We start from the raw sequence: 57,671 nt of genomic DNA, 5'->3' as shown, positions 1-57,671 counted from the left end.
CCGACGTGCGGTGGGGTGAGGACCATCAGAGCCTCACCCGCGCGAACGGGGAATGGCTTGCCGCGGTGGTGCAACAGCTCGAATCGCACCCGCAGGTTCGGCGGCAGCTTCGGATCGCGGCCAACAACGCTCTTCGGTCCCGCGGGGAGCGGCTGGTCCTGCCCTGGCAGCAGCGCGCGCTCGACGCGAAGGGCACGGCCTTGCACGAAGTGGCCGTCATCCGCACCGCGGCGGTCGAGGCCGCCGTACGGATGACGGCCACTCCCCTTCCGTACCGCGACGTGGCCGGCAAGCTCGCCGCCGCGCACCCCGAACTCGGCGTGCGCGGAGCCGAGGAGCTGCTGGACCTGCTGATTGCCCGGCGAATGCTGCTGACCAGCCTCCAGCCCTCGGGCACCGACATCGACGGGCTCGGCCACGTGGTGCGGGAGCTAGCGCGCGCCGTCGTCGCCCCGTCCGGCCCCGCCGCGGAGCTGGTCTCGGTGCTCCCGCAGATCCACGCGCAGATCCGTGCTCTCAACCAGCGGCCTTCGTCGGCTTCGGCTTCGCAGGAGGCGGACCGCAGCCGGGGCACCGTGACGGGGTGGATGCGCCAGGTGGTCGATCAGCCTTCCCCCCTGGCCGTGGACGTCCGGATGGACGCGGACATGACGCTCCCCCGGACGGTGTCGTGGGAGGCCGAGGCGGCGGCCAGCGTGCTGGCCCGCGTCACGCCGGAACCGCACGGCACCCAGGCGTGGATCCGCTACCGCGACCGCTTCCGCACACGGTACGGCGACGGCACCCTGGTACCGCTGCTGGACCTGCTGGATCCGCACACCGGCCTCGGTCTGCCCGAGGACTACCACGGCACCGTGCGGGCCCCGCAGCCCCATACCGTGCGCCGCGATCAACTGCTGGTGGCCCTCGCCCAGCGCGCCGTCGCCCAGGATGAGGACCTCGTCCTCGACGAGGCCCTCATCAAGCAGCTCGCCGGTGACCGGGAGGCCGCGGCCGAGAATGCACCCGCCCATGTGGAGCTGGCCGGCTCCATCCACGCCCCGAGCGTACGGGCGCTAAACGCCGGCGAGTTCTGCTTCCAGGTGCGCCGGGTCGGCCGCGGCTGGGGGCACTTCAGCGGCGGCCGTCTCGCCGCTGCGCTCGCCGGACAGGACGCGCCCAGCGAACTGCTGGGAATGCTGGCCCGCCGGCCGACCACCGTGCACGGGGCACTGCCCGTGCAGCTGTCGTTCCCCGCGCTGCTGCCGCAGGCGATCCACATCACGCACGCGCCGCGCCTGGTCGCGCCGCTCATCTCCCTGTCGGAGTTCCGCGAGGGGGACCCCGATGTCATCGCGCCCGACGACCTCGCGGTGATCTGCGACCAGGAGCGACTGCACCTGGTCTCCCTGTCGCGCGGCAAAGTCCTCGAAGCCGCGATCCCGCACCCGCTCCAGCTCGAATGCCAGACCCCGGCCGTCGCCCGCTTCCTCGACGAGATGCAGCGCGGCCAGAGCCGTCGGCTCATCGGCAGCATCGGCGACCTGTCCGCCTGGGACTGGGGTGCCGCCCGGCACCTGGCGGTCCGCCCCCGGGTCCGCACCGGACGCACCATCCTCAGCCCGGCCACCTGGCGCCTCGCCCACACCAGCCTGCCCGGACCGGGCGCGCCCGTCGAGGAGTGGGAGAAGTCCTTCGCCGCGCTACGCGCGCAGTGGCGACTCCCCCGCCACGTCTACCTGGAGCACTTCGACACACCGCTGCGCCTGGACCTGGGACACCCCGCCCACCGCATGCTGCTGCGCTCGCACCTGGAGCGGCCCCGTTCCGTGGGACAGCTCACGCTCATCGAGGCCGAGCCGCAGGACGCCTACGACTGGTGCGGCGGCCGGCCCCACGAGATCGTCACCTACCTCTCCTCCACCGCACCGCGCCGTCCCGCACCGGCCGTACGGGAAGCCCCGCTGACCGGACGCGCCCAGGCCCACCTACCCGGCGCCTCGGCGTACCTCTCCGCCCGGCTGTCCTGCCAGCCGCAGGTCCGCCACGCCCTGCTCGTCGACCACCTGCCCCAACTCGTCGCCGAACTCCCCGGCTCGATCTGGTGGATCACCCCCCGCGACGAGGACGAGCACCCCCACACCGAACTGACCATCCGCCTCGGTGACCCCTCGAAGGCGGCCGACGCCATGCGCACGCTCGGGGTATGGGCCAGCCACCTGGTCGACACCGGAGTCATCAGCGACATCGCCCTGGTCCCGTACCGGCCGCACGTCGGCCTGTGGGGCAATCGGCAGACGCGGAGGGCGGCGGAAGTGGTCTGGGCGGCCGACTCCGCCGTCCTCGCCCACCAGCACGCCCACCCGAGCACCTTGGCCCCTCAGCCGGTACTCGCGGCTGCAAACCTCGTGGCCATCGTGGCCGGACTCCACCAGGACGTCACGGACGGCATGCGCTGGCTGGCCGCTCAGCCCAAGCCGCGCTCCGCCGACGGCCTCCCCAGGGCGCTGTCGCAGCAGGCGCGCGAACTCATCTTCCCGGGCGACTGGGCCGGACTGCGCCATGCCCCCGCGGGCCGTGTCCTCCTCCAACAGCCCTGGGCACCACGGCACGCGGCCCTAGACGCGCTGCGCACCGCACTCAAGGGGGCGCCGCACGTCGACATGGACGCCGTCCTGCACGCGCTGTTGGCCACGCACCTCCGCCTCGCCGGCGAAACCCCCGACGGCACCGCCTGGCGCCTGGCCCGATCCGTCGCCCTGGCCCGCACACGGCCACGCCGCCAGACGACCTGACCGACCGCACCCCCGTACACGAGCCGCACCACGCCTAAATCGGATGGATATACCACTTATGTCTCAGCGTATCGAGGACTACGCCCTCATCGGCGACCTCCACACCGCCGTCCTGATCAGTAAGACCGGCTCCCTGGACTGGGGCTGCTTCCCGCGCTTCGACTCCTCCGCCGCGTTCGCCGCGATCCTGGGGAACGAGACGCACGGCTCGTGGCAGCTCGGCCCGCTCGGCGACGGGGGAATGCCCGCTCCGGCGACCCACCGCCGTTACGTCGGCGACACGCTGGTCCTGGAGTCGACCTGGGTCACGACGAACGGCACGCTGCGCATCACGGACTTCATGCCGCCCTCCGAGCACCAGGCCCATACCCCACACGTCGTACGTGTTGTCGATGCCGTCAGCGGAAGGGTGGCCGTCCGCTCCCGCCTGCACCCGCGGTTCGACTACGGCCTCGTTCGCCCCCGGATCGTGCCTGTCGGCAAGCGCCACGTGCTGGTCGCCGGCCCGGACGCCCTGTGGCTCGACACGACGGCGCCCACCGCCGTGGTCGACGGCGTCCTTTGCTCAGACTTCACCGTGTCCGAGGGCGACCGGATCACCTTCACCCTCACCTACCGCGACTCCCACCAGGCGCCCCCCGCCGTCATCTCCCCCGAGACAGCACTGGCCAGGACGCTCGCCTACTGGGAGCAGTGGGCGGCCCAGTGCACCTACCGCGGCACGTACCGCGAGGCGGTGATCCGCTCCCTCATCACCCTCAAGGCCCTGACGTACGCCCCCACCGGGGGGATCGTCGCGGCCCCGACGACGTCCCTGCCCGAGGACATCGGCGGATCCCGGAACTGGGACTACCGCTACTGCTGGCTGAGGGACGCAGCCATCACCCTCTCCTCGCTGCTGCGCACCGGCTACCGGGAGGAGGCCCGCGACTGGGCCGCGTGGCTGCTGCGCGCCGTTGCGGGAGACCCCTCCACGCTGCAGATCATGTATGGGATCACCGGCAAGCGGCGCCTGCCGGAATCCGAACTGGCCCACCTGCCGGGCCACTTGGATTCTCGGCCCGTGCGCATCGGGAACGAGGCCGCACACCAGCTCCAGCTGGACGTGTACGGCGAGGTCACCGAGACGCTCGACCGGGCCCGTCAGGCAGGCCTCGGGGTGGACGAGACGGCCGCCGATCTCCAGATCGCCCTGGTCGGATGGCTGGAGGCGCACTGGCACGAGCCGGACGAGGGGATCTGGGAGGTCCGCGGACCGCGCCGGCATTTCGTGCACTCCAAGGTGATGGCGTGGGTCGCCGTCGACCGCACCGTCAAGCTGATCGAGTCCGGAGCGGCGGACGGCCCGCTGGAGCGGTGGCGCGTACTGCGCGACACCATCCACCAGGACGTCTGCGAGAAGGGCTACGACCCCGAGCGGAACACCTTCACACAGTCGTACGGCTCGAAGGAGCTCGACGCCTCGCTGCTGCTGATCCCGCAGATGGGCTTCCTTTCGCCCAAGGACGAGCGCGTGGTCGGCACGATCGAGGCGATCCAGCGCGAGCTGTCAACGGAGGACGGCTTCATCCTCCGTTACCCCACCGAGGGCGACAAGGCGGGCGTGGACGGCCTGAAGGGCGACGAAGGGGCCTTCCTCGCGTGCTCGTTCTGGCTCGCCGACGACCTGGCCATGATCGGCAAGGTCGACGAGGCCCGCCAGCTCTTCGAGAAGCTGCTCGACCTCCGCAACGACGTCGGGCTCCTCGCCGAGGAGTGGAACTCACACCTCCAGCAGCAGGTCGGCAACTTTCCGCAGGCCTTCAGCCATGTCCCCCTGGTCGACACGGCCATCGGACTGGAGGGTGCCTCGGCCACCGGGCCCTCGCCCCGTCACGGCCGCGCCTGCACCCTGAATCCCGCGGGGAGGGACCTGTGACAACTTCGAGCGATCTCACCCTGCGCATCTCGGTGGCGGTGGCAGACCTCCTCCTCGTTTTGCGTGTTCATCTTCCGGGGTTCGGCGCCACCGGGCCGTTCGCCGCATTCCACGACACCTCCTCGGAACGGGTCCGCCAGGTACCTGGGCGGGGCACCCTGACGGCTGCCGGGGGCGCGGTATGAAGGCCGCGCTGGAACCTTCACGCCCTGACAGCGCCGATCAGCGGCTGGCTGTGCTGCGACGCGCACAGTTGGAGACGGCTCTTCGCGGAATCCAGGGGGAGAAGCGGTTCGGTCTCTACGTCCTCGTCACCCCCCGGCAGGATCCCGCTCCTCGCCTCGCTGCCGCGCAGGCCCTCGCGGCGCGGCAGGGGTGGACCGTCGCGCTCCGCACCTTCGACGTCACGGGGCCGTCCGACCCGGCTACGCGGCCGCAGCTCGCCCGACTGCTCGCCGCAGCCCGGCGCCAGGAGATCCACGGCATCCTCACCGCCTCCCGAGTCGACATCAGCGACGACAACCGGGAGTACGCGGCGATGCTCGACCAGATCCGGGCTCTGGGCGGCGGGCTCGCCCTCGCCCGCGAGGAGACCGTCCTGTGACGCCACCGAGAACGCACGGAGCGCCGATGCCGACGCAGGCCCTGAAGCCGAACCCGCCCTCTAGCCGCCTCGACCTCCCCTTCGTCGAGACGGGGAAGAAGCTCACCGGCACCGCGCGAGCCGACTTCGCGACGAAGGTCGTGGCCGCCTACCGCACCGCAGAGCGCAGGGTCACGATCCGCGAGATCTGCGAGGCCACGAACCGCTCCTACGGCGCTATCCACTCCCTCCTGAGCGAGGCCGGGGCCACCAGGCGCGGGCGCCGCACCGGCGCCGCAGGACAGGTGCAATCGTGAACGACCCCCGCCCGCCTGCACCGGGCTATCCCACTCTCGCCGAGGATCTGCTGGGCCGCCAGCTACGCGGCAGGGACTACTGGCGCACGCCGGGCGCCGAACGTCTCGCCATGACGCCGGACGCGCTCGCGGCCCTCGACCGGACCCAGCACGACAACACCGCCGGGCTGAAGCGGATCGTCGAACGGCTAGGACGGTGGCCGGGCCGTAGCGCCGTGGGCGCGGACGCTTGCCAGGCCGCCGTGGACATCGCGGTGCACAGCGACCATGACTCGGCGTTCCAGTGGACGCTGCTGAGCCTGCTCCAGAAGGCCGTGGACATCGGCGACGCCACCAGCGCCCAGCACGCCCACCTGCACGATCGCTGTCTCGTCAACGCCGGGCAGGTCCAGTTGTACGGCACCCAGCACTCGTACCACCCTGACGGTCTCCTGGAACCGCACCCGATCGCCGACCCCGCGCAGCTCGACACCCGCCGGGCCGGCGTGGGCCTGCCGCCGTTCGCCGAGCAGGCCCGCCGTCTGCGCGAGCGGCACGGGCCGGGCGCCTCCATATCCGCTGCCGCCGAGGACGAATCCGCCCCCGTGGCCGAATGACACGCGGCATGACCGCCACCCTCGTCCACTCCTACCAGTCCTGCGACGCACCGCGCCCAACTCCCACGGTGCGACCACGCAGGCTGCCGCCACATACCGCACCTCGAAGATCGTACGAAGAGGAATCCGTGCCCAGCCCAGTCATCGATCACACCGTCAGCAGCGGGCCACAGCTGTGGCCGCACCAGCAGGAGCTGGTCTCCGCAGCTGCCCGCACACTCGCCACCGAGCCCCGGACCACAGGCGTGATGGCGTGCGGTCTCGGCAAGACGCGAGCCGCCTGCGAAGTCGCGTACCTCGTCGCTGCCGACGACCGAGTGTTGATCGTCGCGCCCACCATCGACCTGGTCGGTCAGATCCTTCGCGACTGGAGGGACTACCGAGGTGCTGCCCATCTTGGCCGCGTCGTCGCCGTGTGCTCCGACGACAGTGTCCTCCTGGACCGCGACGGCCAACCGTTGGTGTCTCAGCCGACGATGGTGACCACCGATCCACAGCAGCTCACAGACTTCACCAAGGGCCCCGGCCGGGTGACCGTGGCCTGCACCTATCAGAGCTTGCCTACACTGGCCGCAGCCCATGCTGACCACGGGCTCCCGCCCTGGCGCATGATGATCATCGACGAAGCACACCGCAGTGCTGGAGCCGTCGGAAAGACCTGGGGCATCGTCCACAACGACGTCGCCCTGCCGGCCGAACGCCGCCTGTATCTGACCGCGACCCCGCTGATCACCGGCGAAACCGCCATCAGTATGGACGACCGGAAGATCTACGGGCCCATCTGCAAGAGCATCCCGTTTTCCCGCGGCATCGAGCTGGGCATGCTCGCCGACTACCGCCTCATCGTCGCCGTGGCCACCAGCCGCGAGGTACGGGCGCTCGCTGAGGAAGAGACCCACTTTCGCGTCGGGCGGTCCGCGGTGTCCGCCGCCATGCTGGCCCGGCAGATCGCGGTCCTGCGCGCGGCGCGTGAACACGACATCAGGAACCTGATCACTTTCCACCACCGTGTCACCGACGCCCGGTGGTTCGCCTCGACGCTCCCGGCCGTCGCAGGCCTCCTCGACCCGGACGAACGCCCTGCCGGACCTCTCTGGGCCGGCCACGTCCACGGCGGCCAGTCGGGCCGTGAACGGCGCGAGGTCCTGGAACGGCTCCGTACCCGCGATAGCGGTCTCACGGTGGTCTCCAACGCGCGGGTCCTTACCGAGGGGGTCGACGCGCCGGACGTCGATGGGGTCGCCTTCCTCGATCCCCGCGAGTCGGTCATCGACATCATCCAGGGTCTCGGACGCGCGATGCGCACCGGAGGCCGCACCGACAAGGTCGCGTCCGTGATCGTCCCGCTTCTCCTCGATGACGGCGACGACCCCGAGGAGGCCCTGCTGGGAACGAAATTCGGGCCGGTCCTGCGGGTCTCGCAGGCTCTCCGGGCCACCGATGACACCCTCGGCAGACGGCTCGACAGCGCGCGCTGGGCCCTGGGCGCCCGTGACAACAGCAGTTTGGACCTCGACAGGCGGGACGACTCCGATCCGCACGGAGTCCTCCCCGACTGGCTGAGTATCAGCGGGATTCCCGTGCCACCGGACTTCGCCCGGGCCATCTCCGTACGGATCGTCCGGTCCGCCAGCAGCGGCTGGGCGGAGGGAACCGCTGCCTGCGCCGCCTACCTCAATGCGCACGGCGACCTGGAGCCTCCCCGCGGCTGGACAACTGCGGAGGGACTTCCTCTCTACAGCTGGCTCGAACACCAGAAGGCCCGCCATCGCGACGGCCGGATGACGCCGCAGGAGACCGCTGAACTCGAACGGCTCGGCATCGTCTGGAACAAGAACGACCGCGTCTGGGGACAATTCCTCGCTGACCTCATCACGTTCCGCGAAGAGCACGGACACCTCGACGTTCCCCAGAAACACGAGACACCGGACGGCCGGCCCCTCGGAGTCCAGGTGACCACCCGGCGAACGAACTGGGAGGAACTGGGCGCCGAGCGTCAAGCCGAGCTCCTCGAACTCGGCTTCATCCGCGACCGGATCGAACACTACTGGGCCCAAGGCTTCACGGCCTGGCTCGAGTTCAAGAAGGAACACGGTCACCCTGTCGTCCCGCGCGCCCACACCACCGCCAGCGGAGTGAATCTCGGCCAATGGCGCATCACGCAGCTCCAGAAACTCAGGGCCGGCGACCTGCCGCCAGAACGCGCCAACCGCATCACGGCAAACCAACTCCACCTCAACGGCCGCGAGTTGCACGAACTGCGGCATATACAGGCACTTAGGGACTATCGCCAAGCACACGGACACACAGAGGTTCCCTACGACCACGTCACAACCGACGGGCTGACGCTCGGGAGCTGGCTGGGCAACCAGAGAAGAAACCTGCGCAACAACACCATCAGCGCAGACCTGGCCCGGGAATTCTCCCAGCTTGGCGTACGAGCCGTAGTCCGCAAACTGCCACGACGCGGCTGATACCGAAAACGACACCCCCGGCCCCGATCGAGCCGCACGACGCAGAGCCGCAACCGAAGCCCAGTAGCCGAGCCGAACGCGTCGCAGCCCGAGGCGACAAGCAGAGCCCCGCCGGCTCCTCCGACCGATCCCACCGCACCGAAAGGGAACCCCTTGAGCAGCACCTTCAACTGGCCGAAGCCCGGCACGCGAACGAGCGGAGAGGCCCGGGCCAGGGGCATCAACGAGTACCGGACGCTGTACAGCGGCCACGTCTCGATCCGGACCCTCGCAAAGATGTCCGGACGCTCGTACGGCTACGTGCACGCGTGCCTGGTCGAGGGCGGCGTGAAGCTCAGCCCTCAGGGCGGCAACCACCGTTCCCCTCTTCGCCAGACCGACCCGGGAACGCCCTAGCACACCCCGGCCAGGCGGCACTGGCGTCATCTCCTCGCGGATGTTGCACGTCGGCTGGAATCCCCTGACCTTCGCGGGGCGCCAGGCAGAGTTGGTGATTCTTACACCGTCTCCCATACCGCCTTCTTTGCTTGGCCGACAAATTCTCCCTCGCATAGATAAACCCTAGTTGCCCATATCTTCAGGAATAGCAGAACGTGAACGTGATGACTGATTCACCCGACAGACCAGCCGCACATAAGTTCGTTTTACGCCCGGGTGCACCCAGCCTTCCCGGCGTGCGGCTGGATGCCCGCTGGCGGGTTCCCGTCTACATGGGTCGGCGCCTCCCCAAGGCCCTGGCTCCCTACGCGGCATCCGTATTCTCGTGGGAGTGGATGATCCAGGACGTCTTGAACGGGCGGATGCCACCTCCTGTGGTTGCGCGGGAGCGTCCGCCCCTTCGGGAGTACCAGCACGAACCGGTGAAGCTGATCCAGAATGCCCACGCGTCCCAGGCGCCGGGTTTCCTTCTTGCGTATCCGACGGGTTCGGGCAAAACCGCAATGTGTATATGCGCCACGCATGACCTGCCCGACGTACGTAGGGTGCTGGTGGTCACCAAACTGGATGTCGTCCCGGCTTGGCGGAGAGCGATCAGTTATTTCGGCAGTGGCGGGAAACGCTGGGTGGTGATCAACCCGGAGCAGCTGTGGAGGCTGTTCTTCCACCCGCTGCGGCCCCTCAATTCGTTGCCGGTGGACAAGGCCGCTGAGTTCGCGGCCCAGGGCGGGATCCTCCATTTCCCGTTCGATGTGGTGATCGTCGATGAGTCGCACATGCTTGCCTCTCCCGCCTCGTTGCGGTCCAGGACCGTTCAGCGGCTGCTCCTGCCTGAGCACGGCACCAACCGCCGGCCATGGTTTCTACGTGCCTCGGCGTCCCCCTTCTCCAACCCAGGAGAAACCGCCTATCTGGACGATTTGCTGGCCCACGCTGCCGGCGTGGATGCGCCGGGCGCGCTGAGCCGGGCCGGCTACCAGGAGTGGCTGAGCAGCCTCGGCTTCACCCTGAACACCGACCACACCCGCCGGTGGTTCCACGACCTGAACGGCGACGACGTGAACAAGCTCAACCATCTGTTGTTCTCCAGAGGGGTCGGAACAACGGCGACTGCCGAGGAACTGGGTCTGCCGTCCATGACACGTGAGCTGCGCCCGGTTGAACTCTCTCCTGATGACCAGGTCCAGTACGAGTCCGCGTGGAGCGAGTTCAGGGCCCAGTACGGCCTCGAGGCCGTCGACGACGTACTCGACAGCACGTCGGAGGCCCTGCGCCGCGTGCAGAAGGCATCGCTGCTCAAAGCCCCGAAGGTGGCACAGATCGTTGCGGGCCTCGTAGAGGAGGGCTATCAGGTTGTGGTTCCCGCCTGGTACCTCGACAGTGTGTCCGCGATCGCGCGCCTGACTGCGGCGGCTTTGAAGGCGAGGGGGCTGCCGGACCGGGTGGTGGAGATCACGGGCGCCGACCGACACCTGCGGGAGCGTAAACGGCAGTTGTTCCAGGCAGGCCATGCCCTGGTCGCGGTCACCAACTCGCTGGAAGGCGTGAACTTCCACGCGGGCGAGCGTGGTGGGGCGGGCAATGGGCGTGACGCCACGCAGAGCCCTCGTGCCTGCGTGATCGCCGACGTTCTGACCGGTGGCCGACGCATCTTGCAAGCCGAGGGGCGCACGCACCGCGACGGGCAGCGGTCTCAGACCGTCTATGTGTTCGCGGAGAACACCCTGGAGGAGGAGTGGCTGGCGCGGGTGCTACGGGCCGCAGCCGGAACGCAGGCTCTGGTCCAGTCGCCTCGGGATGCCCAGGATCTGATGGATCTGGCCGCACAGCTGACCGGCGCCGTTGACGGGAGGCCAGGCCAGTGAAGGGCGTATCTACGGCTGTCCGGCCCTCGGCCAGCTTGGCCGTGTTGCCGTTCATCGACGTGGTGTACCCGTCAGGGCAGCTGGCGTTGCTGTCGCTGGCTGGGGTCCTGGAGGAGGCGGAGCGGGTCCGGCTCGCCACGACCGACCCGCTGCTGTGGGCCGCGACGGCCCGGCTGCTGACTGCGGTCGCGTACACGGCAGGGTGCGGACCTTTGGGGCAGGAGGAGTACGCGCAGCGAATCCGTGACGGCATCGATCTGACCGCAGCCAAGTGCTGGGTCGATGATCACGCGGACGACCTGGACATCTTTCATCCGGTGAAGCCCCTGTTCCAGGACGGATCCCTGCACGCGGCAGCCGCCACTCTGCCCGACGCCGGCATCGAGGTGCTGTATCTGGACTTCACTGCAGCGATCCGCCGTCCGTTGCTGTCCGACCACCGGCACCTTCACACCTCCGTGCCCGTGTCTGCCGCGCACGCCGCCGGGTTGCTGCTGGTCCAGCAGATGTGGTGCCCAGGCGGCCGAATATCCGCACGCGAGGCTGTCTACGGAAAGGGTTGTAATCACGGGCGCCGTTCGTTCGCGTCCGGTGGGCTTGTCATCCAGCCGGACGGAACCGTGGCGCAGATGCTTGCGTGGCGGCTGATGCCGCTGCCCAAGGCCGCGCTGGGCAATGCCCGTTGGACCTATCGTCCCCGCCCCGAGCCTTCGACGGCACGAGACATGGCTGAAGAGATCCCGGACGGGGAGACGGACGCGCTGACCTGGCAGCCCCGGCGGGTTCTGCTGCTGCCACAGGCTGACGGCACGGTGGCCCGTGCGATGTTCGCTCAGGGCTGGACGGGCGGCAGGCAAGTCGACCCGGTGACCGGGAATCCAGGCTGCCGGGACCTCCTGACCACGCCTTCAGGGAGCCGTTTGCCGGCGGACGTGGTGACCAGCGAGGAGGACATCGCTCCCCTCGTACACAGCTGGTGGACCGCTCCCCCTTCCAGTTGGGCCCACACCGCACGCAAGACCGCCGATACTGCTGGATTCGCACCCCCGGATGTCCGTGTCACCGGGGCGACCTCCCATTACAAGAAGATCGACTGCACACGGCACGTCTTCCTGCCCGGCACTCTGCTTGCCAATCCCAGAGGAAAGGACGCGGCGGCCTGCGTCCTCGAAGCCCGCAGCCGAAGCACTACCGCCGCGCCCGGCATCGGCTCCGTCCGTCTCCTGGAAGAAGAATTCATGCGCGCGACCGACGAGGAACGAACCCGCCTGCTCGACCGCACATACGAACCCGTCTGCGGCCCTGATCCCGAACCTGACCTCGACGAGACTCTGTTCACCACGGCCGACACACCGCCCGAGGCCAGGCACGACGAAGCAGATCCCGACCCAGTCGGCATCCTGATTCGGAAGCTGGGCGGCTGGGCACTGAGCCCGCACACCCGTGGCCTCATGACCAACCTGGCCTCCTGGGCTGCCGCTCCCTCGGTGACCAACCCGGCCTGTTCACCGGTCACTCGGCTGCTGCCCGACGACCTGCACCAGCCAGGCATGATGACCGCCGCCCTCTTCGCTGTTCACCGCAAAACATCCCAGGCCGGCAGCAGCCCATACGGGAAGGCCCCGCTGGCGCGGCTGATGCGCGCCTTCGGCACCGGCTACGACCGCGGCCCACTGCATCAGCCGACCCGCGCCGCCATGACGGTGATCCTCCGCGCGCGGCGGACAGAGGACCTCCTGCCCCTTCTCCTGCGCCAGATCCGCTACGCCGCCACCCAGGGGCTGACCCCTAACTGGGGAAGCCTCATGCACGACCTCGCCCACTGGGGCCCCGCCACCCAAGAACGCTGGCAGCAGCAGTTCTACACCCGCACTGCCCTGCCCGCCCACGACCGGCAGACCACCACGACCGTGGAAGGGCAGGACGCCGCGTGACGATCCGGGCCACCGACATCACCCCTCTGCCCATACCGGCCCAGGGAGCACCCACCGACATCACCAGCAGCCCCGGGCCCTTCGTGGTGGTGCACTCACTGACCACCGTGGCCGGCGTGAACCTCAACCGGGACATGAGCGACCTGCCCAAGACCCACTGGTACGGCGGGACCGAGCGGATACGGCTCTCCTCCCAGTCCCTGGTCCGAGCCGCCCGCCAGTACATGCGGACCGACGGCAGCCAGCACACCCCCCACGCGATGTCCACGTGGTCCCTTCCCAGCATGGTGGCCAGGCACCTGGAGACGGATCACGGTGTCGATCCCGCCGACGCGGGCCCCGCCGCAGCTCTCGTCGCTGCCGCAACCGGCCTGATCGTCAGTCCGGCCGCTCCCGGCCGGACCAAGGCCGCGGCCTACGTGCCCGAGGACAGCGCGCAGCGGCTCGGCCGGATTCTGATCTCGCACTGGGACGAACTCTCCGAGGCGCGTGACCTAGTGGAGGAGCAGATCGCCGAGGCGCTTCAACCGGCCGGGCAAGGCGCGGCTGCCCGAAAGACGCCGACGCGTCCCATCTCGGCAGCCGGCCTGCCCAGCGGCATGGTCACAGCTGCCCAGGCCGCGCTGGAGCCCGGCACCGTGGAGGAAATCGCCGTGTTCGGCCGCATGCTCGTCGGCCTCCCTCGAGGCGAGGTCATCTCTGCCGCTCACGTCGCCCACGCCCTGGGCGTCGACCCGCTCCACCTGATCACCGACGACTTCACAGGGGGCGACGACTATCAGGACGGCGGCGTGTTCGCCAACACCGGCATGCTCGGCAGCCAGTACCTGGTATCGGGGACCTTCTACCGGCAGGCAGCGCTGGACCGGCGCCAGCTTCGTCGGACGCTCGCGCGGTCCGGGCAGCCGGAAGATGAAGTGGAAGCTCTTGCCCAGAGCGCCGAACGCCGTTGGACACGAGCGATCGTTCACAGCCTCCCCTCGGCCAAACGCTCCCGGACCGGCTCCCCGCCCCGCCCCACGCTGGCCGTGATCGCCACCACCGACGAAGCGCTGACCGCCGCACCGGCCTTCGAAGACGTCATCCACGAGCAGCCCGCAGGCCCTCACGCTGCGGCCCGCCTGGCCAACCATCTCTTCAGCCTCGGCCTGCGCGGTGGAACAGCCCTGTGGCAGTCACCGGCGGGCGCCGCACCTCCCGACCTCCCAGGCGTCCTGGCCCTGAAGGAGTACTGACATGCCCACCGTGCTGCTCCGCCTCGCCGGCCCGATGCAGTCCTACGGGACCTCCTCCCGCTGGGAAGAACGCGCCACCCGTTCACGCCCTACCAAGAGCGCGGTCATCGGTCTGGTCGCCAACGCGCTCGGGCTCAGCGCCGACACCTCACTGGACACCCTCACCGGCATGACCTTCGCTGTTCGTGGCGACCGTCCCGGCCGGCAGATGCGCGACGAGCAGACCGCCGGCGGCGGTCACTTCCCCCCAGCCGATCCGCACAGTCCGAACCCGGAGCCGGACTACGGCGCCCCACGCAATCCCACCCTGACACCCCAAGGAACGCTCCAGGCGAACCGGTGGAAAGACGGCCGCGACACTGTCCTCCTCACCAAGCACTACCTCGCGGACGCCGCGTTCCTCGCCGGACTCAGCACGCACGACGACCAGCTCGCCCACACCATCGACACAGCCCTGCGCCGTCCGGCCCGCCTGCTCTTCTTGGGACGCCACTGCTGCCCGCCCGCCCGGCCCGTGGCCCACGGCGTGACCCCACACGGACCGGAGCACTGGCCCAGCAAGATCCCACTGCTGCCCGAAGCCACCACTGCCCAGCCCACCGTGTGGACCGAAGTACCTCCCATGACCGGCGCGTTGCCCAGCGCCGAGAACCCCGTCAGCTTCACCGCACGCAGCCACACCACCCTGTTCCTGCATGCCTCGACAGTCACACCTCCCACTCCGGAGCCCTGGACATGAACCCCCTCACAACCACCCGGTTCACCACCGTCCGGTCCGCGCTGACCCTCTCCCCCGCGGAGCAGGCCGCGGGCGACGACATACACCAGCTGCACGCACTGGTCCTTGCCGGATTCAGCGCCCCGAATGAGGCCCTGCCCCGCCCCCGAGGCGTTCTGTTCGCCGCGCACCGCGGGGCACCCCAGCAGGACCGACGCACACGACTCCTTGCCGCACAGCCCGAGCGGATTCTTGTCCAAGCACCGACCGTGCCCCGCTGGGAGCCCCTTCTGGCTTCAGGGCGCCTCATCAAGGCCGAGACCTTTCCGGTTGAACACGCCTTCTCTGCTGGAGACATCATCGATATCCAGGTGACCGCCAGCCCGGTCATGCGCAGCTTTCGCACTCGAAAGCGCGTCAGTCTGACAGCCCCCGACGACGCATCCCGCTGGCTGCAGCGCCAACTGGCCCACGGCGGGCTGGAGACGACACTCGATCACATCCGTCCCGGTCAAGGCATCCACGTCACCGGTACACGCGCCCGGTCAGGTGACCGGATCACAGTGGTCTACCGGAACATGACCGCGCGCTGTCGTGTACTTGCCCCAGGTACCCTCAAACAGACCATGGCCCAAGGCCTGGGACCGGCAAAGGCCTACGGATGTGGCCTCCTCCGCGTCAGGCACGTCCCATAAGCCACAACACCCCTCTCCAGCACCTGTATCATTGAGCCGCGCTGGTCTATCCCTCCTCACGGCAGTGAGGCTGAACCATTTCCCGCGAAGACTTTCGCCGGCTACTACCCATATCCCCACATCGGTGGGGCTGCAGAAGCCAAGCAGGGTATGGTCGGCGGCCTTCGCAACCTGGATTCCGGCGCAACGGGTACTGATGCCGTGAGCGCCGCGCTCGCCAGTCTGCGCCGCCTCAATCTCGTTGATCGCGCCGGCGAAATCCTCGACGCGACCGTGTGACTACCCGCCTCCGGTGACAGGTGCGCCTGCTCGCATCAGATACGTCACTGCGATACGTGCGGCAAGCACTCATCCTCCAGACGGCCTTCCGAGCCTCCAGTCACGAAAGACTTCCTAAACACCGCTCGCAGACGGTTGCGTATGCGATGCGGCAAGGACTCATATGCCCCGGTCGTACCGCCAGCCGCCCCGCGCCAGGCCAGGAAGCCGCGCGCATACCTCCGTCTGCACGGCAGCTCCTCACCACGGTCCGTCTGGTGGCAACGCTGCCGGGAAGCAGGGGCCCGTGTGCACCGTGTTGGGAAGCCTTCAAGCCCTTGCTCGGATCAGGCCGCTATGCGGCTGTTCCGTCTGTCCGGATGGGGGCCGGCAGGGTGCGCAGACGCTCGGTGAGTTCGGGTGCCAGGCTGGTCGAGGTGATGAGCAGGCGTTCGAGGCGTGCGAGGCGGCTTCGGGCGGTGGCCCTAAGCCGCGCGGGAGGGATGAGGTTGAGGATGTCCAGTGCGCGTCCGACTGCCTGCTCGGGTGCGTCGCGGGCTTCGGCGAGGGCGAGTACAAGGGTTGCTGCCACCCATCCTGGGGTGTGTTCGGGGGCTGCCGCGATGGAGGTGCGGGCGACCTCGGCTGCACGGTCGTAGCGTTCCAGGGTCAGGTGGGCCTCGGCGACATGCAGGCGATGCTCGGCGCGGTCGTACCCGAAGCGGCCAGGCAGTTCGACGGCGGTCTGCATGATCTCGTCGCTCTCACTGACGGCGTCGTCTGCCTGGCTGGCATGGCCGAGTGCGGCAAGGGTGGGCAAGAGGGCCCAGCCCAGGAGCTGGGCGCGGCGCAGGCCCGGTGGGGCGTGCTGGAGACCGTGCTCGGCGTGGCCGCGTGCGTGGTCCCAGTCGCAGCGGGCCGTGGCGACCATGGACAGAGCTCCACTGGACCATGCGGTGAGGGTGGCATCGCCAGTGGATTCGCCGAAGGCCCCTGCCAGGGTCAGATGGGCCCGCGCCCCGGCGCGGTCGTCCAGGTGGTAGGCCAGGTTCCCGAGAAGCGCCGAGAGCCAGCCGACCTGCCGGCGAAGGCCGCGGGCGGTCTTCTGGTCGGCGGTGGCCACCACGGCCGACAACAGGCTGCGGGTCGCGCGGACTTCCTCGTGAAGGATCGCCGGCGCGTGCTTGCTGTAGTGGAGCGCGTAGTGCTCCACGGCCGCCTCGGCCACGGCCACGAGGGAGGCGGAGCCCTCGGGCGCGTCCAGGACGCCCCACTGGACGGATTCTCGGATGGCGGGCAGCCCGCTCGCGGTCGTCATGGCTTCCTCTCGGCTGGTGCTCGGTTCCTCGTGCTGCCGCTGACCGTAGTGGAGCGGCAGCGGGGCCGCGCACGTACTGCACCACAGGCCGCGCGTCTCAAGGCCGAGCTGCTCGGGGCGGGCCCCGTAGGCCCTGGAGATCATGATGCGGTACTCGGTGCCGGGCTCTGCCTGCTCGTGCTCGTACCGGCACAGCAGGGCCTGCGTCAGCCCCGGCGGCAGCAGGCCGTCCGCCCGGTAGACGGCGGCGACCTCGCGGACCGCCTGGGGCCGGGACCAGCCGAGGGCCAGGCGCCACGCTTCCAGCGCCGTGAGTTCCGGCAGTGCCGACCGAAGAGTGGTGACGATCCGCTCCTGGGTGTGCCCGTTCCTCTGGCACTGGGCACGGATCCGGGATGCCTCCCGCTGGATCTCCGCACGCCTGCCTCGGGTGACTCCCACCGCTGTCCGCCTTCCCCTGTCTCCGCCCAGTTCTTGGCGCCCTTGGCCCATCCTCGTCGGTGGGGACGCACGACGGACATTGCACAGACCAGTCAATGTTTTCGCAGAAGACCGGCAATGACGTCTGACTGGTTGCGGGTGCATCGTGATACGAGACCTGCACCTCAGGGGTCGCCTCCCGGTTGGTTTCAAGCGCCCTGGATTGACGTGGGGACGTATGGCCTGCCGGGCCCCGTGCCCTGTCACTGGCAAGAGCCGGTTCCGCCTCGCTGGGGCTTCATCCTGTCGCTGTCCCGCCTCTGGCTGACACGACGACCGCCGTGCAGGAGCTGCCCCGCAGTCCCTGCTTCATTCGCCGGAGACGATCATGGCTGATGGCACTGCCTCCGCACCCTCGCGGGTTTCCACCGGCGGGGCGTTGGCGCCCCGCCAGGGCCGGCGGAGGCCTGCGAAGCAGTCGAATCCGCAGCTGCAGCAAGCCGCCGAGCGGTCCGGACTCTCGTACGGACAGATCGCCCGGGACCTGAACGAGCTGGCCAGTCAGCGGGGGCACAACCTCGCCACGGACCGGAGCCGAGTGGCGCACTGGGTGCTGGATGGTGAGCAGCCCAAAGCTCCGGTGCCCAATCTCCTCGCGGAGCTGTTCACTGGGTACTTCGGGCTCGGCCGCCCCCTGACCCCTGAAGAACTGGGCTTCCGTTCGACCCGTTCTGCTTCCGGAAGCGGGATCACTCCTGATGCGGTGCGGTCCTACACCCGGTCCGCACGGGCCAGCGACCTCCAACTGGGGGATGTGGAGGATCTCGAGCTGTATGTGGCCCAGTTGTCGGGGACCTACTCCGCTCACGCCCCGAGAGACTTGTGGGAGCAGGCCACTTCGGTCCGGGCCCGTGCCGCGGCACTCCTGACCCAAAGGCGCCACACCCTGCGCGAAGGCCGGGATCTGTCCCATCACGCCGGGATGCTCTCGGTTGTCCTCGCGTGGATCGCTCACGACCTGGGCGAGGGGGAGTTCGTCGACGCGTATTGCAGCGATGCGTGGGAGCAGGGGCAGCAAGCCGGCGCCCTGGAGATCGGCGCCTGGGCGGAGGACGTCCGCTGCACCGACGCTCTCTACGACGGCCGTGACCTCGACGCGCTGGCCGCAGTGACGCGCGGGCTCGCCGTCGCGCCGCAGGGGAGCAGGGTCGCCCTGCGGCTCAGGACTCAACTCGCCCGCGTGTACGCCAAAATGGGACAAGAAGGGCAGTTTGAGGAGGTCATGCGGCGCGTGCGGCAGGACAGCGAGAGGCTGCCGCTTCACAATGCGGGGCTCTTCAGCCTGGACGCCTCGGTGGTCACGTCCTACGCGGCGTCGTCTCTGGTGTGGCTCGGCCGGCACGAGGCGGCCCGGGACTCGGCCCTCGAAGCGATCGAGCGATACCAGGGGATGCCGCTGAGCTTGGGGGCGCCGACGAGGCTGGCTATCGCCCGGCTCGACCTCGCCCTGGCCTTCACCTCGCTCGGCGACCCCGAGGCCGCCATCAGCATGGCGACGGCCGCACTGGCCGAGGGCCGGATCGTCCAATCAGTACGGAGCCGGGCCCGGCACGTCCACCACCGGCTGTCGCTGAGATATCCGGCCGCTGACGGGCTGCCCGAGTTGCAGAAGGCGCTGGACAACCTGTCGGCGCAATAGCTCGCACGACCATCCCTGCAAAGACGAGAACGAGGCAGGACGAGGGCCGGTGCGGGCGTGGCGGTTCAACCGCAACGCCCGCACCCCTGGTGGCGCAACGGCCCGACCCGTCAGATTCGACGGGCCGACGAGGAACTCCCGGCACTGCCCCGTTGCCTCGCCGGCCCCCCTGGGCAAGCGCCGTACGAAGAGAGGAAGCCCTGATGACGCCACCGATACCACTGTCCGGCGAGGGCGATGTCACCGAGTTAGTGCGCGGCGTCTGGGCATCGGCCCTTGACCGCCCCGTCTCCATGAGCGATGACTTCTTCGAACTCGGCGGCGATTCGCTCACCGCGCTCGCCGTCGCCAGTGCCGTCGCCCGAGTGACCGGCAGGATGGTCCCGGACGGGTGGCTGTACCGCCACCCGCGGCTCGCGGACGCGGCCCGCGCTCTGCTGCGGCCCCAGTTCGCCGCCACCGATGCCCCGGTGGCCCTGGAGCGTCTGGGCCGGCATCCGGTTTCCTCCCAGCAGGAGGGGCTGCTGTCCGTCATCGGGCACATCGGCGGGAGCCACCGGTATCAGGTGGCGTACGCGGCCGCGCTGGGGTCGTCGGTGGACCTGGGGCGTCTGCAAGCCGCGTGGGGCCGGATGCCGCAGAGGCATCCGGCCCTCTCCACCCGGCTTGTCCGCACTGCCGACGGTCCGGCGCAGGATGTCCGCGCGGCTCCGCTGCCCCTGGAACTGGTCGCGCCGAGTGGACAGGTTCCGGTCGGCGAGGCTACGGACCGGTGGGCGTCCGACGCGATCCCGCTCGACGGGCCCCTGGTGCGTGTCGGGCTGGTCCAGACGGCAGGCGAGCAGCAGATCGTGCTCGCGGCCCACCAGTTGGTGATGGACCCCTGGTCCTGGGGGCTGCTGCTCGCCGATCTGACCGCGCTGTACGAGAACCCGGACGCCGGGGGCGGGCCGGAGCTGGCGTACAGCGACTACGCCCGCTGGCAGCGCACCCACCTCACCGGCCAGGTGCTCGACCGGCACCTGGATTTCTGGCGGGACCGGGCGGAGGGATTTCCTGCGGCCGGGCTGCGTCTGCCGGGAGCACCGTGTCCGGCCGGTCCGGCTGGCCCTGCCGCGCGGCTGCCCGTTCAGGTTCCGGGCGGACTGGTCGGCGAGCTTGAGGAGCGGGCCAGAGCGATGGGGGCGTCGCTGTTTGAGGTGCTGCTCGGCGTGTTCCACCTTGCGGTCGGCCAGTGGTCGGGCACGGACGATGTTCTGGTCGCCAGTGCCACGGCGAGCCGCACCGTCCCGGGCGTCGAGGACGTCGTGGGCTTCTTCGTCAACGGCCGGTTCACCCGGGCCTGTGTGGCGGCGGGGACCGTGGCGGATGTGGTCAGCCGGGTCAGGCACTCCTGGCGGGCGGCGGACGATCACCGGGAACTCCACCTGGAGAAGACGCTCTTCGACCTGGGCCGCCCGGACATGGCGAACATCAAGTTCTCTCTGAACACCGTTCCCGGGCTCGCGCGTCTGTCGGCCCTGGGCGGCAGACGGCTGCGTGCCGTGCCGGTGGCCGGGACGGCCAGTGCCCGCCGCCACGTGAGCGTGGGACTGACCCGGACCGCCGGTGCGCTGGCCGGAGCGGTGACCTATCGCACCGATGTGACCGACCGCGCCGCGGTGGCCGCTCTGATCGGCGTGTTCGACCAGACCTTGCGCGCGTTCGCCGCGGATCCCGGTCAGCCCGTGGCCTTGCGTCGCCCGTAGTACCGCCGGTCCGCGAGAAGGCGGACCCCCACCCGCCGCCCGTGCGCGGTCCCAGGAGAAGGACAACCCATTGAAGGCTCTCGTGCTGGCCGGCGGGCAAGGATCCCGTCTGAGGCCGCTGACACCCATGCTGCCCAAACCGCTGGCGCCGGTGGCGAACCGCCCGGTCCTCGCCCATGTCCTGGAGCACCTGGACCGCGCTGGCATCAAGGAGACCGGCGTGATCGTCCCAGTCGCCGACCTGACGCTGTACCAGCGGATCATCGGCTCCGACACACCTGTCGGTGCGCCGGTTCGGTGGCTGCCCGAGGCGGCTGCGGCGGGCACCGGTGGATGCCTGCGCCAGCAGGCCGCGTTCTTCGGTGACGAGCCGGTTCTCGTGGTGCCCGCCGACATCGTCTCCTCGGCCGACCTCGCCCGCCTCATCGGCCATCACCGCTCGGTGGGGGCGGCGGTGACCGTTGCCGCCGTCTCGCGGGACGGGGCCCTGTGGGCCGGTGACGTGCTCGTGCCCGACCGGGCGCGGCCGGGCACGGCTGCCGGGTACCACTTCAAGCCGGCCCCCTCCTCCGGCCGGCTGCTGGGGTCGACCGGAGCGTGGGTGGTCGAGCCGGACGTGCTCGACCGGATACCCGCGCACGGCTTCACGGATTTCTCCAGCCACATCCTGCCCGGCCTGCCGGCGCCCGGGATGCCCCTGGGTCTGTTCGACGCGGGCGAGATCTATCTCCGGGACATCGGCACGCCGGCCAAGCTCCTGACCGGCAACCTGGAGGCTGCCGCCGGGAGGACGCCGGCGGCCGTGCCGACGGCGCCCGGCGCCGGAGCCGAGATCGACCCGAGCGCCCACGTCGGCGAGCAGGTCCTGATCGGCGAAGAGGCCCATATCGCCGCGGACGTGCGCCTGAGGGGCCCGGCCGTGATCGGCCCGCACGCCGTGGTCGGCGCCGGGGCCCATGTGGAGAGCGCTCTGGTACTGCCGGGTGCCCACGTCGCCGCTAGGACCCGGGTCGTCGGCGAGGTCGTCGGCGACCCGGGCCGGACACGCGAGGTGCTGCTGCGGCTGGCGGCGCAGCGGTGACCGGCCGGGAGCCGTCCGTCGCCGCGCAGGTCCTGGACTGGTGCGCCCGGACGCCGGACGCCATCGCTGTCTCCCAGGGGGAGCGCCGGTGGACGTACCGGGAGCTGGGGCAGGCTGTGGGCGGCGTCGCCGCCGAGCTTCAGGCGGCCGGTGTGCGCCCGGGGCAGGTCGTCGCGGTCACCGCGCACCGGGGCGTGGCCCAGGCCGCCGCGTGGGTGGCGGTGCTGCTGCACCGAGGTGTCCTGCTCCCCCTCGATCCCGCGCTCCCCCCGGCCGCCCGCACCGGCATGCTCACCCGGGCCGGGGCCCGTGTGGACCTGCTCGCCGGGAACGTCGACGCCCCCGCACACCCCGATGTTCCGGTGCTGCGGGTCTGTGGGCAGCCGCGTGTGTCCCGTCGCAGGGTCGGCCCGGCAGCAGACCCGGGGCCCGTGGAGGCAGGGTATGTGTTCTTCACCTCGGGCAGCACCGGTGTACCGAAAGCGATCCTGGGCCGGCACCGGAGCCTCGCCGCATTCCTGACGTGGCTCCGCTCCGCCCTGGGTGTCACACCGGCCGACCGGATCGCGCACCTGTCCGGGCCCGGTTTCGACGTGTCCCTGCGGGAGGTGTTCCTCCCGCTCACGTCCGGGGCCCGGCTGTGCCTGCCGCTGCCGGGGCCCGTGCCCCCGGGCGCCGTCCTGCCGTGGCTCGCCGAATCCGGCGTCACCCTGGTGCACACGATCCCGACCGTCGCCCGCGCCTGGCTGCGCTTCGCCCCCACCGGGGTGCATCTGCCGCGGCTGAGGACGGTGCTGTTCAGCGGCGAGCCGCTCACCGACACGCTCATCACCCGGTGGCGGACCCAACTCGGCTACCAGGGCGTCATCGTCACTCAGTACGGGCCGACCGAGACCACCCTCATCCGCTGCTGGCACCCGGTCGATCGCCCGGTGCCCGGCATCCAGCCGCTGGGCCGCCCGATCCCCGGCAGCGAGGCGTGGATCGAGGACCCGCCCGGCGTCCCCGCCCCCGCGGGCGCGGTCGGCGAGATCGTCATCCGCACCGCCTACGGCACCAGCGGCTACCTCGGCGAGGAAGCCCTCACGGCTGGCCGGTTCACCTTCGGCCCCGACGGCGAGGTCACCTACCGCACCGGCGATCTCGGCAGCGTCGACGAGCACGGCCTGCTCCACTTCCACGGCCGCACCGACGACCAGATCAAGATCCACGGAGTGCGGTTCCACCTCCACGGCGTGGAAGCGGCCCTCGAAGCCCAGCCCGGCATCGACCAGGCCGCCGTCACGGCCGAACCCGGCGTCGACGGCTCGCCGCCGCGCCTGACCGCGCACCTGCTGCTCTCCGTCGGCCATGACCGGATTCCGGTCGGCCTGCGCGCGGCCCTTCTCGACCACCTTCCGGCGGCGGCCGTTCCCTCCCGGCTGCTGGTCGTGGACGCGCTGCCGCGCACCTTGGCCAGCGGCAAGCTCGACCGCCCCCGCCTCACCACTCCCACACCCTCCGAGCCGCACGGCATCCGGCCCGCGGCCTCCCACCCCAAGGACACCCTCTGATGCGTATCCGTTTCCGGCCCCAGCCGGCCCCGAAGGACCTGACGACCGTCGCGCAGGGCCTGCGCGCCTTCGTCTTCGCCGCCAACAAGCACCCGGGCGGGGCGTCCTCCGCGGTGGAGGCGATCACCGCCCTGTACTTCTCCGGCGCCACCACCCTCGCAGAGCCGGGCCCGGTCCGCGACCGGCTCATCTACTCCAAGGGCCACGCCGCCGCCCCCTGGTACGCCGCGCTGTGGACGCTCGGCGCAATGCCTCAGATGACGTGGCAGGACGCGGCCGGCTTCGGGCAGGTCGGCCACCCGGTGCCCCGGATGCCCGTTCGCGGGAGCGTGCCGGGCGTGGAGATGAGCACCGGCGCGCTCGGCGAGGGCTTGTCCTTCGGGGTCGGTACCGCGCTCGCCGACCGGCGCGACGGCCTCAGTACCCGGACCTTCGTCGTGCTCGGCGACGGCGAGTGCACCGAGGGCCAGGTGTGGGAGGCGGCGATGACCGCGTCCCGCCTCGGCCTGCAGAACCTGGTGGCGCTCGTCGACGCGAACGGCTCCGGCAGCGTGATCAAGCTCGACCGCACGCAGTGGGCGCAGAAGTTCGCCGCGTTCGGCTGGCGCGCGGTGAGCCTGGACGGACACGACATCGACGCCATCACCCAGGAGTTGCTCGCCGAGACGGACCGGCCGACCGCGATCATCCTCAACACCGTCAAGGGCCGGGGCCTGGCCGCCGAGGTCGAGGGCTCCAACACCCTGTCCGCAGAGGTCGAGGAGCAGCACCTGCCCGACTGGGACACCGGCGCGCTGATCGAGGCGGCCCTGGCCGTCATCGACCACCACCACCCCCACGCGGCCCAGGCCCGCGCCTCGTCCGGCACCCTGCTGGCCGCCGCCGCGCCGGTCCGGCCCTCCCGCGCCGAGCTTCTCGGCCTGGTCACCGGGCACCCCGAGGGCGCCGAGGTCGTGGCGAAGAAGGCTCTCGGCGGGGACCTCGCCCAGGAACTCGCCGGGCTGCCCCTGCTGTGGATGGCCCCCGACGCCATCCGCAACTCCGGCCTCCTCGCCCGGATGGAACAGGTCGGGTCCTGGCAGTGGGGTACCCCCGGCGCGGACGTGCTGCAGTGCGCCATCGCCGAGCAGGACGCGGCCTCCCTGGCCGCCGGCGCGACGAGCGCCGGACTGTGGCCGGTGCTGTTCTCCATGGAGGGCTTCTACTGGCGGATGCTCGACCAGATCCGCGAGTCGATCGCCTTCCCCCAGCTGCCCGTTCTGCTGGTGGGCACCTCCGGAGGCCTCGGCGACCCGCTCGGCCCCATGGTGCAGTCCGACGGCTGCCTGGCCGCGCTCGCCGCCATCCCCGGACTGGAACTGCTCGAGGCCGCCGACATCAACACGGCCAAGCTCCTGGCGGCCGAGGCCCTCGCCTCCGGGCGCCCCGCCTACCTGCGCCTGCCGCACGAAGCCGTGCCCGTCCGCCACAGCCTCACCGAACTCGCCACCCGCCCCACCGGCACCGGCGCCTGGACGCTCGCCGACACCGACGCCCCCGACCTCGTCCTGGTGACGGCCGGGGCGCTGCGCGAACGTGCCCTGGAGAGCGCCGAGCAGCTGCACGCCCGCGGCCACACGGTCCGGGTCGTCGAGGTCTTCAGCCCCAGCCGCTTCTCCCGCCTCAACGCGGACCAGCGCGCCCGGTTCCTGCCGCCCGGGGTGCGGGCCGTCAGCATCCACAACGCGCCCAGCAGCGTCCTCGGCTCCCTGCTGGGCGACGGCGGGCTGGCCATCGGCGTCGACACGTACGGCATCGCCGGCTGGCCGCAGACCGCCCTGTACGAGGCGGCCGGCCTGACCACGGACGCGCTCACCGACCGCATCCTCAAGGAGCTGGCGTGACCTCCTCGCACCTCGGTGTGTCCTTCGTCGACCAGGGCCCGATCCTGGTCAGGGCGCACCGGATCGACAACTACGCCGTCCACGTCGACGATGGTCTGCTCACCCGCCCGAGCAGCCTGCTCACCGACGTCCTGGACCGGCTCGACAGCCCCGACGTGGTGATCGCCGTCGACACCGGCGCCGCCGAGCACCACCTCGGCGCCGTCACCGCCGCCGTCCTGTCGACCGGCCGGCCCTTCCAGGTGGTGCCGGTCCCGGCCGGCGAGGCGAGCAAGTCCCCGCGCGGGCTGCGCGACCTGATCGGCGCCCTGCACCGCCACCGTGCCTCCCGCCGCACCCTGCTGCTGGCGGTGGGCGGCGGCATGGTGTGCGACCTGGCCACGACCACGGCCGCCGGGTACATGCGCGGCATCCCCTACGCGCTGCTGCCCACCACGGTCCTCGCCCAGGTCGACGCGGCGATCGGCGGCAAGGGCGGACTCGACGACAACGGCGCGAAGAACCTCCTCGGAGCCTTCCACCACCCCGCGGCCGTCTTCGTCGACCCGTTGCTGACCGGCACGCTGCCCGAGCGGCACGTCCGCAACGGCCTGGCCGAGGTCATCAAGGTGGCGCTCATCGACGACGCGGACCTGGTCAACGTCCTGGAGCAGCACCCCGATCAGCTGCCGACGGGTCAGGCGCTGACCGGGATCGTCCGCGCCGCCATCGCCGCCAAGCTCCGCCTCCTGGCCACCGACCCGTTCGAGCAGGGCGACCTACGGCGGCTGTTGAATTTCGGCCACTGCGTCGGGCACCCCTACGAGGCCGCCACCGGCTACCAGGTCCTGCACGGCGAAGCCGTAGCCGTCGGCATGGCGGTCGCGGCAGCGCACGCCCACCTGACCGGCGTCGCCACCCTGGCCGAACGGGACCGGATCCTCGGCCTCCTGGACGCCTACCGGCTTCCCGCCGCCCTGCCCGAGGCAATGCGGGAACTCACCTGGGAGGGGATGGACACCGTCCGCCGCGTCCGCGGCGGACCGCTCCACCTCGTCCTGCCCCGTACCCCCGGCAACTGCACCGTGACCGACGACATCGACCGCACCTCCTACGACAAGGCCATATCCGAACTGGCGGCCCGCCCATGACCGATCGGTACTGGCTGCTGATCGAGGGCGGCGGGAGCCGCACCTGGGCCGCCCTGGCCACCCGCGACTCCGTCCTCGCCGAGCGGGAGGGGCCCTCGACCAACCCCCGCTCGGTGGGCCACGACCAGGCACACGACACCCTGGCCGAACTGGTCCGCGCACTCCCCCACGGCAAACCGCTGCGGGGAGTCGTCGCCGCCCACGGCGCCGCTTCCACCCGCGCCTGCGCCGACGAGTTCGCCGCCCTCACCCGGCGGGCGCTGGCCACCGCCGGCCACCCGCCCGTCCCGGTGCTGGTCACCAACGACATCGTGCCGCTGCTCCTCGACGGCGACGGCCCGGTGTGCGTGGTGAACTGCGGCACAGGCACCGGGTTCGCCGCCCGCAACGGCGACCGCTGGGCGCGAGCCTCCGGGCTGGAGTGGCTGCTCTCCGACGAAGGCGGCGGTCACGACCTGGCGGCCCGCGCGCTGCGGGCCGTCGTCCGGGCTCTGGACGGCCGCGGCCCCGCCACCGCGCTCATCGACGCCGCCCGCCGGTGGTGCCCGCCGAACCCCGGCGCGGGCGCCTCCCTCGGCGAGACCCTCTTCCACGCCGTACACGGCGATCCCGCCCGCAAGCCGTACGTCGCCTCGTTCGCGCCGTTCGTGCTCGACGCGGCCCGCTCCGGCGATCCGGTGGCGGCCGGGCTCCTCGACGACGCCGCCCGGGAGCTGGCCGAAGGGGCCGAGGCGGTCTGCCGAGCCGTAGGGATAGCCGGCGCGGCCCCGCCCGTCCTCGTCCTGTCCGGTTCCCTTCTCCACTCCGACGCCCTGCGCGAGCGGTTCCTCAGCCGAGCCCGAGCCCAGTTCGGGGACGGTGTCGTTCCCCGGGTGGCCGCAGGCCCGGGGCCCGGCCTGCTGCACCTGCTCGACCTGTGGCGGGACCCGGCGGCGATCGCCGCCCTGGGCCGGGCCATGCCGGTACACGCCGACCCCATCCCGGGGAGCCGGTCATGAGCGCGCAGCGCGCGAACCGCGCCGAGCCGGGGGCCGGCGCGGACCTGTATCTGGAGCGCGTGCTACGCCCGGCCCTCGACACCTGCCGCCAGGACATCGCCCGCTTCCGCGCGGCCCCGGCCCCCGCACGGGACAAGGCCAGCGTCCACGGCGGCCACGAACCCGTTACCGATCTCGACCTCACCCTGCAAGACCGCCTCACCACCGAGCTCGGCCGCGCGTTCCCCGGACTCCCGGTGATCGCCGAGGAGGGCCTAACCGAGATCCCCGAACTACCCGACGACTGCCTGCTCGTGGACCCGCTGGACGGCACCGCACCGTTCCTCGCCGGCAGCAGCGACTACGCGATCGCCATCTGCCTGGTCCGCGACGGCATCCCGGCCCAAGGCGTCATCGACCTGCCCGCCCACGACATCCGGGTCAGCGCGGCACCCGGCCTCCTCCACGTCACCGGCGACGTGACCCGGCTGCCCCACCACGGCCCCCGCACCGTCCTGACCAGCCCCGGCCACGCGGACGCCGTCCAAGCCCGCATGGCCGGCACCGGCTGGTCCATGCATCCGGTCGCCACCGCCAGCGTGAAGATCACCCACGTCGCCCTCGGCCGAGCACCGGCCGCCGTCTACCTGCCCCGGCCCGGCGGCGGCGCCGCGCCGTGGGACTACCCGGCCGCCGCCCTCGCCGTCGCCGCCGCCGGCGGAACCGTTCACGACACCACCGGGAGCGACCTGGCCCGCGCGCGGCCCGCCCGGCTCGACGGCTGGCTCGCCTCACTCCACCCACCCGACGCGGACCTGTCGGCGCTGCTGCGCCCACCGGCCGCTCCCCACCTGTAGAAGGACTCCCTCGATGCGTTCCCTCGCCACCACCACCGACGGCTGGCGCGGCCGTCCCGGCTCCGACTGGGCCGAACCGCAGCTCCTCGCCGCCCTCGACCACTGCGCCGCCCAGGGCGTCCTGGGCGAGCACGTCCTGGTCGGACACGACGCCCGGGCCGGCGCCCGCGAAGTCGCGCACCTCGCCGCCGACCTGCTCGCCCACCACGGGCTGACGACCCACCTCGCTTCGACACCTGGGCCCACGCCCGCGTTCGGAAGCCTCGTGCACCACCGGCCCGACCTGTCCGCAGCCGTCGTCGTCACCGCCAGCCACAACCCGCCCGGATACATCGGCATCAAGGTCCGCGACCGCTCCGGGCACGGCATCGCCTGGCCCCAACCGCCGGTGGACGCCGCCTTCGACCCATGCCTGCTGGAGGTGCGCCACCACCAGCGAACCGACGTCCTCAGCCCCTACGTCGGTGCCGTCGGCGACCCGCTCAGCACAGCCGCCGGAGCCTTCGACGGCGACGTCCTCCTCGACGCCGCCCACGGCGCGGTCGGCGTCCTGACCGAGCTTCTGCCCGGCATCCGGATCCTGCGCGGGCGCCCGCTGCCGTTCTTCGCCGGCCAGAGCCCCGACCCCGTCCCCCGCGTCCACGCCGAACACACCGGCCACGCCCTCCTGGACCAACTCGCCCACCCCGAGCGGGCCCTTCTGGCGATGACCGACGGCGACGGCGACCGGCTCGTGCTGTTCACCCACCGCTCCGGCTACATCCCCAGCGCCGAACAGGCCGCCGCGCTGCTGTACGCGGGACTGCCGGTGCAACGGCTGATCACCACCCACGTCGCCCCCCGCATGGCCCTGCGCGCCGCGAAGCGGGCACAGCGCGGCCTCAAGGTCACCGAGACCAGCGTCGGGTTCAAGCACCTCGTGGCGGCATGGCGCGACCAGCCCATCTCGGCACTGGGACTGGAACCCAACGGCGCCCTCGTCCACGTCACCGGCCCGGACGGCTACTTCGAACGGGACGCCCTCACCGCCCTGACCACCCTCCTGCGCACCTTCACGTCCCTGGAGAACCTGGACGACGCGATCCAGGACGTCCGCCAGGCCCACCCGCACACCCAGCTCGTCCACACCACGCCCGCCCCGCTCACCGACGTGCTGCGCGCTCTTCCCGGCCTGCTGCCCACCTGGCGCGCCGACGTCGCCGGTGAGGTCGCTCACTATGACGACGGCGCGCACGGCCACATCGCCGTGCGCGCCTCCGGCACCGAACCGGGTACCCGTCTCTACATCGAGGCCCCGGCCGGGATAGCCGAGCTGCTCACCCAGAAGCTCGGCGGGCCGACGTTCAGATTGTCTGCTTGAGCAAGCCGGCGGCCACCAGGCCGGCCAGGCCCATGTCCGCGTCGGTCAGCTGACCGCCCAAGACATGGGCCACGTATTCGTCCAGGGGCAGGGTGATCGGCTCCACGAACTCGTCGCCGTCGGGACGGGGCTCGGCGACCTTGCGGCAGCCCTGCGCGAGGACCGCGTAGCGGACGTGGGTGGCGTACGAGGCCAGATAGGTCTGCATGACGACGGTGAGCGACCGGGCCTCGAAGCCGGTCTCCTCCAGCAGTTCCCGGGCCGCGCCGACCTCGACGGGCTCGTCCGGCCCGACCAGACCGCCCGGCAACTCTTTCAGGACCTTCCCCGGGCCGGGGCGGAACTGGGACACGAGCACTCCGTGGCCGTCGTCCGTCAGCGCCACCAGCGCCACGGTCCGCGGGCCCTTGAGGATGTCCCAATCGCCCTCGCGGCCGTCGGGGTAGCGGTAGGTGCGGCATCCGACCTTCAGGAAGCCGGCCGGCTCCGGCCGCTCGCCGACCAGGGCCCATTCCAATGCATCTCGATCAGTCACGATACGCATCCTATTCATCTCGGAGAGTGGCATTACTCGGAAGTGGCGCAGGGCGGGGTGTTGCGGAGTTCGCGCAACGCCCCGCCCTGACCCGGTTCTTGGTTCAGGTCGCGGCGATGACGCCTTGGTCGGCGAGCTGCTGCCGCATGGCGCGGTACTCGTCCATGGTGACCCCCGGCGCGATGTCGGCGCGGTGAGCTCAGCTTCGCCGGGGCCGGTGCGACGCCGCCACGCGTGACGTATGCGCCTTCATCCGCACCTCCGGTGAGCAGCGGCAGTCCGCCTACGCCGAGGTTCTGTGGTCGGCGTTCCGGCAGATCGACCCGCTGCGTGCTTTGCGGTCGTATGCGGCCCGCGAGCGCCGATACGGTTGGTGACATCAGGCCAGATGCGCGGTGCGCGGGTCGGCGAGGATCGTCTCGACCGCTCGCTTCACTGAGCGGTCCTGGTCCTCGTCGTCGCTGTCGACCACGACGCACCGCCAGCTTTGGGCCACGTCCTCGAAGGCTTCCTGGACCCGGACCATCAGGTCCAGGTACGCCTCCCTGCCAGTGCCACGGCCAGCCAGCCCATGGTGCTCCAGCGCCCCCAGGCCGCCGCGCGCGGCAATGAGCCGGTCGTACGCTCGCTGCCGGTCGCACCGCACGAGGACCGGCACGTCCCGGAAGGGGTCGGGGGCGAGGACCATGGTGGCCGACCGGAACGCGGTGACGGCTGCGCGCCCGTGGCGTTCGTTGGGCGCGATCTGGGAGGCGAGCAGGCACAGCTTGGTGACCATCTTCAGCGGGTGGGCCACCTCGATCACCACGGTGCCCCGGTCCAGCTCGGGCCGGACAACGCTGGTGTAGTAGATGAGGCTGCCGGCGATCTCGCTCAAGGCGGCGGCGGTGATGGCCTGCGGGTCGTTGGCACAGATGCGGGCCGCGTTCAGCTTCTGCTCCAAGGCGCTGTCACGGAGGTCTCCCGACGGGCCGGGGAGCAGTTCCCCGAGCGCGTGTCCCTCGTCGGTGTAGGCGAAGGAGTACAGCGCGCGCAACCCCGCGTCGTAGAGCGCCCGGTTGACGTCGGCGACGTGCCCTTGGGTCTGTTCACGCAGATAGTCGCGCCGCGACAGGACGCGCACCTTCCTGTCGGCCGCTGCCAGTTCCTCGCGCAGGGCACGCGCGATGGTGGACTTGCCCGAGCCGTCCACGCCCAGGAACGAGATGGAGGATCCAGGGGTCATCGATATGCCTTCCGGTGTTCGACCAGGGCCCGGACCAGGTCGTCCCGGCTGAAGTCCGGCCAGTGGGTGCGGGTGAACCGCAGCCGCGCGTCGGTGGCGATCCAGCGCAGAATCCGCTGCCGCGCTGCTCACCGGAGGTCCGGATGAGTAGCTCGGGGTCCGGCTAGCCGCAGCTGATGAGCCGGTGGAGGTCTTCTGGCGTGATCCGTTTGGCAGCCTCTCCCGGCGAAATTCCCTCGTCGGCCCAGTCCGCGAGCAGTGATGCGGCGCCCCATCTCGTGGGCGACCACAGTGGCGTTCATGCGCCAGAGCCCTTCTGTGTACACCAGCTGGCGATTCCGTACTCGGTGGATCCGCTGATCCGGACGGACGTGGCCGTGCAGGCATATGCGTCCCGCGGCCACGGCCAGTGCATCCCGGTCAGGTGTTGCGCCGGTAGGGGTGGCGGCGTTGCGGCTGTTGCGCAACAGCCGGAGGCGCAGACCCGGAAGACTCAGGGACACGTTCCCATCGGCCGAAGGACTGCCTGCGTGACGGCGAGATGCGAGGGCCGGGTGACCATGTAGGCGATGGCGTCGGCGATGTCCTCCGCAGTGAGCGCCGCCCGGTCACCGCGCAGCAGGCCGGCGGTCAGCACGGTGTCGACGAGGCCAGGCTCGATGATCGACACCCTCACCGGCCCCTGCCCACGGCGGTGAGGTCGGCGAGCCGCTCGGATCGGTCGGGCCGGGTGGGCAGCCCGCTCACGGTCAGGACGCGTCCGTTCCAGCCGAGGAGGTCGAGCAGGACGCGGGTAGAGGTCTCGGCAACGGCAGCGGTGGCCCGTGTCGAACGCGGCCCAGACCGGCTCCAGAGCCGTCTGGAGGACGGGCCAGTGCGGGTGTTGCGCGGGCATCGCAACACATGAGGATCTAGCGGCGCAACGGCCGCCTCGGGTCGACTGTCCCGCACCCCCGGTTCACGCCACGCTCTCGATGCGTTGGCGGTTGAGGGCCTCTTTCGCCCCTGCGGTACACACGTCGGTGCCGCCTGGAGCATCCTGAAGGGACTCCGCAGATGCAGCAGACATCAATCCTTCCGGTCGTGGCGGCCGACGAGACCGCCGCGCGTGGCGGCCGGACCCGTACGGAACTGGGTCAGCACTTCCTCCGGTCGTCGGAATCCGCCCGCCGCCTCCTGGACCACGTGGACATACCCGCCGACGCCCAGGTGATCGAGGCGGGCGCGGGGCTGGGCACGCTGTCCAACGAGAAGGTCCTGCCGTGCAGGAGCTGATCGCCACCGCCTGCTTCCACTCGGGCCTGTCCGACCACCACACGGTTGTGGTGAGCCTGGACCGCGACACCCTCACCGACACCCCCGTTCACCCGGGCGGCGTGAGGGATGTCCAGGACGCAAGGCCCGCACTTCGCATGCCCCGTTTCCCGCTGGCGCGAATCGCCGCTCCACTCTGCCGCCCCTCGCCACAAGAATGCGCCGAGGAATACGCCTGGTTCCGGGAACGCCTCGCCGAACCGGGCCTCCTCGACTGCGCGGCCGACGCCGTACGGATCTGGGCGGCCCTACGGAACCAGCCCGGATTCCCGCGCCTCCGGCTCGGCCTGTCGGTCCACCGCGACACCTGCCACACAGTCGACTGGGGTCCCCGGCAGCCCTGCGACGACGCGGAGCGCGGCAGATACTTCGGGTACGCGCCGTCCGCCATCGACTCCTTCCTCCGCCGCGGTTGGGCGCCTGACCCGCCGCCGCAGGAGGCGACAACGGTGCTCGCCTCCTCGCGGGGCGAGGAGACCCTCAAGGAGGCGGAGGGGATGCCGCAGTCCCGCGCGCGGGACCAGGTGGAGCTCCTGATCACCGCTGCCGAACTGGCGCGCCGACGGGGAGATTCCGCAGAGCAGGCCCGCCGCCTGCGTGAGCGGCACAGGCCCATCAAGCCCACCGCGCCACGCTGTTGCTCAGCCGTACGTCCAGCGCTGGCCGGTCCCGCGGTACTCCTCTACAGGGATCGCTTGCACACCCGGCCGCATGCGCTCGCGATACAGCACGCCGCCCAGGTGGTCGACCTCGTGGTGGACGAGCCGGGACAGGCCGTGGGTGAACCGCGACAGGTGGGTGGAACCGTCGAGGCTGCTGTGAGCGACGACAATGCTCAGCGGGCGAGGCACGCGTCCTCGGACGTCGAAGAAGCTGAGGCAACCCTCGTACTGCTCGTCCTCGTCCTCGGAGGCCTCGGCGACGAGGGCGTTCAACAGCACGATGGGCTCTGTACCGGCATCGGGTGGGAAGACGACGGCGGCGGCGCGGTCGATCCCGATCTGGGGAGCGGCGATGCCCATGCCCTTACCGAACGTGTGAAGTTGACGGACGCGGCCGACTGCGTCCATCAGCGCGGCGATGACCTCCTGGGCCTCTTCAGCCTCGGTGGGCAGATCGAAGGGACGGGCGGCGCGGGTGAGGACGGGGTCGCCGTCCTGGACGATGCCGGCGTTGGCCATGGCCTGGCTCGCGGACAGGGTGCTCACGGGGTTGTTCTCTTTCTCGTCGGCTGCGTTCTTCAGACGCCATTCGAGGCGGAAGCGGGCGTGCAGGGGCGGGTCGAGGGTGGCCCAGGAGAAGACGCTGTGCTCGCCTCGTTCCGCGCGCCGTGGGGGTGTGCGCAATGGGGCGAAGTCGGCGCTCATGGAAGTCTCGGTTCCCCAGACAGACGGTTCACTGTCTCGGGGGAAAGACAGTTCCACAGCCAGACGCCGGGTAGGCAGTCGCACCGCGCGCTGGAACCAGGGACCCCACTTCTCGGCGCCGACACAGTACGAGTAGGAGATCTCGGCTTCCTGGCCGGGGTAGAGAGGGAAACGGCTCGTTGGGTTCTGGAACTGGAGCCACACCTCCTTGAACGCGTCCCGGTCATGTTTGACGGTCCAGCCCATCGGCTCGTCCGCGCATTGCGCCGTGAGCTGGAGTTCTTCCCAGGTCAGAGGGTTGCGGCGGTAGAGGGCGTTGGACCGTTCCGGTTCGGATGGGTATCGGTCGACGGCAATTCGTACGAGGTAGCGGGTGACGGGCTCGGTGCCGTTGTTGTGCAGGAGCCTGCGCATGCTGAGGTGGAAACGTCCGTCGTCGTAGCGGAGCGCCGCCTCGTCCTCCAGGACCAGCAGGCCGGTACCGGACGGCGGGTCGTTCTGCTCGGCCGCCTGCGGGGAGGCGTCGGTGCGCTGCCATGCCCGCCACAGTGCTCCGCCGGCGTCGAGTTCGGTGTCCGCCCGGCGGGCGAGCTGGGAGCTGCCGTGTTCCCGGCCGGCCTCGAGGTGGCTCACGTACGAGGGGTCGATGTTCAGGCGCTGGGCGAGAGCTGCCTTCGACAGGCCCCGCACGCTGCGCCAGTGCGTGAGTTCCGCAGCGAACGTAGCCCGCTCCTCCCTCTCCAAGGTGGCTTTCCTCTCCGGGAGTTGCTGACGATCGTGAGTGAGCGCTCCTCATGGTCGCCTCATCCTGCCCGGTTGAAGCCCAATGGTGCTAGGCAGCGGCCCCAGCGAACCTCCGTGGTCGTCGGCCTCCAACCGTTGCCACGGCGACCTCATCCGAAGCGCACGTTCCGTGTCACCACGAAGGATGCCCCGTGAAGGTGATCACCCGCTTGGTTCTGCAGACCAGCTGGAGGAGCAGCACGGCCGAGGGACAGAGGCCCACATGAGCCCGAACGGCACCTACTGGATGAACTACGCCATCAGCGTCGCACAAAGGGCGCCCTACCCAGGTCGGCGAGTCGGCGTTGCGCTCGTCTCCGAACACGGCCAGTTGATCTGCTCCACCTTCGAGGGCGAAGTGCACGGCGCGTCCTGGTCCCGCGTTCTGCGGCGCAGGGTCCACGAAATCGGAGTATCCAGCGCGCACAGCGCCTATCTGACGATCAACACCCTGTCGGAGGCCGGATCCTTCGAACTGGCCGAGGTCCTGAACGACATGCGGATCGACAGGGTGTACATCGGTCTGCCGGACCCCGCGCTGACGAGCTACCTCAGCGGCGATCCCGTCACCGAGCAAGGCCACGTACTGCGCTTCCCCGACGAACTCCAGCGCCAGATCCTGGACCAGAACCGAGCCCTCTACACGGCGAGCGGGCAGAGCATCGAGTGCAACCCCCACTACTCCACCCACCGCATCAGTGAAGCCGTCACCGCCAAGCTGTTGTCCATGGGGTTCGCGCTGACCAAGGACGACGTCAACGCGCACCGGGGGAGGACGGCGCTTGCCTCTCTCATCTCCCAAAGGTACGGAACGGAGTTCAAGGAGGCGGATGGCGCCGTGGGCGATGCACTGGCCGCCGCGTTCGACACGAAGTACGGCACCTACGACTACACGTTCGACGCTCGCACCGCCAACGCGGGGTGGGCCGACGACTTCATGTCGATGTACAGCAGGACGTCCACAAGGCCCCTGTCCGCCGTCAACGTCCTCAACGTCGGCGTCGGCGCCGGCCACGAGGCCACGGCCCTGTTCTCCGGCTGCCCTCGAATCACCTTCGCCGATATCGCGGAAAGTGGCCTCGCAAACATACGCGGACGCATTCCCTGCTCGAGAACCGTCGTCTCCAGCGCCGAGGATCTTTCTGCCCTGCCGGACGGCAGTTTCGATCTGTATGTCTCCTTGAGGACATACAACTCGTCATTCTTCGACACGTCCGCAGCGGCCCGAGAAGCGCACAGAGTACTGAAGCCCGGCTCGGTGATTATCGTCTCCGTGGCCAACGGATTTCTGTATACTCAGCGAGGCTGCGTCGTGCCGGGACTGATCCTCCCCGGAACTGAATTCGTCGACCTCTACCGTGGAATGGAAACGGCTAACCTTATTGGCGCGGAGCTCGAATGCGCTGGATTCAAAGATGTTCGAACGCTCCCAACAAGTACCGAGATCTACCTGTCGGCGGTCACCGTCTAACCCTCCACTGCCCGGCCCGTCGCCGACGTCACGTCGGTTCCGCGGGAAGGACGACGGACGGCGTGGGCGGCCGGACGGACTGGAGGACAGCGTGAAGGAAGGGCTTCTGCAAATGAACGGGCGAACAACGGTTGCCGATCGCATCCTGCAGTTCAATGAGGGACTCGCGGGCACGACGCTCGAACTTCCCCCCGGGTTCAGGGTCGTCAACCCTTTCAGCGGCCCGCAGAAGGAGCGCGTCCGCGAGGTGACGACCGCGTTCTACCGCAGGTACTACGCCGACGACAGGCCCCGCCGGCTGGTCCTGGGCAGCTCGCCCGCCCGGCGGGGCACGGCCGTGACCGGGGTCCCGTTCGAAGACGCGAAGCTCCTGGAAAGCGACACGGGAGTCGACATCGCCGACGGCTATGCGGTGAGTCGGCCCTCCGCCGGGTTCCTGCACGACGTCATCGCGCGCTATGGGGGCCGCGAAAAATTCTACGCCGACTTCGTCATGAGCTTCGTGTGCCCGCTCGGCCTGGTGAGAACGAATCCCAAGGGACGGGAGGCCAACTGCAATTACTACGAGAGCAAGAAGCTGATTGAGCCTTTGCGATCCTTCCTCGTGGACTCCCTGGAGCGCCAGCTGGAATTCGGAACCGACACCTCGGTGTGCTACTGCATCGGTAGCGGCGAGAACTTCAAATTCCTCTCGGCGCTAAACGACAGTCAGGGCTACTTCAAGAAGATCGTGCCCTTGGAGCACCCGCGCTTCATCACGCAATACAACGGCGGAAGAAAAGAAGAATTCACCGAGAAGTACCTCAGTGCTCTGCGCGGCGTAGGCGATTAGCGGCGGTGCTCTCCGCAGCGCTTTCCCCGGCCAGCTCCCCGGCTGAGGGCTCCCAACGCGACGGATCGAGAAGAAGGAGAACAGCACAATGGCGTCAGAAGGCAAAATCCTGGTCCACTTCGGCCCGGAACACGCCAGCGTCCACCGCTCCCGGGGCAGCGGACTGCAGCTGCTCACGAGGGAACGGCTTCCGTTCGGAGCCGGCCTCGACGGCGAGGCGTTAGCGGAGCGCGTCGGCGAGTTCTGCGCCGGGCTCAAGGAGTACGCCGAGGCCGTCGACAACAAGAGCACGCGGGTGCACGCCACCGGGGTCTTCCAGCAGCTCCCGCAGCCGGAAGCGGCCGCGCTGGTCAACAGCGTCTACGTCGACACAGGCCTGTACTTCAACATCGTGGGTCCCGAGCTGGAGCGGTTCTACCTGGACACGGCCCTGTCCGCCTGCGGTTCGGACGACATGTTGGAAGGCCTGACCCGGCGGGAGTTCCGGACTGCCGTCGTCTGCGGCAGCTTCCAGCAGTGGCTGGAGCCCATCGAGGGCACCATCGCCCGGCTTCGCGAGACCGGCACCGAGGTGCTCAGCCCCCGCAGCACCAGGATCAAGCCGGAGACCGAGGGCACCAACTTCATCCTCTTCGAGTACCAGGACCAGCTGAAGAACGAACGCGACACGTGGCGGCACAAGTACGTGCACATGGACGCGTTCCGGCAGGCCGACGCTGTCGTCGTGTGCAACCCGGGCGGTCGCATCGGAAGCGGCACCATCTTCGAGCTCGGCTTCATGTCCGCACTCGGCAAGAGGGTCATCTTCACCGAGGAACCCCAGGGCGTGTCCGTCTCCTTCCCCTGCGAGGTGGGCCTGGGCGCCTGAGCCCAACCCGCTGAGGACTGCCGCACCCGACCCGTTCCCGCATCTTTGCCCGGATCAGGTCTCGGTGAACGGTGCAGTCCCCGGAAACAGGTCGCCTGCTCGTCCTCTCTGTCCAACCCGACCCCGCTTCTCGGCTACGAAGATACGGAAAGGACTCCCGCCGGTGGAACCCACAGACATAGCGCGCGACAGGCTGCGAGAGATCGTGGCGTCTGTCCTTGAGGTGGACAAGGAAGCCATCGAGCCTGGTGCCCAGTTCTACGAGGAACTCGGCATGAGCTCCTTGGAAAAGACCGAGGTCGTGGTCGCGGTCGAGCGCGAGTTCGGAGCCCTGTCCGCGCAGGAAGCGGCAGCCTTCACCAGCCTCGACGCCGCGGTGGCCGTGCTCGGCGAGCGGGCGGGGAGCCACCAGGGTGTCGACGTCGATTTGATCGACCGCCTGTTGGCGCGCCATGTCGACGCCGGCCGAGGTGACCGGATCAGCTACCTCGACCCCCAGGCCGGGGCGATCACCTACGCGGGCCTCCTGGAGGCAGCCCGTGGGTACGCAGGCGCCCTAAGCGCCGCCGGAGTACCCGAAGGCGCCCGCGGCCTCCTAGTCGCCGACGACTCCGTGGCGACCGTGGCCGCCGTCCTCGGCCTGTGGTGGCACGGCTGCATCCCCGTGGTGATCAGCCCGGTGCTCACGGACGGCGAAGTCCGCTACATCGCCGCCGACTGTGCCGCCGCGATGGTGCATTTGGACGCAGCTCCCGCGCGCCAGCGCGCCCTGGAGGAGCTGTTCACCACGACCACCCGCTTCGCCGGCGCCGACGTCCGCGCCGGCCTGGCGACGGCCTCGGCCGGCCCCGCACACCGCCCGCAGGAGGCCGGGCTCCCCGCCGCGTGGAGTGCGGGGAGCGAGGCGCTCGTGCAGTACACCTCCGGCAGCACCGGCATGCCCAAGGGGGTGAGGCACTCGGCCGGCGCGATCGCGGCCATGGCCGACGGCGTCGGCACGGTCCTGGCGCTGACGCCCGATGACACCGTGCTGTCCAGCGCCCGCATGTCCTTCGGCTACGGCTTCGGCAGCTCCGTCCTGTGCCCCTTGACGGCCGGCGCCCGCGTCGCGCTCATCAGCGGCACCGTCGACGTCCACTCCCTCACCGCCGCGCTGCAGCACCACCGGCCCACCGTGCTGTTCTCCGTCCCGCGGCTGTACGCGGCGCTGCTGAACGCCTCCGCAACGGAGTTCGCCCCTGGCGGCGTCGAGTCCGTGCGGCTGTGCGTGGCGGCGGGCGAGAACCTGCCCGGTCCGCTCAGCGAGCGGATCCGCGCCGGATTCCAGGCCGAGCTGCTCAACGGCCTCGGCGCGACCGAGGTCCTCTACATCGTCGTCGGCACCCCGCCGAAGGAGGGCCGGTCGGGGACCTTCGGAGTCCCGGTGCCCGGGATCACCGCGACTGTCCGCGCGGCGGACGGCACGCCCGTCGCCGACGGAGAGCAGGGCCGGCTGCACATCGCCGGTCCGACCGTCGCCCTGGGCTACATCGGCCGGCCGGAGGCCGCGGCGGTCACCTTCGCCGACGGCGGCGCCTACACCGGCGACGTGGTACGCCGTGCGCCGGAGGGCACGTTCACTCATCTGTGCCGCGCCGATGACGTGCTCAACCTGGGCGGCTACAAGGTCGTGCCGAGTGAGATCGAGAGCGTCGTCCGCGGTGTCGACGGAGTCCAGGACTGCGTGGTGGTCGGTGGCCGCGACGCCGACGGCCTGGAGCAGGCCGTGGCGTACCTGGTGGCCCGGCCGGGATCCGACGAGGCCGTGGTGCGGCGCGCGGTGAGCGCCGCGATCCGTGGCGGGCTCGCCGCCTTCAAGCGCCCCGCCTGTCTGGAGTTCCTCGACGAGCTCCCGACCACGTCGACCGGCAAGGTGGCCGCCTTCGAGCTGAGGAAGGCGGCAGCCCGATCGTGACCTGGGACATCACGGGCATGGCGGCCGTCGCCAACGTCGGCGCCACCCCCGGGGAGATCTTCGCCGCGCTGTGCGCGGGTCGGGAGAGCCGCCGGCCCTTGATGGCGTTCGACCCGGACAAGTACCGGGCGGCGTACGCCTACGAGATTGACGACCGGCCCGAGGGCGGCGGCGACCTGCCGCGGCGTGCCACCCGCTGGCTGACCACCGTCGTGCGCCAAGCGGCCGACGACGCGGGCCTGGGCGAGGACCTGGCCCAGGTGCCCGTGCTGGTCGGGACGACCATGCGCGAGCAACGCAGCCTCGAACTGTGGTGGCGCGACGGCGCGGACGTCGCTCTTGCGGAGCTGCACTTCGGCACCGCGCTGAAGGCGGCCTTCGGGGCGTCCACCACGTACACCTTCGCCAACGCCTGCTCCGCCTCGCTGTACGCGCTCGGCATGGCCACCGACATGATCGACCTCGGCCTGGCCGACACGGTCGTCGTCGCGGGCACCGACGCTGCCACCGAGGGCGGCTTCGGCACGCTGGACCGGGTGCAGAACGATCTCCCCGACGCGCTGCGCCCCTTCGACGTCACGCACAAGGGCATGCTGATGGGGGAGGGCGCGGCGGCCGTCGTCGTCCAGCGCGCTGGCACCGGAACCGGGCCCGTGCACGCCCGGGTGCGTGGTGTGTCCATGGGCTGCGACGCCCACCACGCCACCGCGCCCGACCCCGGCGGCATCACCCGCGCGGTGCTCGACGCCCACAGACGAGCAGGGGTGCGGGCGAGCGACATCGACCTGGTAATGCTGCACGGCAGCGGCACCCCCCTCAACGACACGACGGAGTCGAGCGTCCTTCGCCAGATCTTCCAGGGCGCGGGTGCGGGTCCGCGGATGACCGCCATCAAGGCGATGACCGGCCACACCCTGGGCGGCTCGGGACTGCTCAGCCTCGTCATGGCGGTGCTCGCCATGAAGGAAGGGACGGTACCCCCGGTCCTGGGGCTGACCGATCCGATCCCGGAGGCCGCGGGGCTGGGCCTGGTGCAGGGCAGCCCCGTCTCCGGTGACCTGGCCATCGCTCAGGTCGACGCGTTCGGCTTCGGAGGGATCAACGCCGTCGCGATCGTGGAGGCGGCTCGATGAACGCGACGAGCACCGCGCGCAGCGGGAGGGGTCCGAACGGTAGGGAGGTCGTCGTCACGGGCATCGGCCTGGCGCTGCCCGGAGTCGGGACGTACGGAGACCTTCTCGGACCGCTGCCGGGGGAAGGCGGCTTCGACCCGGCCACCGGACTGGTCGGACGCGAGCTGCGCCATAAGGACCGCGCGTCCCGGCTCGCCCTGCGCGCGGCCGAGTTCGCTCTCCACGACGCCGGTCTGACCGACGCCGACGCCATGTTCACGGGCGCGGCCGACTCGACCGCCGTTGTGGTCAGCGCCAACTGGGGCAATGCGGACAGCGTTTGTGAAGCCGTCGACACCATCGCCACCGCGGGCGTCACGGGCCTCAGCCCCCTGGGGTTGCCGCAGACGTCCAGCAACGTCATCGCCGGTTGGGTGGCCATCCGCTACCGGCTGCGCGGCCCCAACCTGACCGTCAGCAACGGCGTCACGAGCGGTCTGGACGCCGTGGCCTGGGCCCGGAACCTCATCACGGCCGGCCGCGCCGAGGCCGCCGTCGTCGTCGGCGTCGAGCCAGGCAATCACGTGGTGACGAAGATCCTCGGCGAGCATTCCACCGACGCGGCGGTCGCGGTCGTCCTGGAGCCCGCGGACGCCGCCGCTTCCCGGGGCGCACGGCCCAGCGCCACCATCGCCGGCTACGCACGGAGCCGGAACCTCGCCGAGGCACTGGCCTCCACCGGGGCGACCGAGGGAGGCCCCGTCGGACTGTGGCTCACGGACGGGACGGAATCCGCCGGCGCCGGGGCGGGCCGTCTGCTCGCTGCCACGCGCCGGATCGACCTGGAATCCCAGCTGGGCCCGCTGTCCGGGGCGCTCGGCGTCCTACAGTGCGCCACCGCGGCCGCCCACCTGGCCAGCGGTGCCGCCGGCAACGTCCTGGCCACCGTCGGAGGCCCCCGCCACGACGCGACGGCCGCCCTGCTGCTGACTCCGCCACCGCCAGCCCTTCGCCCGTCCATGCAGGAACGAGGACAACACCCATGACCACGACGAGCGTGACCATCGAAGAGCTCCGCGTCCTGATAGCCGGGACCCTGGAGATCAACCCCGAAGAGGTCACCGACGATGCGCACTTCGCCCACGAGCTCGACATCGACTCGCTGTTGATGCTGGAGATCTCCACCCGCGTGAGTGCGTACGGCGTCCCGGACAACGCGGTGGCCGCCAGCGGCGTCACCACCCTCGCCGAGCTGCACGCGTTCCTCACCTCGAAGCTCACCGGCGAGACCCCGCCCTCTCCGCTCATCCGACCCAGGCCCGTAAGCGACCCAGCGGCACGTCTGTTCCTGCTCCACCACGCCGGCGGCTCGCACCTGCTCTACCGGGGCTGGGCGGAGCACGTCCCCGAGAACTGGGAACTGTGTCTCCTGGAGGCGCCCGGCCGCGGCAGCCTCCAGGCCCTGCCGCTGATCGACGACTGCGAGCAGCTGGTCGACTACTTCCACGCCGCCGTCGCACCCCTGCTCGATCGGCCCTTCGGGTTCTTCGGCCACAGCATGGGCGCCCTGCTCGCCTACCAGCTCACCCAGCGACTCCTCCGCGAGCGGGAACCGCTCCCCGCCTGGCTCGGGGTCTCCGCCTATGGTGCCCCGGGAGGCGACGCAGGCGGCAGCAGCCCTCACCTGATGGCCGACGACGAACTGCGCGCCTGGCTGCGCAGCGGCGGCGGCAGCCCACCGGAGCTCCTCGACAACGACGACGTCTGGAAGAAGTTCGCCCCGGTGTTCCGCAGCGACTTCAAACTCGTGGACACCTGGGCTGCGCCCCGCAGCCCCCAGCCGCTGCCCGTCCCGCTCACGGCGTTCGCGGGCCGCGGCGACACGCTGATCGGCGAGGACCGACTCCTCGCCTGGCAGGCGCTCACGACCGACTTCCGCGGACTCAAGAGGTACGACGGCGGCCACTTCTACCTGCTGGACCATGCGCAGCAGCTCACCGCCGCCATCACGGACGCGATGCGCCCCGCAGCCCCGTGAGCCCGCTCTCACCACCGCGCCGCACGCCAGACGATCTACCCCGACGGGGTGCCGCCTGCGCAGGGCGCGGGGACGGGCGCTCAGGCGGCGGGGTCGACTTCGGGGTGCGTGAACCGCACGGGCCGGCCCAGCGACCGGGCGTAGGCGATCTCGGACCTGGTGCTGTCTCCGATGTAATCACCGACCACGAGCACCTCGTCAGCGAGAAGGATCTTCGACCGGTGCAGCTCGTCGAGCCGAATCTTCAGCGCCTCAGCCTCGACAGGATCGGACCAGAACTCATGCGGCGACTTCAGGTCGCAGCCCGGCTTGACGACGATCCTCCCGGCCTTGGTCTCCCGCACATCGGCCTCGGCCATCTCGGCCATAAAACGGGTGGAGCCGCAGATCGCGACGATACGCGGAAAGTTCAGCCGCTTCTTCGCCTCGGCGAGCTGCTCCGCGGGGGTGATCACTTGCGGGGACGACACTGTTCCTCCTGGTGGTGCTGCCCAAGGGATGCCTGCGGAGACGAGAACGAAGGCGTCCAAGATCGCCTCACGGCGAACCCCGTGCACGCCTGCGCGCCCGCACTCTATGCGACGAGCACCCCCACCCGGTGCCGCGGCGCCCGCCGACCGGCCCTACGCCCCGCCCGTGCGACGCCGAATCGGTCGCCATCGCCGCAAAGAGCCCACTTCGCTTACCGCGACCACCGCCCCGACCAGGCGATTCACCCGGCATCCCGCCGCGGTGCCGACCTGCTCGGCCGATCCCCTGCCAACAGCTGTGCGCGGCGCCGGAGCAGGCTCGGATACCGACCCCACCCGAACGAGGGAAATGCAGATCAGATGACCGCATTGACGCAGGGGCTTCCGCCGACGATCACCTCTGCGGCATACCTGCAGCTGCCGGCCGAGCGCGGCCAGTTCCCCCGGCCCGACCGGCCGCCACATCGAGGTCGCGGCTCAACTCGAGGTGGATGCGGGCAGCAGTCGAGGGCGCGGCCCGGGAGCAGTCCTCCAGAAGCCCAACGTCGCAGCCGAACGGGAGCTCACCCCGGTTCTCCCCACGCTCACCGCGCAGATCGCTCGCCAGGGCGAACGCCTCACTGGCACCCCGCGCCTGCGCCCAGGTCGACCTGACCACCTGCCACCCGCTCACTGACCACGATCGCTGTGCGCTTCGACGAGGAGACCATGTCCACCGCATCTCACCAGCCCTGCCTCGGCAGCCCCACCGAGACGGTCGCTGCGCCTTCCGCACCCGGCGAGCGAGAGCAGATCACGGCGCTCGCCGACACGCTGGTGCTCGAGTACGGACTGCACCCGGCAGAAATCACGCGGATCCCGGAGGGCACCGCGACGGACAACTTCTCCATCGTCGACCAGACGGGCCGACGGCACTTCGGCAAGGTCTATCGCACCCGAAAGAGCTTGGATCGGGACCTGGCGTCGGTCGAACTGTCCGAGTACGCCGCCGACGGGGGCGTCGCCACCGCGCGGGCCGCCCGCACGCGCGAGCACGAACTCATCGCGACCCGCGGCCCCCTGCCGATGTCCCTGTGGTCGTACGTGCCGCACACCGAGACTGCCGAGGGCACCCTGAGGGGTGCACGGTGGGCAGCGGTCGGCGCCGCGATGGGCCGTCTCCACAGCCGACTCGCCACGCACACCGCCGCCGCACCCACCCTGAAACCTGGTGCCGCGGTCTGCGACGTGGCCACCGCCCGCAGCCGCTTCGACAAGCTGATTCTCGCGTACCAGCACAAGCCCACGCTGAGCGAGTTCGAGACGTGGGCACTGCGGGCGGTGCGTGAGCGACACGCCGTCCTGGGGGACGTCGAGCGCTTCCTCTATTCACTTCCACCGCTGACGGTCCAGGTCATGCACGGCGACCTGGCCGGCCCCAACGTCCTGTTAGCAAACGACGTGGTCGCCGCGCTCGTGGACTTCGGACCACCCACACCCGATTACCTCGCCTGGGAGCTCATGCGCCTTGGCTGTGACCCCGCGAGCTTCCAGTCCAACGGCGTCGAGAGGTGGATCATGGGATACACCGACCTCGCCCTCGCCTATCGAGACGCCAACCCGACGGCGCCCGCGGACGACATCCTGTCCTCGCTTCGCGTCGGCTGTGCAGCCATGCTCTGCTCGGCCTTTCCGCTGTCGGCACCCGTGGAACGACCCCACCTCGTCGATGCCGCGCTCGAGTCCTACGCGCGGGCACGGCACGAGGCCGCGCTGACGCTGCTGGAGCAGTTGCCTGTCCTGGAGGCGGCCCTGCGCGATGCTCTTCGCTGAGTCCATGCCCCTCATGGCCGGCGTACTCACGCAACCCGCAGGCCCGGACACCGAACTCCACTGCCGGGGTGTGCTGTAGCAGCAGGGCGCTCCGGGCCGGCCGAGGGCGCGGCCGCCGCGCCCGAGGGAGCGGGGGCGGCCGCGGTGGGACAGGAGGGCGGGGCGACGATCATCTGGTGAGCCGCTCCACCTGAAGCAGCTGGTCGGGGCTGACGTGGATCGCGGCGATGGTGGCGAGCCACTGCATCCACACCGGCTCGATGCCGGGCACAGCTTCGAACTCGGCGTCGGTGACGCGTCCCTGCGCGTAGGCGACCGTGCGGTCTGCCAGCTCCTGCAGGGCGTCGGGGGCGATCCAGCGGACGTTCTTCGTCTCGCGGGCGCTCGGGGTGAGGTCGCCGGTGACGGTGGCCCGGTAGACGGTCCAGTCGTGGCCGGTGCCGCGGGTGCCGGGACGGCGGCGGCATGGGTTGTCCCGCCAGCAGCCGGTGACGCGGGTGAGGCCGGTGACGGTGAGTCCGAGTTCCTCCTCGACCTCGGCGCGGCCTGCGTCCTCGGCACTCCCGTGGTCGTCGATGTGGCCGGCGGCCGGTGCCGTACCGGCCGGGAAAGTGGCGCGATCGAACATCAGGTAGCGGCCCTGGCGGTCGGTAATGACGACGCCGACCGAGGTGTTGTCGCAGGCCTTCATGGTCTCGCTCCTGATGGGTGCTGAACATCGCCGGCGTATCGCGGCACGGCCTGTTCCTCGGAAATCCTGCCAGGGCAGGGAGATTGACGCCGTGCGGAGCCACCGGCTCATGAGTCAGTGAGGATATGCGCCAACTCGTCGACGAGCGCGATGAGCCAGGCACGTTCGGCGCCGTGACGGCCTCGGCGGAAGCCACGCCTTCGGCCGCTGTAGGCGGCCTGTACGGCACTGAGCTGTGCCCAGCGCCGTGCGCGCTCCCGGTCAAGCTCGGCGGCGCTGGTGAAGGCGTCGATGGTGCGGCCGACCGCCCTGGCCAGGTCTCCTTTCTCAGCGAGGACGACCGACCGGGATTTGGTCAGCGTGCCGCAGTCGTACGCCCGGTCGCCTACCCAGCCCTTCGGGTCGGCGGCCAGCCAGGGCTCTCGGGTGGCCGCCAGGATGTTCCGCGCGTTCAGGTCGCCGTGGATGAGGGTGTCCGGCTGGTGGTACGCGAGCTCGCGCACCGTCGCCGTCGCGGCCTGCACCGTCCGGGACGGCAGGGCGTCCGGGAAGTCCTCTGTATCCCGGCGCAGTTGCTCTTCCCACGCGGCGGCCCGGTCTTGGAGCCGGGGCAGTCCGGCGGGGGCGGGGACTGCGAGGCGGCGGCTGACGCTCCCTGCGATCGCCGCCACCTCGTCGCCCTGCCCGGCCTGCGCCAACGTCGTGGGGTGTGCCCGCTCCAGGAGCATGGCGAACCGGTCATCGTCCCGCTCGTGCAGCAGGACCGCTCCGCGCCCGCCCCAGGCCGAGAGCGCGTCCGGCTCGAACCGGTTCTCGGGATGAGGAAAGGACACCTTCAGCACGGCAGCCTCGGTCGTCTTGCGCAGTACCGGGACGACGATCCCGACGCCCCCGTACAGCAGGTCACCGTCCGGCGTGCAGTCCCAGCGCTCGGCCAGCTCGCGCACCATGGCCGGGAGGGCGGAGAGCCATGCCGAGCCGGCGGGGCCTTCGCGGTCCACGGTGACCCGCACGAACGCCTCCGGAGGAATGATCACCGGCGCACCGCCCGGCCGGGGTGCGCGGCGCCGTGCCGGTGCGCTGCTCCTACCGGGCGGCCGGTCACCGCCGTGCCGGCCACTGCTGCTCCAGGAAGTGCCGGAGCTCTGGGGTGGTCGGCGGGAGTTCGTCCAGGGCGCGCACCCACTGGTGGCGATCGTGCTCGGACAAGGTGACTGGGCCCGGCTTCTCCGGCGTGCAGGCGAAGACGAACTGGCGGCTGGTGCGGCCGCGGGAGTTGGTGTAGTCGAAGTGGCCCGCGTAGCGGTCGATGGTGATGGTGAGGCCGGTCTCCTCCACGATCTCGCGGTGGAGGGCGTCGACGATCGACTCGCCCGGCTCGAGCCGGCCGGCCGGGGTCTCCCAGGTGCCGCCGAGGTAGTCGTCCGGGTTGCGGCGGACGACCAGGAGGCGTTCGTCGTGCATGATCAGGCCGCCGGCGACGAGGGTGTGGACTCCGTCGCGGTGGGCCTGGTCTTCGAGTTCGGCGGCGAGACCGCGCAGGGCGGCGTAGCGGGCGAGCGGGCTCATCGGTCGGTCCCCGAGGTCCTTCGGGTCGATGAACGCGAGTGCCCGGCCTTCGGTGAGGGTCAGGGTGCCGGGGTCGCCGTCCCAGGTGCCGCGGAAAACGTAGGTGAGGTGCCCGTCGTAGGCGGTGTGGGTGAACAGGTGCGAGAGGTGCACGGCGGCTTCGTCGAGGCCGACCTCTTCGTGGACCTCGCGCACGATGGTGCCGCGCGGGCCTGCATCGGCGGCCTCTGGCTTGCCGCCGTTGGGTGACCAGGTGTCCGGCCAGCAGGTTCCCGGGCTGTCGTCGCGCAGGTGCATCAGGAGATGCCCGCTCCGGTTGGCGATCAGGGCCAAGGTGCCGTAGCCGTACGGCGGTTGGCGCGGGGTGATGAGCTCCAGGACGCGGTCGGTGTCCTGCCGTGTGGTGGGGTGCAGCGGGGCCCGGTCGAAGTCGTCACGCGGGATGAAGCCGAGCTCGCGGCCTTCGGTGAGGGTCAGCGTGTCGGGGTCGCCGTCCCAGACGCCGTGGAAGACGTGGCGGGGGTAGCGGTCGGTGTGGGTGGAGAACAGGTGCGTCAGCCGGATGTTCTCCAGGCCGGTTTCCTCGCGCAGCTCCCGGCACGCGGTGGCGTGCGGGTCGGGGTCGTCGCGTTCGGCGCCACCGCTCATCGGCGCCCAGGTACCCGGCGCCCAGATGCCCGGTTTGTTGTCGCGCAGGTGCATCAGCACCTTGGTCGTGGCCGGGTCCGTGAGCACGACGAGGGCGCAGTACGTGTCCTCGTCCGCCGGGCGGTCCTCGCCCGGCAGGCCCAGGCTCGCCAGGACCCGGGCGCGCAGGACGGGGTCCCCGAGTTCCGAGGGCGAGCGCCATTGCGCCGCGCCGACCTCTTCGGCCTGCAGGGTCAGGTCGACCGGTCCGCGGGCGCGAAACAGGTAGCGGACGTCGTAGTGCATGTGAGCGGGCTCGTTCTTGTCCGGCCGGGCCGCGATCGTGTGGACGTCGATGTGCACGGGCGTGCCGTCGCCGAACACTTCCAGCTCGGTAACGCCGGTCTCTTCGGCGATCTCGCGCCGGACAGCCTGCCCGAGCGTGCGGTCCGAGTCCTCCAGGTGTCCAGGCTGGATCCAGCGGCCGGAGGCGAGGTGGTGGATGAGCAGAACGTCGTCGGCGTCGTTGATGACGACGCCCGAGGTGGTGACGTGGCCGTCGAACTCCCGCCTGCCAGTCACGTCGGCGCCGGCGGCGAGACGGTCCAGGAGGGGCTGGAGCAGCGACTGTTCGTCGGGGTGCCCGCCCAGGTAGCCGGTGACGAGGTCCTGGAGGTGCGGGGCGGGAATGGTCATGGCTCTCCTGGTGACCTCGTGCGAGGCGCAGCTCCACACCGGGTGCGGCGGGGGACGGCGCGTTCGAACGTAGCGGCCCATCTGCGGGCGCGGGCACGGATCGCGAGAACATCACCCGGGCGTGCACCAGCCGCGTCGAAGGTGCCGATGCTAGCCGCCGTCGGAGCCGCTCAGGGGTGTGACGCTCCGGGTGCTCACCCGGCCGCGAACCAGATCGAGCCACTCTCGCGGGCGCCGGATTCCGGGCCGGCCGGGAAAGTTCAAGAATCCTTTCTCCCAGCATCTCCCCAGTTCAGAGCCCTCCCTTTCGCGGGTGGCGGCTGGCGGCAGGGCGGGCCAGGGATGACCGGATCACGGTGCTGGTGGCCGCGGATTGTCAGTGGCGTGGGCGAAGGTCCGTCCGCAGAGCACAGCCACACCACACCGAAGGAGACGGGTGCCGTCCACGCGTCATGCAATCCGCCGCTCGGGCGACCATCCCGCAGCCTTCCCCGTACGTGTGAATCGAACGAAGCGACAGGAGCCGGCCCAGGCAGACGGCGCTTGCCGTCCGCGTCCCGGCGTCGAACCTTCACTCGACTCGTCGCCCTCGACTGCCCGTAGCGGCCCTGCGATCAGGTCCGTTGTCCGGGTGCTCTACCCCGTTTCCGCAACCGAGGAGAACCCGTGAATCCCGTCCGCTTGGTCACCCTTCACCCTGTTCTTGAGAACCCTCCTGCTGCGGCCGCCGAGGCCCTCGCGCACCGGCGGCCCGTCGACGTCCGCCGCGTCCTGTTCGCCGCAGCATCACGACCGTCATCGGGGTGGGGGGCATGACCAACCCGACCACTTCGCCCCCTGCCCTGCTCACATGGGCCAGCCGGACACTCGGCGCCCGTCCCGCCGTCAAGGACGTCAGCCATCCGCGCGAGAACTCCCGCGTCTGGCGGCTCGACCTACCCGAGGCACTCCGCTTCTACCTGAAGATCTCCCCCAAGGCCGTGATGTACGAGCGCGAGACGCTCGCGCTCCGAAGTGCCGCACCGGCCCTCGGCGCCGACTGTGCGCCGCAGCTGCGCGCCTCGAGCGCGGAGCATCTGGCACTGCTGCTGACCGCCGTCCCGGGACGGCCGCTCAAGCAGCTGGAGCTCTCGCCCGTGGAGGAAGCCCGCGCTCACCGGCACGGCGGCGCCCTGCTGGCTCGCCTCCACGCGGCCGGTGATCTGTCCGGTCCTCGGCGGGCCGAGGCGGAGCAGGCGCTGCAGGCCGCGGCCGAAGGCGCCGACAGGCACCTGGCGGCGGCCGGCGACCGGCTTACCGCGCCGCAGCAGAAGCTCGTGCGCCAGCTGGCCGAGGAACTGCGGAACCTGCCGCCGCTGCCGCTCGCGTACATCCACGGCGACGCGTGGGACCGCAACCTCATGTGGTCGGCCGCACGGCAGCAGGCCGGATGGATCGACTTCGAGCGCTCCCGGGCCGCGACCGCCGTGCAGGACTTCGTGCTGATGGCCTGCTCCACCTGGACCGACCGGCCCGACCTGCGGGCCGCGTGCCTCCAGGGCTACGGCCGCAACCTCACCGTCGAGGAGCAGCACGCCTTGAAATGCCTCGCGGCGATCGACGCGGTGAGCTGCCTGGTCTGGGGACCCAAGCTCGACGACCCCCACGTCACCGCACGCGGACGGCGCACCCTGGACCGGCTGATGGCGGGGGTGTTCGCATGACCACACCGCACAACCGGACCGACTCCCCGACCGTCACCGCAGCACGCGGCGGGGCAGCGTCCCTCCCGGCCGCGCGGACGGGCGCTCCCCAGCCCTCCGCGCCGCCCGAGCTCGACTACAACGGGCGCAAACACCGGCGGGCGATGGACGACGCGAGTCTGTGGGACATGGCCCGCCGCATCCCCGCGGCCCTGACCCAGACGGCCCGCCTGGCCTGGACGGTCGACCGGCGCATGGCACTGACGATCATCGTGTGCCAGCTCCTTTCCGGCCTCGGCACGGCCGTGATGCTCACCGCCGTCTCCCTAGCCCTGCCACAGCTGATGGCCGCCGACCCCCGCGAGGGCCTGGCCCGCGCGTGGCCGTCACTGATCGTCGCCGTCGTCGCGATGGGCACCGGCGCGACCATGTGGATCCTCGCGGACTGGGCGACCCGACGCCTGAACCCCAAGATCGCCTCCGCCGCGGATCTCCAGCTCGTTGACCTCCACATGCGGGCCGAACTCGCCGCGTACGACGCGGAAGGGTTCGGCGACCGGAGCCAGGCCGCGGAGATCGGAGCGCTGCGCGCCGTCGACATCGCCGACGACGCCAAGACCCTCACCAACGGACTCGTCCAGCTAGCCTCCGCAGCCGCGGTCCTCACCTCCCTGCATCCGCTGCTCCTCGGCGTGCTCCTGCTGTCCGTCGTCCCCCGCGGTCTCGGCGGCGTGATCGCCGCGCGGGTCGACTACCGGGTCCACGACCAGACGATCTCGGCCCGCAATGTCCGCGGCATGATGCGCTGGTGGCTGACGACGGCCGAGCTCGCCGACGAGCTTCGAGCCAACACCATGCGCGGCTACCTCCACTTCTGGTACCGCTCCATGTGCGACCGGGTCGAGATGCGCGAGGTTGCCGGGGCCCGCCCGTACCTGCGGATCACGCTGCTGGCCGCCTCCCTCGGCGGCCTGTTCACCCTCGGCATGTGGGCCTCGCTCGCTGGCCTGGTCCTCGCCGGCGCCATGTCGACCGCGATCGCGGGCACTGCGGTCGTCGCCTCACAGACCGCCGGCCGCGCCCTGAATTCGATCATCCGCTACAGCACGGTGATGTTCCACCACGGCCTCTACCTCTCCGACTACTACGAGTTCATCGACGAGGTCCGCGCCATGACCACGGCCCGCGGCACCACACAGGCCAAGGCTCCGCAGCAGATCCGCCTGGAAGGCGCCTCCTACACCTACCCGAGCATGGAGACCGCCGCCGTCCAGCCGATCACGCTCACCCTCAACTGCGGCGAGGTCGTGGCACTGGTCGGGGAGAACGGCGCCGGCAAGTCGACACTGATCCGGATGCTCACCGGGCTAACCGTGCCGTCCCACGGCAAGGTCCTGTGGGACGACACCGACCTCGCCGACGCCGACGCGGAGACGGTGTGGCGGCACGTGGGCCTGGTCCCGCAGAAGAACGGCCACTGGCCGCTGGCCGCACGGGAAAACATCACCTTGGGCCAGCCCCGCGAGCACGGCGACGAGCGGATCTGGGACGCGGTGGAGCGCGTCGGCATGACCAAGGCGCTGCGTGAACTGCCCGATCAGCTCGAGACGTTGCTCGCCCGGTCGGTGTGGGGCGGCCACGAGCTCTCCGGAGGGCAGTGGCAGAGATTGGCATGCGCGCGAGCGATGTACCGGGAGCCGGCCGTGCTCGTCCTGGACGAACCGACCAGCGAGATGGACGCCCGAGGGGAGCACCAGATCTTCCGGGAACTGCGCGCCATGGCTCCGGACCGGATCACCGTGGTGGTCACCCACCGCTTGGACAACGTCAGGATGGCCGACCGGGTCATCGTGCTTGACCAGGGCACTGTCCGGGAGCAGGGCTCCTTCGACGAACTCGTTGCGACCGAGGGGAGTTTGCTCGGCGAGCTGTACGCCCTCGCCCAGGACCGCTGACCGGCGGCCACCAGCAGAGATCAACGCGGGGCCGCGCAACCCGGCGCGGCCCCGCCACTCCCCTGTCGCAAAGGAGCGCCATGCACAGCCCGGAGCCCGAAGCCGTCAACGCCCGAGCCTGGACCACGTACGGGAATCACCACATCCGACGTGGCACCGACGTCCCCGAAGTGGAGCGCATCTCCTGGGGGTTCTGGCCGACCGGGCCCGGCGCCGAGGCGCTCGGCGACCTCACTGGCCTGCGCGTCCTGGACCTGGGCTCCGGTCTGGGCAAGCATGCCGCCCACCTGGTGCGCGAGCACGGCGCCACGGTCGACGCGGTAGAGGCATCCGCCGGCCAGCACGCGCGGGCCCTTGCCCGCTACGGCGATCTGTCGGGCCTCACCCTTATCCATGCCGACGCCGTCAAGTATCTGCAGGGCGCGGAACCTTACGACGTCATCTACTCCATCCACGGCTTCGGCTACATCAACCCCCACCGTCTGCTGCCCGCCGTCCGCCAGGGCCTCAAGCCTGGCGGGCTACTCGCCTTCTCCGTGCTGCACACCAACTCCCACGGCCGCGGCCCCTCGCCGAGCGTCACCCCGCGCACGGAGACCCTCCCGCTCGCCGATGGAGAGAACCAGACCGTCGAGATGTGGGTCCTCACCCCGCAGCAATGGGAGGCCCTCTTGGTCCAGTACGGCCTCAGAATGGAGACGGTCACCTTGATCAATCCCCCGACGCCGGACAACCACGTCTCCTGCCGGCTGTATGCAGCCCGGCGCCCGCAGCGGGTGCCAAACCCGGCATGCGGCGGACACGCCGTGCCGGTCCCCCGGAACGACGATCGAACCGTCGACCGGAAGCCGACCGCGGTCACGGGGGAGGCGACACCTTGGACTCGCTGACGAACGACCCCCGCTTTGCCGCGACGTCGTTTGTGGTGATCGACTTCGAGGGCCTTACCCCCGCAGGACGGCCCGCCGAGCCGATCGAGGTCGCGGCGCTGACGCTGCGCCCCCTGGATGGGCGACTGGTGGAAACCGGCCGGTTCGAGGAGCTGATGCGGCCGCCCGCCGACGTGCCCGTGACCGCGCGGGACGTCCAGCTCAAGGGCATCACCCAGCGGATGCTCACCTCGGCGGCCTCCGCTGCCGAGGTGATGGCGCAGCTCGACGCGCGCCTGACTTCGCCGCCGTACCGGCTGGTCGCCCACCACGCCTCCACGGAAGCCGGGATCGTCGCCCGCCAGGCAGAGCACTGTCCAGTACTCGCCGCGACGCCCCTGCTGGACACGTTGCGTCTGGCCAAAGCCGTCGTACCCGGTCTCGGCTCCTACGGGCTGGACAGCCTGCTCGGCCACTACGGCATCCCCATGCCTGCCGGACGGCACCGGGCAATGCCGGACGTCGAGGTCACCGCCCAGGTGCTGATCCGACTCCTGGACGTCGGGTGCGCGGGTGGCCGGTGGAACACGCTGCTCGAACTGGACGTGGCCGCCGGGTTGCAGCCCACACGGCGACCCGCGGCCCCGGACGCGGAACAGGGCGCCCTGTTCTGACCGGTGGCCCGCCAAAGGGGACGTTGCGCAGCCGGTGCCCCGGAACGACACCCTTCGGGCCGGCCGTGGCGGTCCCCTGCTCACGTGCGTTGGGCAGACCGACGCGAAGAGAGGTAACAGATCGTGCGGGTGTTCATCGCTCCGGACACCGCCGAGGGCACCACGCGGCTGAGGCGAGTGTTCGCGACCGCAGCCCACGAAGTCGATCATTGCGAGGCAACGGAGTACGTCACCCACCTTGGCAGGAGGCCGGCGCCGGGCGGGGCCGTCCTCCAGCAGTCACGGTGAACTGCTGCCGAGGGGCTTGGTCATGGCCCGGTTGACTCGGTGGTCGCGTCCAGCGACGTAGGAGGGACAGGACAGGTAACCGGTGCGGTGGTAGAGGGTCAGGGCGGCGGTGTTGCGCCGTCCGGTCTCCAGCACGATCCGGGTTGCGCTGCGGCTGGCAGCGTGGCGTTCGAGGTGTTCGAGGAGGTACCGGCCGATTCCGTGGCCGCGGGCTTCGCCGGAGACGTACATGCGTTTGATCTCTGCGGTGTGCTCGTCGAGGAGGCGTACTCCTCCGCACCCAACGGCCTCTTCACCGACGTGGGCGATGAGGAACAGGCCGTGGGGCGGGTCGAAGTCCGCCTCGGGGGTGGTGTCCGGGTCGTCGGCGAAGCCGTACAGGCCGAGCTGTTCGGCGCGTAGGGCCTGGGTCAGGCGGCGGGCGTCCGGGTGGTCGTAGGGTGCGGCGGTCACGGAAGGCGCCAGGCGTATCCCGGCCGGGGCGTCGGAGGCGGTGGGCATGGAGGTCATGAAACCGATAGTGCCCTGTCGACGGCGCCGAGCGCACGGGCGCCGTCCGGTGTGCGCATGCGGACGCCGGCGGAGCGGCGGATCCGGCGCAGGAGGTTGCGGCAGCGGATGGACTGCACGTCGGGTACCCAGTCGGCGAGTTGCAGGAGGGTGGCTGCGGTGGCGTCGGGGTCGCGGGCGAGGAGGTGGGCGTGCGCGAGGTGGATGCCGTGCAGGAGGGCGGAGCGGGGGAATCCGCTGGTGGGGCCTTGGTCGGTGAGGGGGGAGAGGAGCGTGGTCGCCTCGGCGAGCAGGCGCCTGGTGTGGGCGGGGTTGGTGGCGGCCAGTTCTACGAGAGCGTGGCCGGCCTCGGCGGATACCTGTTCGGGGGTGAAGTAGTACAGGGAGGGAGGGTCGTCGTCGCGGCGGTGTTCGAGGAGGGTCCGGCAGCGGTCGGTGGCGTCCCGGAAAGCGCTGATGTCGCCGGCCGCGGCGTGGGCGGTGGCCATGCGGCCCCAGGCGCGGGCGCGGGCGAGGGAACTGCTGCGGGCGGTGTGCTCGACGGCAGCTTCGGCGTAGCGCAGGGCGGCGGCGGGCTTGCCGGTCGCGGCGTGCTGGTAGGCCAGCATGCCTAAGACGTTGGCGACCGTGGTGGTGTCGCCGGCGGCTCGGGCGAGGCGGATCGCGAGGAGCTGGTAGCGCTGGGCGGCTGCGTTGAGGTCGGCGTCGAAGGCCATCCACCCGCTGAGCTGGGCCATGCCGCTGGCGGTGGCGAGGAGGCGGGTGCCGACGTCGGTGGTGTAGCTGCTGCTGCGGACCACATCGAGGACGCCGGCGAGCTCGAAGCGCACGTACCTCTGGGACAGGGCTCCGCCTCCGGCGGTGTCGTCCAGCCGCCGCAGGCGGCCGAGGTGCCCTTCGAGGACGTCGACGAACGCGGGCAGGACCTGCTCCTGGGTGCCCGGTGCAGCGGTGCGCAGCGGGCTCTGTCGGGTGGCGTCCCAGACGGCGCTCAGGAGTTGGCTGTCGCCTGCCGTGTGGAGGATGGCCTGCTCTTGCGGGTCGGTAGCGGTCCACGCGGTGGCGGTGGCCAGGACGTCGGCGACCGAGCGGCGGCCGACGAGATCGTCGGTGGCGGTCTTCTCGGCCGTCGCGCCGCCCGCAGCGGGCTCTCCCCAGAGGTCCGCGGCGTTGAGAGGTTCGCCGGTGGCCTCGGTGAGGACGGTGGCCGCGAGCCGGCGCATGGTCGCGGAGCGGGGCCTGGTGCCGTTGAGCCAGGCCCGGCCGGCGGTCAGGTGAAAGGTGGGCTGGCCGGCGGCTTCCAGACGGGGGTTGAGGGCCCGGACGAGATCACGGGGTGTCCACCGGGCTGCCCGGAGGGCGGCGGCCAGGACCTGGTTCAAGGGGGGCGCGGACGCCGACCCGGCGTCCACCGACGTCGCGTCGCGGAGGGTCATCACGCCCGGACGCTACGTCAGATTTAGTGTGTGAGGCGCGAATTCTCGGCTTTTCTCGCTCTCGCCGCGAAATTCTCAACGTTCTCTCCGGTCTCCTCTGCCGCCGCCTCTTCGGGCGCTGTGTGCTGGTGTGCCCGCCGCCGGCCGACCGCGCCGACGGCTTGGCCGGCCTTCATCTGGGCCGTCGCCACCACCTGTCACAACGCGTACGGCCGCCTACCGGCGGCCGGTGCGCGGGAGTTGGAGGACGCCATGCCGCACCGTTTCGAGCCGGGTCCGCAGCGCGAGCGAATCGCGGCGGCGCTCGCGGACTACGTTCGCGAGGGAGGGCCACTGTCGGTGGCGGACGGCTCCGGCGTGATCGGGGAGCTGGAGCAGCGGATCGAGAAGGTCCTGGGCCTGCCGGATCCGCTGTCGTTCTCCTCGGGCACCGCCGGATTGCACGCGGCCTACCTCGCGCTGGACATGCCGCCCGGCTCAGAGGTGATCGGGCCGGTCACCACGTTCCACGCCTCGCTGAGCCCGGCGCTGCACGCCGGACTCAACGCGGTGCTCGTCGACGTGGAGCCGGGCACCGGGAACCTGTGCCCGGCGGCCCTGGAGGCGGCAATCACCCCGCTGACCCGGTGCGTGACGGTGACGCACTACCTGGGGCACCCCGCCGCGATGGAGGAGATCACTCGGATCTGCCGCGAACGGGACCTGCACCTGATCGAGGACATCAGTCACGCCTACCTTTCAATGCTGCACGGGCAGCGGGTGGGGACGTTCGGCGACATCTGCGTCGGCAGCATGCAGGACAAGAAGTCCTGGCCCGCCGGTGAGGGCGGCCTGTTCAGCGCCGCGCGCCCGCAGTGGCGCGAGCGGGCGCTGCTGGCCGGCCACTACCGCGGCCGCGCCCTGCTGCTGAAGGACCCGGGGCTGGCGGCGTTCGGGGAGACCGGGCTCGGGCTGAAGATGCGGATGCACCCGCTGGCCGCGGTGGTGGGTTTGGCCAACGCAGAGGGCCTGGTGGAACGCCTGGCGGCCCGCCGCGCGCTGCTGGAGCGGCTGAGCCTGGGC

The 57,671-nt window shown here is 70.7% G+C and carries 48 protein-coding genes and 2 pseudogenes (2 of these 50 cut by a window edge); 39 read left to right on the top strand and 11 right to left on the bottom strand.

The window, feature by feature from the left end; genetic code table 11:
* The 14 genes from OG413_RS44295 to OG413_RS44230 form a co-directional block, all read left to right on the top strand.
* On the top strand, window positions 1-2,774 hold the 3' portion of the coding sequence (locus OG413_RS44295) for a lantibiotic dehydratase (RefSeq protein WP_266815693.1). The gene continues 355 nt to the left of window position 1, outside the view; the window shows 2,774 of its 3,129 coding nt (coding positions 356-3,129); its start codon lies off the left edge, out of view; its stop codon occupies window positions 2,772-2,774.
* 58 nt (window positions 2,775-2,832) lie between these two features.
* Window positions 2,833-4,692, top strand: a complete 1,860-nt coding sequence (locus tag OG413_RS44290; RefSeq protein WP_266815692.1) for a glycoside hydrolase family 15 protein — start codon at window positions 2,833-2,835, stop codon at window positions 4,690-4,692.
* Complete coding sequence (locus OG413_RS44285; protein WP_266815691.1) at window positions 4,689-4,877, top strand: hypothetical protein; 189 nt, start codon at window positions 4,689-4,691, stop codon at window positions 4,875-4,877. Before OG413_RS44290 ends, OG413_RS44285 begins: the two co-directional genes overlap by 4 nt.
* The gene (locus OG413_RS44280) at window positions 4,874-5,296 is read left to right on the top strand and encodes a hypothetical protein (RefSeq protein WP_266815690.1); all 423 of its coding nucleotides are present in this window, start codon (window positions 4,874-4,876) and stop codon (window positions 5,294-5,296) included. The genes OG413_RS44285 and OG413_RS44280 overlap by 4 nt, the downstream gene beginning before the upstream one ends.
* Before the next feature lie 26 nt (window positions 5,297-5,322).
* A complete protein-coding gene (locus tag OG413_RS44275) occupies window positions 5,323-5,592 on the top strand; it encodes a helix-turn-helix domain-containing protein (RefSeq protein WP_266815689.1) in 270 nt (89 codons plus the stop codon).
* Window positions 5,589-6,188 (top strand): DUF6624 domain-containing protein, encoded by a 600-nt coding sequence (locus OG413_RS44270; RefSeq protein ID WP_266815688.1) that lies wholly within the window; start codon window positions 5,589-5,591, stop codon window positions 6,186-6,188. Before OG413_RS44275 ends, OG413_RS44270 begins: the two co-directional genes overlap by 4 nt.
* Window positions 6,189-6,316: 128 nt before the next feature.
* A complete protein-coding gene (locus OG413_RS44265) occupies window positions 6,317-8,662 on the top strand; it encodes a DEAD/DEAH box helicase (RefSeq protein ID WP_266815687.1) in 2,346 nt (781 codons plus the stop codon).
* A gap of 153 nt (window positions 8,663-8,815) precedes the next feature.
* Complete coding sequence (locus tag OG413_RS44260) at window positions 8,816-9,058, top strand: helix-turn-helix domain-containing protein (protein WP_266815686.1); 243 nt, start codon at window positions 8,816-8,818, stop codon at window positions 9,056-9,058.
* A gap of 206 nt (window positions 9,059-9,264) precedes the next feature.
* A complete protein-coding gene (locus tag OG413_RS44255) occupies window positions 9,265-10,965 on the top strand; it encodes a DEAD/DEAH box helicase family protein (RefSeq protein ID WP_266815844.1) in 1,701 nt (566 codons plus the stop codon).
* A 44-nt stretch (window positions 10,966-11,009) separates the two neighbouring features.
* On the top strand, window positions 11,010-12,899 hold the full coding sequence (gene casB, locus OG413_RS44250) for a type I-E CRISPR-associated protein Cse2/CasB (RefSeq protein ID WP_266815685.1): 1,890 nt from the start codon (window positions 11,010-11,012) through the stop codon (window positions 12,897-12,899).
* Window positions 12,896-14,134 (top strand): type I-E CRISPR-associated protein Cas7/Cse4/CasC, encoded by a 1,239-nt coding sequence (locus OG413_RS44245; protein WP_266815684.1) that lies wholly within the window; start codon window positions 12,896-12,898, stop codon window positions 14,132-14,134. Before casB ends, OG413_RS44245 begins: the two co-directional genes overlap by 4 nt.
* A 1-nt stretch (window position 14,135) precedes the next feature.
* Window positions 14,136-14,873 (top strand): type I-E CRISPR-associated protein Cas5/CasD, encoded by a 738-nt coding sequence (gene cas5e, locus OG413_RS44240; RefSeq protein WP_266815683.1) that lies wholly within the window; start codon window positions 14,136-14,138, stop codon window positions 14,871-14,873.
* Window positions 14,870-15,547, top strand: a complete 678-nt coding sequence (locus tag OG413_RS44235) for a type I-E CRISPR-associated protein Cas6/Cse3/CasE (protein ID WP_266815682.1) — start codon at window positions 14,870-14,872, stop codon at window positions 15,545-15,547. Before cas5e ends, OG413_RS44235 begins: the two co-directional genes overlap by 4 nt.
* Window positions 15,548-15,697: 150 nt before the next feature.
* Window positions 15,698-15,826 (top strand): hypothetical protein, encoded by a 129-nt coding sequence (locus tag OG413_RS44230; RefSeq protein WP_266815681.1) that lies wholly within the window; start codon window positions 15,698-15,700, stop codon window positions 15,824-15,826.
* A 334-nt stretch (window positions 15,827-16,160) separates the two neighbouring features.
* Here OG413_RS44230 and OG413_RS44225 read toward each other — a convergent pair whose 3' ends face one another.
* A complete protein-coding gene (locus tag OG413_RS44225) occupies window positions 16,161-17,564 on the bottom strand; it encodes a Twin-arginine translocation pathway signal (RefSeq protein WP_266815680.1) in 1,404 nt (467 codons plus the stop codon).
* A 367-nt stretch (window positions 17,565-17,931) separates the two neighbouring features.
* Here OG413_RS44225 and OG413_RS44220 point away from each other — a divergent pair, with 367 nt between their 5' ends.
* From OG413_RS44220 to OG413_RS44180, 9 genes are all read left to right on the top strand, one after another.
* Window positions 17,932-19,242 (top strand): hypothetical protein, encoded by a 1,311-nt coding sequence (locus tag OG413_RS44220; RefSeq protein ID WP_266815679.1) that lies wholly within the window; start codon window positions 17,932-17,934, stop codon window positions 19,240-19,242.
* A gap of 203 nt (window positions 19,243-19,445) precedes the next feature.
* Entirely contained in the window at window positions 19,446-20,990 is a 1,545-nt protein-coding gene (locus OG413_RS44215; RefSeq protein ID WP_266815678.1) for a condensation domain-containing protein, read from the top strand.
* Window positions 20,991-21,072: 82 nt separating this feature from the next.
* Complete coding sequence (locus OG413_RS44210; protein ID WP_266815843.1) at window positions 21,073-22,071, top strand: NDP-sugar synthase; 999 nt, start codon at window positions 21,073-21,075, stop codon at window positions 22,069-22,071.
* Window positions 22,068-23,624 carry an AMP-binding protein gene (locus tag OG413_RS44205; RefSeq protein ID WP_266815677.1) on the top strand — a complete coding sequence of 519 codons (1,557 nt, stop codon included), beginning with the start codon at window positions 22,068-22,070 and terminating at the stop codon, window positions 23,622-23,624. The genes OG413_RS44210 and OG413_RS44205 overlap by 4 nt, the downstream gene beginning before the upstream one ends.
* Window positions 23,624-25,507: a hypothetical protein gene (locus tag OG413_RS44200; protein ID WP_266815676.1), complete on the top strand. Its 1,884-nt coding sequence runs from the start codon at window positions 23,624-23,626 to the stop codon at window positions 25,505-25,507. The genes OG413_RS44205 and OG413_RS44200 overlap by 1 nt, the downstream gene beginning before the upstream one ends.
* A complete protein-coding gene (locus OG413_RS44195; protein ID WP_266815675.1) occupies window positions 25,504-26,637 on the top strand; it encodes a 3-dehydroquinate synthase in 1,134 nt (377 codons plus the stop codon). The genes OG413_RS44200 and OG413_RS44195 overlap by 4 nt, the downstream gene beginning before the upstream one ends.
* On the top strand, window positions 26,634-27,635 hold the full coding sequence (locus OG413_RS44190) for an N-acetylglucosamine kinase (RefSeq protein WP_266815674.1): 1,002 nt from the start codon (window positions 26,634-26,636) through the stop codon (window positions 27,633-27,635). The genes OG413_RS44195 and OG413_RS44190 overlap by 4 nt, the downstream gene beginning before the upstream one ends.
* Window positions 27,632-28,471, top strand: coding sequence for an inositol monophosphatase family protein (locus OG413_RS44185; RefSeq protein ID WP_266815673.1), 840 nt, complete (start codon window positions 27,632-27,634; stop codon window positions 28,469-28,471). Before OG413_RS44190 ends, OG413_RS44185 begins: the two co-directional genes overlap by 4 nt.
* A gap of 13 nt (window positions 28,472-28,484) precedes the next feature.
* Window positions 28,485-29,831 carry a hypothetical protein gene (locus OG413_RS44180; protein ID WP_266815672.1) on the top strand — a complete coding sequence of 449 codons (1,347 nt, stop codon included), beginning with the start codon at window positions 28,485-28,487 and terminating at the stop codon, window positions 29,829-29,831.
* Here the strand turns inward: OG413_RS44180 and OG413_RS44175 are convergent.
* Window positions 29,815-30,375 (bottom strand): NUDIX hydrolase, encoded by a 561-nt coding sequence (locus OG413_RS44175; RefSeq protein WP_266815671.1) that lies wholly within the window; start codon window positions 30,373-30,375, stop codon window positions 29,815-29,817. The genes OG413_RS44180 and OG413_RS44175 overlap by 17 nt on opposite strands.
* Window positions 30,376-30,617: 242 nt before the next feature.
* On the opposite strand from OG413_RS44175, the pseudogene OG413_RS44170 reads away from it, so the two are divergent.
* Window positions 30,618-30,743: pseudogene (locus OG413_RS44170) on the top strand (isoprenyl transferase); the annotation flags it as partial.
* Between the two features lie 2 nt (window positions 30,744-30,745).
* Here the strand turns inward: OG413_RS44170 and OG413_RS44165 are convergent.
* Complete coding sequence (locus tag OG413_RS44165; RefSeq protein WP_266815670.1) at window positions 30,746-31,591, bottom strand: hypothetical protein; 846 nt, start codon at window positions 31,589-31,591, stop codon at window positions 30,746-30,748.
* Between the two features lie 493 nt (window positions 31,592-32,084).
* Window positions 32,085-32,261: a hypothetical protein gene (locus OG413_RS44160; protein WP_266815669.1), complete on the bottom strand. Its 177-nt coding sequence runs from the start codon at window positions 32,259-32,261 to the stop codon at window positions 32,085-32,087.
* 386 nt (window positions 32,262-32,647) lie between these two features.
* Between OG413_RS44160 and OG413_RS44150 the strand changes: the two genes are divergently transcribed.
* Together OG413_RS44150 and OG413_RS44145 are read left to right on the top strand one after the other, a co-directional pair.
* Complete coding sequence (locus OG413_RS44150) at window positions 32,648-32,866, top strand: rRNA adenine N-6-methyltransferase family protein (protein WP_266815668.1); 219 nt, start codon at window positions 32,648-32,650, stop codon at window positions 32,864-32,866.
* A 137-nt stretch (window positions 32,867-33,003) separates the two neighbouring features.
* Window positions 33,004-33,324 (top strand): annotated as a pseudogene (locus OG413_RS44145) (DUF6302 family protein); the annotation flags it as partial.
* A 222-nt stretch (window positions 33,325-33,546) separates the two neighbouring features.
* Here the strand turns inward: OG413_RS44145 and OG413_RS44140 are convergent.
* On the bottom strand, window positions 33,547-35,016 hold the full coding sequence (locus OG413_RS44140) for a peptide deformylase (protein ID WP_266815667.1): 1,470 nt from the start codon (window positions 35,014-35,016) through the stop codon (window positions 33,547-33,549).
* 262 nt (window positions 35,017-35,278) lie between these two features.
* Between OG413_RS44140 and OG413_RS44135 the strand changes: the two genes are divergently transcribed.
* The 7 genes from OG413_RS44135 to OG413_RS44105 all read left to right on the top strand — a co-directional run bounded on the left by OG413_RS44135 (window position 35,279) and on the right by OG413_RS44105 (window position 43,330).
* The gene (locus tag OG413_RS44135; protein WP_266815666.1) at window positions 35,279-36,526 is read left to right on the top strand and encodes a class I SAM-dependent methyltransferase; all 1,248 of its coding nucleotides are present in this window, start codon (window positions 35,279-35,281) and stop codon (window positions 36,524-36,526) included.
* Window positions 36,527-36,617: 91 nt separating this feature from the next.
* Window positions 36,618-37,358 carry a uracil-DNA glycosylase family protein gene (locus tag OG413_RS44130; protein WP_266815665.1) on the top strand — a complete coding sequence of 247 codons (741 nt, stop codon included), beginning with the start codon at window positions 36,618-36,620 and terminating at the stop codon, window positions 37,356-37,358.
* A gap of 88 nt (window positions 37,359-37,446) precedes the next feature.
* Window positions 37,447-38,226: a nucleoside 2-deoxyribosyltransferase gene (locus OG413_RS44125; protein WP_266815664.1), complete on the top strand. Its 780-nt coding sequence runs from the start codon at window positions 37,447-37,449 to the stop codon at window positions 38,224-38,226.
* Between the two features lie 163 nt (window positions 38,227-38,389).
* Window positions 38,390-40,180 (top strand): AMP-binding protein, encoded by a 1,791-nt coding sequence (locus OG413_RS44120; protein ID WP_266815663.1) that lies wholly within the window; start codon window positions 38,390-38,392, stop codon window positions 40,178-40,180.
* Complete coding sequence (locus tag OG413_RS44115) at window positions 40,177-41,313, top strand: beta-ketoacyl synthase N-terminal-like domain-containing protein (RefSeq protein WP_266815662.1); 1,137 nt, start codon at window positions 40,177-40,179, stop codon at window positions 41,311-41,313. The genes OG413_RS44120 and OG413_RS44115 overlap by 4 nt, the downstream gene beginning before the upstream one ends.
* On the top strand, window positions 41,310-42,338 hold the full coding sequence (locus OG413_RS44110) for a beta-ketoacyl synthase N-terminal-like domain-containing protein (protein WP_266815661.1): 1,029 nt from the start codon (window positions 41,310-41,312) through the stop codon (window positions 42,336-42,338). Before OG413_RS44115 ends, OG413_RS44110 begins: the two co-directional genes overlap by 4 nt.
* Entirely contained in the window at window positions 42,335-43,330 is a 996-nt protein-coding gene (locus tag OG413_RS44105; RefSeq protein WP_266815660.1) for a thioesterase domain-containing protein, read from the top strand. The genes OG413_RS44110 and OG413_RS44105 overlap by 4 nt, the downstream gene beginning before the upstream one ends.
* A gap of 80 nt (window positions 43,331-43,410) precedes the next feature.
* Here OG413_RS44105 and OG413_RS44100 read toward each other — a convergent pair whose 3' ends face one another.
* The gene (locus OG413_RS44100) at window positions 43,411-43,800 is read right to left on the bottom strand and encodes a hypothetical protein (protein ID WP_266815659.1); all 390 of its coding nucleotides are present in this window, start codon (window positions 43,798-43,800) and stop codon (window positions 43,411-43,413) included.
* Between the two features lie 708 nt (window positions 43,801-44,508).
* Here OG413_RS44100 and OG413_RS44095 point away from each other — a divergent pair.
* Window positions 44,509-45,612, top strand: a complete 1,104-nt coding sequence (locus OG413_RS44095) for a phosphotransferase (RefSeq protein ID WP_266815658.1) — start codon at window positions 44,509-44,511, stop codon at window positions 45,610-45,612.
* A 169-nt stretch (window positions 45,613-45,781) separates the two neighbouring features.
* Here OG413_RS44095 and OG413_RS44090 read toward each other — a convergent pair whose 3' ends face one another.
* From OG413_RS44090 to OG413_RS44080, 3 genes are all read right to left on the bottom strand, one after another.
* Window positions 45,782-46,303 carry an NUDIX hydrolase gene (locus tag OG413_RS44090; protein ID WP_266815657.1) on the bottom strand — a complete coding sequence of 174 codons (522 nt, stop codon included), beginning with the start codon at window positions 46,301-46,303 and terminating at the stop codon, window positions 45,782-45,784.
* Window positions 46,304-46,410: 107 nt separating this feature from the next.
* Window positions 46,411-47,340, bottom strand: a complete 930-nt coding sequence (locus OG413_RS44085; RefSeq protein ID WP_266815656.1) for an aminoglycoside phosphotransferase family protein — start codon at window positions 47,338-47,340, stop codon at window positions 46,411-46,413.
* 64 nt (window positions 47,341-47,404) lie between these two features.
* Entirely contained in the window at window positions 47,405-49,195 is a 1,791-nt protein-coding gene (locus tag OG413_RS44080) for an NUDIX hydrolase (RefSeq protein ID WP_266815655.1), read from the bottom strand.
* An 812-nt stretch (window positions 49,196-50,007) separates the two neighbouring features.
* On the opposite strand from OG413_RS44080, the gene OG413_RS44075 reads away from it, so the two are divergent.
* The 4 genes from OG413_RS44075 to OG413_RS44060 all read left to right on the top strand — a co-directional run bounded on the left by OG413_RS44075 (window position 50,008) and on the right by OG413_RS44060 (window position 54,375).
* On the top strand, window positions 50,008-50,898 hold the full coding sequence (locus OG413_RS44075) for a phosphotransferase enzyme family protein (RefSeq protein WP_266815654.1): 891 nt from the start codon (window positions 50,008-50,010) through the stop codon (window positions 50,896-50,898).
* Window positions 50,895-52,832 carry an ABC transporter ATP-binding protein gene (locus OG413_RS44070; protein WP_266815653.1) on the top strand — a complete coding sequence of 646 codons (1,938 nt, stop codon included), beginning with the start codon at window positions 50,895-50,897 and terminating at the stop codon, window positions 52,830-52,832. The genes OG413_RS44075 and OG413_RS44070 overlap by 4 nt, the downstream gene beginning before the upstream one ends.
* 80 nt (window positions 52,833-52,912) lie before the next feature.
* Window positions 52,913-53,722: a bifunctional 2-polyprenyl-6-hydroxyphenol methylase/3-demethylubiquinol 3-O-methyltransferase UbiG gene (locus tag OG413_RS44065; protein ID WP_266815652.1), complete on the top strand. Its 810-nt coding sequence runs from the start codon at window positions 52,913-52,915 to the stop codon at window positions 53,720-53,722.
* The gene (locus tag OG413_RS44060; protein ID WP_266815651.1) at window positions 53,710-54,375 is read left to right on the top strand and encodes a PolC-type DNA polymerase III; all 666 of its coding nucleotides are present in this window, start codon (window positions 53,710-53,712) and stop codon (window positions 54,373-54,375) included. The genes OG413_RS44065 and OG413_RS44060 overlap by 13 nt, the downstream gene beginning before the upstream one ends.
* Window positions 54,376-54,654: 279 nt before the next feature.
* Here OG413_RS44060 and OG413_RS44055 read toward each other — a convergent pair whose 3' ends face one another.
* Both OG413_RS44055 and OG413_RS44050 read right to left on the bottom strand, forming a co-directional pair.
* Window positions 54,655-55,173 carry a GNAT family N-acetyltransferase gene (locus OG413_RS44055; RefSeq protein WP_266815650.1) on the bottom strand — a complete coding sequence of 173 codons (519 nt, stop codon included), beginning with the start codon at window positions 55,171-55,173 and terminating at the stop codon, window positions 54,655-54,657.
* On the bottom strand, window positions 55,170-56,609 hold the full coding sequence (locus OG413_RS44050; protein WP_266815842.1) for a hypothetical protein: 1,440 nt from the start codon (window positions 56,607-56,609) through the stop codon (window positions 55,170-55,172). Before OG413_RS44050 ends, OG413_RS44055 begins: the two co-directional genes overlap by 4 nt.
* Before the next feature lie 252 nt (window positions 56,610-56,861).
* On the opposite strand from OG413_RS44050, the gene OG413_RS44045 reads away from it, so the two are divergent.
* On the top strand, window positions 56,862-57,671 hold the 5' portion of the coding sequence (locus tag OG413_RS44045; protein WP_266815649.1) for a DegT/DnrJ/EryC1/StrS aminotransferase family protein. 399 nt of this gene lie beyond the right edge of the window; only the first 810 of its 1,209 coding nucleotides appear in the window; the start codon lies at window positions 56,862-56,864; its stop codon lies beyond the right edge, outside the window.

The organism is Streptomyces sp. NBC_01433 (assembly GCF_026340105.1).
Classification (GTDB): Bacteria; Actinomycetota; Actinomycetes; order Streptomycetales; family Streptomycetaceae; genus Streptomyces.
This window is presented reverse-complemented; position numbering and strand designations above follow the sequence as displayed.

Bases quoted from the DNA above. Each gene is read 5' to 3' on its own strand.
- OG413_RS44290 (WP_266815692.1), top strand. From the start codon at position 2,833: ATGTCTCAGCGTATCGAGGACTACGCCCTCATCGGCGACCTCCACACC.
- OG413_RS44280 (WP_266815690.1), top strand. From the start codon at position 4,874: ATGAAGGCCGCGCTGGAACCTTCACGCCCTGACAGCGCCGATCAGCGG.
- OG413_RS44275 (WP_266815689.1), top strand. From the start codon at position 5,323: ATGCCGACGCAGGCCCTGAAGCCGAACCCGCCCTCTAGCCGCCTCGAC.
- OG413_RS44255 (WP_266815844.1), top strand. From the start codon at position 9,265: ATGACTGATTCACCCGACAGACCAGCCGCACATAAGTTCGTTTTACGC.
- cas5e (WP_266815683.1), top strand. From the start codon at position 14,136: ATGCCCACCGTGCTGCTCCGCCTCGCCGGCCCGATGCAGTCCTACGGG.
- OG413_RS44235 (WP_266815682.1), top strand. From the start codon at position 14,870: ATGAACCCCCTCACAACCACCCGGTTCACCACCGTCCGGTCCGCGCTG.
- OG413_RS44230 (WP_266815681.1), top strand. From the start codon at position 15,698: ATGGTCGGCGGCCTTCGCAACCTGGATTCCGGCGCAACGGGTACTGAT.
- OG413_RS44220 (WP_266815679.1), top strand. From the start codon at position 17,932: ATGGCTGATGGCACTGCCTCCGCACCCTCGCGGGTTTCCACCGGCGGG.
- OG413_RS44215 (WP_266815678.1), top strand. From the start codon at position 19,446: ATGACGCCACCGATACCACTGTCCGGCGAGGGCGATGTCACCGAGTTA.
- OG413_RS44200 (WP_266815676.1), top strand. From the start codon at position 23,624: ATGCGTATCCGTTTCCGGCCCCAGCCGGCCCCGAAGGACCTGACGACC.
- OG413_RS44190 (WP_266815674.1), top strand. From the start codon at position 26,634: ATGACCGATCGGTACTGGCTGCTGATCGAGGGCGGCGGGAGCCGCACC.
- OG413_RS44185 (WP_266815673.1), top strand. From the start codon at position 27,632: ATGAGCGCGCAGCGCGCGAACCGCGCCGAGCCGGGGGCCGGCGCGGAC.
- OG413_RS44180 (WP_266815672.1), top strand. From the start codon at position 28,485: ATGCGTTCCCTCGCCACCACCACCGACGGCTGGCGCGGCCGTCCCGGC.
- OG413_RS44175 (WP_266815671.1), bottom strand. From the start codon at position 30,375: ATGCGTATCGTGACTGATCGAGATGCATTGGAATGGGCCCTGGTCGGC.
- OG413_RS44165 (WP_266815670.1), bottom strand. From the start codon at position 31,591: ATGACCCCTGGATCCTCCATCTCGTTCCTGGGCGTGGACGGCTCGGGC.
- OG413_RS44150 (WP_266815668.1), top strand. From the start codon at position 32,648: ATGCAGCAGACATCAATCCTTCCGGTCGTGGCGGCCGACGAGACCGCC.
- OG413_RS44135 (WP_266815666.1), top strand. From the start codon at position 35,279: ATGAGCCCGAACGGCACCTACTGGATGAACTACGCCATCAGCGTCGCA.
- OG413_RS44125 (WP_266815664.1), top strand. From the start codon at position 37,447: ATGGCGTCAGAAGGCAAAATCCTGGTCCACTTCGGCCCGGAACACGCC.
- OG413_RS44110 (WP_266815661.1), top strand. From the start codon at position 41,310: ATGAACGCGACGAGCACCGCGCGCAGCGGGAGGGGTCCGAACGGTAGG.
- OG413_RS44105 (WP_266815660.1), top strand. From the start codon at position 42,335: ATGACCACGACGAGCGTGACCATCGAAGAGCTCCGCGTCCTGATAGCC.
- OG413_RS44095 (WP_266815658.1), top strand. From the start codon at position 44,509: ATGTCCACCGCATCTCACCAGCCCTGCCTCGGCAGCCCCACCGAGACG.
- OG413_RS44090 (WP_266815657.1), bottom strand. From the start codon at position 46,303: ATGAAGGCCTGCGACAACACCTCGGTCGGCGTCGTCATTACCGACCGC.
- OG413_RS44080 (WP_266815655.1), bottom strand. From the start codon at position 49,195: ATGACCATTCCCGCCCCGCACCTCCAGGACCTCGTCACCGGCTACCTG.
- OG413_RS44075 (WP_266815654.1), top strand. From the start codon at position 50,008: ATGACCAACCCGACCACTTCGCCCCCTGCCCTGCTCACATGGGCCAGC.
- OG413_RS44070 (WP_266815653.1), top strand. From the start codon at position 50,895: ATGACCACACCGCACAACCGGACCGACTCCCCGACCGTCACCGCAGCA.
- OG413_RS44065 (WP_266815652.1), top strand. From the start codon at position 52,913: ATGCACAGCCCGGAGCCCGAAGCCGTCAACGCCCGAGCCTGGACCACG.
- OG413_RS44055 (WP_266815650.1), bottom strand. From the start codon at position 55,173: ATGACCTCCATGCCCACCGCCTCCGACGCCCCGGCCGGGATACGCCTG.
- OG413_RS44050 (WP_266815842.1), bottom strand. From the start codon at position 56,609: ATGACCCTCCGCGACGCGACGTCGGTGGACGCCGGGTCGGCGTCCGCG.